General features: G+C 55.3%; 45 protein-coding genes and 1 tRNA gene (1 of these 46 only partly in view). 44 read left to right on the forward strand and 2 right to left on the reverse strand.

Going from position 1 to position 57,671, the window contains the following annotated elements; genetic code table 11:
* Positions 1-1,212 carry the 5' portion of a citrate synthase gene (locus BLT02_RS07480; protein ID WP_092993163.1) on the reverse strand. It extends 153 nt beyond the left edge of the window, so the window shows 1,212 of its 1,365 coding nt (coding positions 1-1,212); its start codon is at positions 1,210-1,212; its stop codon lies off the left edge, out of view.
* Positions 1,213-1,536: 324 nt separating this feature from the next.
* Between BLT02_RS07480 and BLT02_RS07485 the strand changes: the two genes are divergently transcribed.
* From BLT02_RS07485 to BLT02_RS07515, 7 genes are all read left to right on the forward strand, one after another.
* Positions 1,537-1,857, forward strand: coding sequence for an anti-sigma factor family protein (locus tag BLT02_RS07485; protein ID WP_175453736.1), 321 nt, complete (start codon positions 1,537-1,539; stop codon positions 1,855-1,857).
* Between the two features lie 139 nt (positions 1,858-1,996).
* Positions 1,997-4,855 (forward strand): DNA polymerase I, encoded by a 2,859-nt coding sequence (gene polA / locus BLT02_RS07490; protein ID WP_092993169.1) that lies wholly within the window; start codon positions 1,997-1,999, stop codon positions 4,853-4,855.
* A gap of 81 nt (positions 4,856-4,936) precedes the next feature.
* Positions 4,937-5,734: an MBL fold metallo-hydrolase gene (locus tag BLT02_RS07495; RefSeq protein WP_092993172.1), complete on the forward strand. Its 798-nt coding sequence runs from the start codon at positions 4,937-4,939 to the stop codon at positions 5,732-5,734.
* A 190-nt stretch (positions 5,735-5,924) separates the two neighbouring features.
* Positions 5,925-6,554, forward strand: coding sequence for a dephospho-CoA kinase (coaE, locus tag BLT02_RS07500; protein ID WP_092993175.1), 630 nt, complete (start codon positions 5,925-5,927; stop codon positions 6,552-6,554).
* A 115-nt stretch (positions 6,555-6,669) separates the two neighbouring features.
* Positions 6,670-6,945, forward strand: a complete 276-nt coding sequence (locus BLT02_RS07505; RefSeq protein WP_092993178.1) for an ACT domain-containing protein — start codon at positions 6,670-6,672, stop codon at positions 6,943-6,945.
* Positions 6,946-7,175: 230 nt separating this feature from the next.
* Entirely contained in the window at positions 7,176-8,540 is a 1,365-nt protein-coding gene (locus BLT02_RS07510; RefSeq protein ID WP_092993181.1) for a PFL family protein, read from the forward strand.
* Positions 8,541-8,638: 98 nt separating this feature from the next.
* On the forward strand, positions 8,639-9,616 hold the full coding sequence (locus tag BLT02_RS07515; RefSeq protein ID WP_092993184.1) for a carbohydrate kinase family protein: 978 nt from the start codon (positions 8,639-8,641) through the stop codon (positions 9,614-9,616).
* 240 nt (positions 9,617-9,856) lie between these two features.
* Here the strand turns inward: BLT02_RS07515 and BLT02_RS07525 are convergent, their stop codons facing one another.
* Positions 9,857-13,270 (reverse strand): pyruvate carboxylase, encoded by a 3,414-nt coding sequence (locus BLT02_RS07525; protein WP_092993332.1) that lies wholly within the window; start codon positions 13,268-13,270, stop codon positions 9,857-9,859.
* Positions 13,271-13,772: 502 nt separating this feature from the next.
* Here BLT02_RS07525 and BLT02_RS07530 point away from each other — a divergent pair.
* The 37 genes from BLT02_RS07530 (at position 13,773) to BLT02_RS07710 (ending at position 57,566) form a co-directional block, all read left to right on the forward strand.
* Positions 13,773-13,844, forward strand: a tRNA-Glu gene (locus BLT02_RS07530).
* Positions 13,845-14,165: 321 nt separating this feature from the next.
* A complete protein-coding gene (rimP, locus tag BLT02_RS07535) occupies positions 14,166-14,834 on the forward strand; it encodes a ribosome maturation factor RimP (RefSeq protein WP_092993190.1) in 669 nt (222 codons plus the stop codon).
* 29 nt (positions 14,835-14,863) lie between these two features.
* Positions 14,864-16,300, forward strand: coding sequence for a transcription termination factor NusA (gene nusA / locus BLT02_RS07540; protein ID WP_092993193.1), 1,437 nt, complete (start codon positions 14,864-14,866; stop codon positions 16,298-16,300).
* Positions 16,301-16,509: 209 nt separating this feature from the next.
* On the forward strand, positions 16,510-16,782 hold the full coding sequence (locus BLT02_RS07545; RefSeq protein ID WP_092993196.1) for an RNase P modulator RnpM: 273 nt from the start codon (positions 16,510-16,512) through the stop codon (positions 16,780-16,782).
* On the forward strand, positions 16,772-17,110 hold the full coding sequence (locus BLT02_RS07550; protein WP_092993199.1) for a L7Ae/L30e/S12e/Gadd45 family ribosomal protein: 339 nt from the start codon (positions 16,772-16,774) through the stop codon (positions 17,108-17,110). Before BLT02_RS07545 ends, BLT02_RS07550 begins: the two co-directional genes overlap by 11 nt.
* Entirely contained in the window at positions 17,097-20,204 is a 3,108-nt protein-coding gene (infB, locus tag BLT02_RS07555) for a translation initiation factor IF-2 (protein WP_092993202.1), read from the forward strand. Before BLT02_RS07550 ends, infB begins: the two co-directional genes overlap by 14 nt.
* A gap of 240 nt (positions 20,205-20,444) precedes the next feature.
* Positions 20,445-20,891 carry a 30S ribosome-binding factor RbfA gene (gene rbfA, locus BLT02_RS07560; RefSeq protein ID WP_092993204.1) on the forward strand — a complete coding sequence of 149 codons (447 nt, stop codon included), beginning with the start codon at positions 20,445-20,447 and terminating at the stop codon, positions 20,889-20,891.
* On the forward strand, positions 20,869-21,837 hold the full coding sequence (locus BLT02_RS17125; protein ID WP_092993207.1) for a DHH family phosphoesterase: 969 nt from the start codon (positions 20,869-20,871) through the stop codon (positions 21,835-21,837). Before rbfA ends, BLT02_RS17125 begins: the two co-directional genes overlap by 23 nt.
* Positions 21,838-21,882: 45 nt before the next feature.
* Positions 21,883-22,953 carry a tRNA pseudouridine(55) synthase TruB gene (gene truB, locus BLT02_RS07570; RefSeq protein WP_092993210.1) on the forward strand — a complete coding sequence of 357 codons (1,071 nt, stop codon included), beginning with the start codon at positions 21,883-21,885 and terminating at the stop codon, positions 22,951-22,953.
* 149 nt (positions 22,954-23,102) lie between these two features.
* Positions 23,103-24,023, forward strand: a complete 921-nt coding sequence (gene ribF / locus BLT02_RS07575; RefSeq protein ID WP_092993213.1) for a riboflavin biosynthesis protein RibF — start codon at positions 23,103-23,105, stop codon at positions 24,021-24,023.
* A gap of 173 nt (positions 24,024-24,196) precedes the next feature.
* Positions 24,197-24,463, forward strand: coding sequence for a 30S ribosomal protein S15 (rpsO, locus tag BLT02_RS07580; protein WP_092993216.1), 267 nt, complete (start codon positions 24,197-24,199; stop codon positions 24,461-24,463).
* A 248-nt stretch (positions 24,464-24,711) separates the two neighbouring features.
* Entirely contained in the window at positions 24,712-26,838 is a 2,127-nt protein-coding gene (locus BLT02_RS07585; RefSeq protein ID WP_092993219.1) for a polyribonucleotide nucleotidyltransferase, read from the forward strand.
* 207 nt (positions 26,839-27,045) lie between these two features.
* Positions 27,046-28,638 (forward strand): peptide chain release factor 3, encoded by a 1,593-nt coding sequence (locus tag BLT02_RS07590; RefSeq protein WP_092993336.1) that lies wholly within the window; start codon positions 27,046-27,048, stop codon positions 28,636-28,638.
* Positions 28,639-28,902: 264 nt separating this feature from the next.
* Positions 28,903-29,268: an Asp23/Gls24 family envelope stress response protein gene (locus BLT02_RS07595; protein WP_092993222.1), complete on the forward strand. Its 366-nt coding sequence runs from the start codon at positions 28,903-28,905 to the stop codon at positions 29,266-29,268.
* A gap of 63 nt (positions 29,269-29,331) precedes the next feature.
* Positions 29,332-29,817 (forward strand): transcription antitermination factor NusB, encoded by a 486-nt coding sequence (gene nusB / locus BLT02_RS07600; RefSeq protein ID WP_092993225.1) that lies wholly within the window; start codon positions 29,332-29,334, stop codon positions 29,815-29,817.
* Between the two features lie 10 nt (positions 29,818-29,827).
* On the forward strand, positions 29,828-31,162 hold the full coding sequence (xseA, locus tag BLT02_RS07605) for an exodeoxyribonuclease VII large subunit (RefSeq protein ID WP_092993228.1): 1,335 nt from the start codon (positions 29,828-29,830) through the stop codon (positions 31,160-31,162).
* 62 nt (positions 31,163-31,224) lie between these two features.
* Positions 31,225-31,644 carry an exodeoxyribonuclease VII small subunit gene (gene xseB / locus BLT02_RS18215; protein ID WP_092993233.1) on the forward strand — a complete coding sequence of 140 codons (420 nt, stop codon included), beginning with the start codon at positions 31,225-31,227 and terminating at the stop codon, positions 31,642-31,644.
* Positions 31,645-31,646: 2 nt separating this feature from the next.
* Positions 31,647-32,594 carry a polyprenyl synthetase family protein gene (locus tag BLT02_RS07615; RefSeq protein WP_242869733.1) on the forward strand — a complete coding sequence of 316 codons (948 nt, stop codon included), beginning with the start codon at positions 31,647-31,649 and terminating at the stop codon, positions 32,592-32,594.
* A 144-nt stretch (positions 32,595-32,738) separates the two neighbouring features.
* Entirely contained in the window at positions 32,739-33,557 is an 819-nt protein-coding gene (locus BLT02_RS07620) for a TlyA family RNA methyltransferase (RefSeq protein ID WP_092993236.1), read from the forward strand.
* A 31-nt stretch (positions 33,558-33,588) separates the two neighbouring features.
* Positions 33,589-34,440: an NAD(+)/NADH kinase gene (locus BLT02_RS07625; RefSeq protein WP_092993239.1), complete on the forward strand. Its 852-nt coding sequence runs from the start codon at positions 33,589-33,591 to the stop codon at positions 34,438-34,440.
* 42 nt (positions 34,441-34,482) lie between these two features.
* A complete protein-coding gene (gene argR, locus BLT02_RS07630; RefSeq protein WP_092993242.1) occupies positions 34,483-34,935 on the forward strand; it encodes an arginine repressor in 453 nt (150 codons plus the stop codon).
* Between the two features lie 99 nt (positions 34,936-35,034).
* On the forward strand, positions 35,035-36,720 hold the full coding sequence (gene recN, locus BLT02_RS07635; RefSeq protein ID WP_092993245.1) for a DNA repair protein RecN: 1,686 nt from the start codon (positions 35,035-35,037) through the stop codon (positions 36,718-36,720).
* A 285-nt stretch (positions 36,721-37,005) separates the two neighbouring features.
* Positions 37,006-37,734, forward strand: coding sequence for a DUF1836 domain-containing protein (locus BLT02_RS07640; RefSeq protein ID WP_092993248.1), 729 nt, complete (start codon positions 37,006-37,008; stop codon positions 37,732-37,734).
* An 81-nt stretch (positions 37,735-37,815) separates the two neighbouring features.
* Positions 37,816-40,263 (forward strand): ATP-dependent helicase, encoded by a 2,448-nt coding sequence (locus BLT02_RS07645; protein ID WP_092993251.1) that lies wholly within the window; start codon positions 37,816-37,818, stop codon positions 40,261-40,263.
* Positions 40,264-40,382: 119 nt separating this feature from the next.
* Positions 40,383-40,781 (forward strand): hypothetical protein, encoded by a 399-nt coding sequence (locus BLT02_RS18220; RefSeq protein WP_347474920.1) that lies wholly within the window; start codon positions 40,383-40,385, stop codon positions 40,779-40,781.
* 244 nt (positions 40,782-41,025) lie between these two features.
* Positions 41,026-44,232 (forward strand): insulinase family protein, encoded by a 3,207-nt coding sequence (locus BLT02_RS07655; protein ID WP_139187475.1) that lies wholly within the window; start codon positions 41,026-41,028, stop codon positions 44,230-44,232.
* A 173-nt stretch (positions 44,233-44,405) separates the two neighbouring features.
* Entirely contained in the window at positions 44,406-45,392 is a 987-nt protein-coding gene (gene era / locus BLT02_RS07660; protein WP_347474918.1) for a GTPase Era, read from the forward strand.
* A 78-nt stretch (positions 45,393-45,470) separates the two neighbouring features.
* Positions 45,471-46,124, forward strand: coding sequence for a DNA repair protein RecO (recO, locus tag BLT02_RS07665; protein WP_092993257.1), 654 nt, complete (start codon positions 45,471-45,473; stop codon positions 46,122-46,124).
* Positions 46,125-46,263: 139 nt separating this feature from the next.
* Positions 46,264-47,652, forward strand: a complete 1,389-nt coding sequence (locus tag BLT02_RS07670; RefSeq protein ID WP_092993261.1) for a glycine--tRNA ligase — start codon at positions 46,264-46,266, stop codon at positions 47,650-47,652.
* 102 nt (positions 47,653-47,754) lie between these two features.
* The gene (alaS, locus tag BLT02_RS07675; protein ID WP_092993264.1) at positions 47,755-50,427 is read left to right on the forward strand and encodes an alanine--tRNA ligase; all 2,673 of its coding nucleotides are present in this window, start codon (positions 47,755-47,757) and stop codon (positions 50,425-50,427) included.
* Positions 50,428-50,616: 189 nt separating this feature from the next.
* Positions 50,617-50,793, forward strand: a complete 177-nt coding sequence (gene rpsU / locus BLT02_RS07680) for a 30S ribosomal protein S21 (RefSeq protein WP_021850994.1) — start codon at positions 50,617-50,619, stop codon at positions 50,791-50,793.
* A 300-nt stretch (positions 50,794-51,093) separates the two neighbouring features.
* Complete coding sequence (gene scpB / locus BLT02_RS07685; protein WP_347474919.1) at positions 51,094-51,735, forward strand: SMC-Scp complex subunit ScpB; 642 nt, start codon at positions 51,094-51,096, stop codon at positions 51,733-51,735.
* Positions 51,736-51,981: 246 nt separating this feature from the next.
* Positions 51,982-53,400, forward strand: coding sequence for a carboxyl transferase domain-containing protein (locus BLT02_RS07690; protein WP_092993267.1), 1,419 nt, complete (start codon positions 51,982-51,984; stop codon positions 53,398-53,400).
* Positions 53,401-53,486: 86 nt separating this feature from the next.
* The gene (locus BLT02_RS07695; protein WP_092993269.1) at positions 53,487-54,296 is read left to right on the forward strand and encodes an OadG family protein; all 810 of its coding nucleotides are present in this window, start codon (positions 53,487-53,489) and stop codon (positions 54,294-54,296) included.
* 100 nt (positions 54,297-54,396) lie between these two features.
* Complete coding sequence (locus BLT02_RS07700) at positions 54,397-54,801, forward strand: biotin/lipoyl-containing protein (protein WP_092993272.1); 405 nt, start codon at positions 54,397-54,399, stop codon at positions 54,799-54,801.
* 90 nt (positions 54,802-54,891) lie between these two features.
* Complete coding sequence (locus BLT02_RS07705; protein ID WP_092993275.1) at positions 54,892-56,037, forward strand: sodium ion-translocating decarboxylase subunit beta; 1,146 nt, start codon at positions 54,892-54,894, stop codon at positions 56,035-56,037.
* Between the two features lie 104 nt (positions 56,038-56,141).
* A complete protein-coding gene (locus BLT02_RS07710) occupies positions 56,142-57,566 on the forward strand; it encodes an oxaloacetate decarboxylase subunit alpha (protein WP_092993278.1) in 1,425 nt (474 codons plus the stop codon).
* The last annotated feature ends 105 nt before the right edge of the window (positions 57,567-57,671 follow it).

A 57,671-nucleotide genomic window follows, 5' to 3' on the forward strand; every position in this document is an offset into this window, starting at 1 on the left:
TTCCGGAATTCCCAGCATATGATAAGCCAGGCCGGAATAGAAGTCGACATTGGTGGGGATCATTGTTCCCCTGCGCTCCATGATGACCTCCTTGACAACATCCTCAAACAGTTTGTAGAAGGTAAATTTGTACATGCAGCCCTGCTTTTCCGCGAGCCCGCGGCACAGCTTTCGCAATATCTCCGCACGGGGATCGGTCATGGTATAGACAGCGTGGCCGAAGCCATAGATCAGGCCGCTGTAGTCATAGTAGTCCTTATCCAGGATCCGCTCGACGATGGACTTGAGCTGGTCCTTGTTCGCCGTGTAATCCGTATCCGCGATGACCTGGCGCATCATGCGTGCCACCGAGATATTCGCACCGCCATGCTTGGGTCCCTTGAGTGAGCCGATTGAAGCACTGAGGGCGGAATAGAGGTCTGTCCCGGTGGATCCCACAACGACGTTTGTGAAGGTGGAGTTGTTACCGCCGCCGTGATCCGCGTGGATCAGAAGGATCGCGTCAAGCAGGTTCGCCTCCATGTTTGTGAAAGAGCCGTCGGGACGGAGCATATACAGGATATTTTCCGCCATGGAATACTCGGGGCGGGGATAATGGATGATCAGGGAGCTCCGGTCGAAGGAATGGACCTTTGTATAGTAGGCATAGCAGCCCAGGGCAGGGAACTTTGCGATCAGATTGATCCCCTTGAGGAGATTCTGATAGACGTCTGTCTCATCCGGATTATCATCATAGTTGTAGAGGGAGAGAACAGCGGACTGGAGCTTGTTCATCAGGTTGCGGGCGGGCTTGAGCAGCAGCTCATTCGCAAGGAAGCTCTCGGGCAGATCGTAGCGGAGAGAGAGACAGGTCTTGAAATTCTCGAACTCCTCTCTGTCCGGCAGATAACCGAAAAGAAGCAGGAAACAGGTCTCCTCAAACCCGAAATTTTTCTGGCGGTTCTTGATCAGGTCGCGGATCGAATATCCGCGGAAGAGCAGATCGCCTTCACAGGGAATGACATGGTAATTCTCATCCATGGTATAACCGATGACATCCGAGATCTTGGTGAGCCCGATCCGGACGCCGGTTCCGTCGTCGTTTCGCAGTCCCTTCTTTACATTATATTCATTAAACAGATTGTTCGGGATATCTGTATAATTTGACGAACGTCCGAAATAGCGGGCAAGAATACTGTCATCGTTAAAGCGGGCGGTTTTAAATACGCGCATACTGCTCCTTTCAAAAGGAAATACTATTGTTTACAGGTAACGATCTATAACGAAAGGCCCGGAGCAGCTATACAGCTCATCGGACTTATTGTATACACGGATGCATTTGATTTAACGATTATACCATGATGTTGCAAAAAGTCCAAACAATTTTTTGCGGGCGGGAAGACAGGACGGGGAGGCTGCCCTCCTTTGCTCCGCCCTTATCCCGCCCTTATCCCTTTCGCCCGGGCTTTTCATACTATGCTGTTTTATGATAATATATTGTAGGATATGTGCGGCGGGGAGCCGGGTATTGGGCAGCATGGAAAGGAAGATGGGAACATGACTTGCAAAACTTTTTCGGGCATGATCAGTTCTTTTCTCTCGGGAACGCTGGAGGATGATTCTCTGCGGGAGTTTCTCGAGCATTATGATAAATGTGAGAACTGCCGGGAGGAGGTGGAGATCCAGTATCTGGTCAGCAGGGCTTTTGATCACAGGAAGGAAAAAGAAGTGATCAACCTCTCCAGAGATCTTCCTGCTCTCGTTGAGAAAGAAAGGAGCAGTATGGTTTTCCGCTCCCGTCTGGGTTATACCGCCTATACGCTGGAGATTCTCACGATACTTCTGGTGCTTATGACGGTTTTTATTTTTCTGAGATAGAGACCTGATTTCCGAGGTATTTTCAAGGTATTTTTGAGATAATTTTGAGGATTTTTGAGTTATTTTTTGAGATATTTTGATTCGATTTTTTTGAGATAAAAGTATTTTTGAGATATTTGATATAAAGGAAGAAACCATCATGAACACTATAACAGGAGCAGGCGGGTCGTCTGCCGGAAAAAAGCTGCTGCTGGTCGACGGGCACAGTATTCTGAACCGCGCGTTTTACGGAATGCCGGATCTGACGAATGCGAAGGGTGTCCACACGGGTGCCGTATACGGCTTTTTGAATATTCTTTTCAGCCAGATCGATGAGCTGCAGCCGGATTATCTGACCGTGGCTTTTGATGTCCATGCGCCGACCTTCCGCCATGAGGCTTATGCCGAATACAAGGGGACACGCAAATCCATGCCGGAGGAGCTCCGGGAACAGGTTCCCCTGATGAAAAAAATGCTCACAGCTATGGGGATCCCCATCTGCGAGCAGGCCGGGCTGGAGGCTGATGACATTCTGGGCACTCTCGCGAAAAAGGCGCAGGCCGTGGATATGGATGTCGTCCTTTTATCCGGCGACCGGGACCTTCTACAGATCGCGACGGACCGGATCTGTATCCGGATCCCCCGCACCCGCAAGGGGCAGACGGTGATCGATGATTTCAGGGAGGCGCAGGTCCTGGAGACCTACGGAGTCACTCCTCTGCAGTTTATCGAGGTCAAGGCTCTGATGGGAGACGCTTCGGACAACATTCCCGGTGTTCCCAAGGTGGGAGAGAAGACAGCGACCCAGCTGATCCGGGAGTTTGGCTCAGTGGACGGCGTCTATGAGCATCTGGATGAGGTCAAAAAGCCTGCTCTGCACAAAACTCTTGCTGAAAATGAAGATAAGGCCCGTATGAGCCTGTTCCTGGCTGCCATCAAGACGGACTGCGATGTGGAGCTGGATATGGAGAAAGCCGCTGCAGGCGGGTACTATACGAAAGAAGCCTTTGAGCTGTGCACAGAACTGGGCTTCAAAAATATCCTGCCCCGCTTTGACAGGGATGTCGTGGAAGAGACAGCCGGCGGGTTTGAGCCCCTTGAGATCGTTGAGGAGAAAGCCCTTGCTCAGATGAAAGACACCCTGCTCTCCGAGATCCGGAGCGGTCAGGAAATGGTCATCGGTGTGTGGCCGGTCCTGGACTTCCCGGGTTACGGGATGGAAAGCCCGGCTGTCCTGACCGGTGTCGGGATCTCATCTTCACCTGCCGGCGCAAAGAGCGCGGACGGGAACTGGTTTATCCGGACAGACGGTGCCGGTGAGAACAATGCGGCAGTTCTCTCCTTTTTAAAGGAACTCAGGACCGCAGTCAGGGAGAGCAGCACGGCTTCTGATTCAAGGGAGACCAGTGCAGCTTCTGATTTAAAGGAAAGCAGCGCAGCTTCTGAATCAAAGGAAAACACGGGTTCAATGCTCGCGGTTTTCGGCCAGAAAGGCCATATGTTCCTGTGGGGGATCGACGCTGAGGCGGAGTTCTCCGAAGGGATCCGCATGGAGGGGATCCTGGACCTGCTGGTAGGCAGTTATCTGGTCAATCCGCTCAAGAGCGATTATGAGATTGAAGATGTGGCGAGTGAGTATCTGGGTATCAGCCTTCAGGGCGCAAAGAGCCTTTTTGGCAAAAAGACCTGGGCCCGGGCATTCGGCGAGGAGCCTGGCGCGGTCATAAGCTATGCCTGCCGTGCTGCGGACGCCATCAGACAGGCTGCGCCGCTTGTCCGCAGTAAACTGCAGGACAGCGGGATGTGGGAGCTTTACACGCAGATCGAACGCCCCCTGACCTTCATCCTCTCGGATATGGAAAGCCTCGGTATCCGCATCCAGCCTGAGGCGCTCAAGGCCTACAGTGACAGCCTCGGAGGCCGGATCGATGAGCTGGAGCAGCAGATCTACCGCGAGACGGGAGAGACCTTCAACATCGCCTCCCCCAAACAGCTCGGCGAGGTGCTATTTGAAAAAATGGGCCTGCCGGGCGGAAAAAAGACAAAAACAGGGTATTCTACGGCAGCGGGGGTCCTCGAAAAACTCGCGCCGGACTATCCTGTCGTCAATGATATTCTGGAATACAGAGGCCTGACCAAACTCCGCTCGACCTACGCGGACGGCCTGATGGCCTATGTGGCGGATGACCGCCGGATCCACACGACCCTGAGGCAGACGATCACAGCCACAGGGCGCATCAGCTCGACAGACCCCAATCTCCAGAATATCCCCATGAAGACAGACCTGGGCAGGCAGATTCGCAAAGCTTTTATCCCCCGTGAGGGTTATACCTTTACAGATGCTGATTATTCCCAGATCGAGCTGAGGATCCTCGCTCATATGTCGGGGGATCCCGGGCTCATTGAAGCTTACCGGGAAAATGAAGATATCCACCGGATCACAGCCTCCAAGGTCTTCCATACTCCTATCGATGAGGTGACCCCGCTCCAGCGAAGAAATGCCAAGGCGGTCAATTTCGGGATCGTGTACGGCATCAGCTCTTTCGGACTCTCCCAGGGACTTTCCATTTCCAGGGCGGAGGCGGCGGAATACATAAAAGCCTATTTCAAGACCTATCCGGGAATCAAGATCTTCCTGGACGGACTTGTCTCCTCCGCAAAAAAAGAAGGATACGCGATCACCATGTACGGCCGGCGGCGCCCCGTTCCGGAGCTCTCCTCCAGCAACTTCATGCAGCGGTCTTTCGGGGAGAGGGTCGCCATGAATTCACCCATCCAGGGTTCCGCGGCGGACATCATGAAAATAGCCATGATCCGGGTGTGGGAGAGGCTTGAGAGGGAGAAACTGCAGTCCAGGCTGATCCTCCAGATCCATGACGAATTGCTGATCGAGACCGCCCCCGGGGAAGAGGAGACGGTCCGCCGCATCCTTGAAGAGGAGATGGAACATGCGGCAGACCTGTCCGTACGTCTCGAGACAGATGTGCACAGCGGAGCGGACTGGTATATGGCAAAATAAAAAGAGAGCAGTCGATGACGGCTGCAGGGAGTAACAAAAAAACAGAGCAGTCGATGACGGCTGCAGGGAGTAACAAAAAACATGCGATTTGAAAGTATTGCCAGCGGAAGCAGCGGCAATTGTATCTATGTGGGTTCGGACAGGACCCATCTGCTGATGGATGTGGGCATCAGCAGGAAGAGGACCGGGCAGGCTCTTCATGACATCGGACTGGATTTCAAGGACATCGACGGCATCTTTCTGACCCATGAACACTCGGACCATATCATGGGGCTGCCGGTGATCGCCAAATATTCGCAGATGCCGATCTACGCGACGAAGGGGACGATCAGAGCCCTGGCCAGGATGCCGAAATACCGGGATATCGATCCGGACCGGTTTATCTGTATCCGCGCCGATGAGCCGGTCAGTGTGGGAGATCTCAAGATCGACCCCATGACGATTTCCCACGACGCGGCGGAGCCAGTGGGCTACCGGGTTTATGAAGGCAGCAAGAAAGCCTGCATCTGCACAGACCTGGGCTGCTATACAGACTATACCCAGGCCTGCCTGCAGGACTCGGACGTCCTTCTTCTGGAATCCAACCACGATATCAACATGCTGCAGGTCGGGCATTATCCTTATTCCCTCAAACAGCGCATCCTGGGTAACCGCGGCCACCTGTCAAACGCCGCGAGCGGGCAGCTGCTCAGCCGGGTGCTCAACAGCCATCTGAAGGGGATTTTCCTGGGACATCTGAGCAAAGAAAACAACATCCCGGAGCTTGCTTTTGAGACTGTCCGCGTAGAGCTCATGTTCTCGGAAGCAGGGTACCGCGCCGAGGAGCTCCCCATCCGGGTGGCGGAACGCGATGTCCCGTCGGGTCTCGTGGAGTTGTAAAAGCACTGACTGATTACAACGCAGCTGCATTCTGCGTACAGGATTATATTAGCGTAAGGGACTAAATCAGCATGCGGGATTAAATCAGCGTGCGGGATTAAGTCAGCATGCGGGATTAAATCAGCGTGCGGGATTAAATCAGCATGCGGGATTAATTGCGCAGGGATTATATTAGCGAAAGGATTTTATTATGAAACTGATCGGTGTGACCGGCGGAGTGGGATCCGGAAAATCGGAGATCCTCCGCTATCTGCAGACAACTTATAACTGTCGGATCCTGATGGCCGATGATGCGGCCCGCGCTCTTGAAGCACCGGGCGGCGGGATCTATGAAGACCTGATCGCTCTTTTAGAGGAATATCCGGGCACGGAGCCGATCACTCATCCTGACGGGCAGATCAATAACCCTGAAATGGCGCGCCGGATTTTTTCGAACCCGGCACTCCGGGAGAGAGTCAACCAGATGGTGCACCCTGCGGTAAAAATCTATGCGCTGGATGAGTACAAAAAAGAGTGTGAAGCCGGCAGGATCGACTTTTTTGTCCTGGAGGCAGCGCTCCTCATCGAGGCGGGCTACACGGCCGACATGGATTCCCTCTGGTACATCTACTGCAATGCCGACGAGCGCCGCAGGCGCCTGCGCGCGTCGCGCGGCTACAGCGATGAAAAGATCGACAACATTATGAAGAGCCAGCTCAGCGAGGATATCTACCGGAAAAACGCGGATGTTGTGATCGACAACAGCGGCGACCTCGCGGTTTCCTGCAGCCAGGTGGACGAGGCTCTGCAGAAAATGGGATATATGCCGAAGAAACAGTAAAATGCAAACAGCAAAGCGCCGAAATTAAAGTACTGCTTGTACAGTACTATTGGTAAAGTACTGTAACAGACGTGCGCATTGATCAGAACCATCAGGAAGAAGGAGACCAGCTATTATGAAAAGAGCGATTATTACAGTAGTCGGGAAGGACACGATCGGCATTATTGCGCCCGTCTGTACGTACCTGGCGGAAAACAAGATCAATATCCTGGATATTTCCCAGACCATTGTCAACGGTTATTTTAATATGATGATGATCATCGATGTGACCGAGCCGGAGAAGCCTTTCGGAGTCATGGCGGATGAGCTGGCAACACTGGGCGAGGAAAAGATCGGTGTCCAGATCCGCTGTCAGAAAGAGGAGATCTTTGACCTGATGCACAGGATCTGACCGGACAGGCCGGGAATCTGACCGGGTACGAACAGAATCTGACCAGGTACGAACAGAATCTGACCAGGTACGAACAGAATCTGATCAGGTACGAACAGAATCTGTCCGGTTACGCACAAAATCTGACCGGACAGAGGCGGGGAAGGCCCCTTGATGCACTGGTGCGCCGTCTCATTGACAGGGCGGCAGACCGGGAGTTTCAGAGGGATTCAATTTGGAGGAATAAAAGAGTGATTAATTTTGCGGAAGTGGCTGAGACCAATGCGATGATAGACCGGGAAAACCTGGATGTGAGAACGATCACGATGGGGATCAGCCTGCTGGACTGTGCGGACTCGGATCTGACAAGGTTTCGTGAAAAGATATATGAAAAGATCACGATGAGTGCCTGCAACCTGGTGAAGACAGGGGAGGAGATCACAAAGGAGTACGGGATCCCGATCGTCAACAAGCGGATCTCCATCACTCCGATCGCGATCGCGGGCGGCGGTGCCTGCCGCTGCAGTGACGACTATGTCACGGTCGCAAAGACCCTTGACCGGGCAGCCAAGGAGGTCGGAGTCAATTTCCTGGGCGGTTATTCCGCTCTGGTCTCCAAAGGGATGACACAGGCGGACCGTATGCTGATCGAGTCGATCCCGGACGCGCTCTCACAGACGGACGTCGTCTGCTCCAGCGTTAATGTCGGCTCCACCAGGACCGGCATCGACATGGACGCCGTGCGTCTGATGGGGGGAGTCATCAAGAGGACGGCGGAGCGCACGGCGGACAGAGATTCCTTTGGCTGCGCCAAGCTGGTCGTCTTTTGCAACGCGCCGGACGACAACCCCTTTATGGCAGGTGCCTTCCACGGGGTCACCGAGGCGGACCGGATCCTCAACATCGGTGTCAGCGGCCCGGGTGTGGTAAAGCGTGCCCTGGAAGAAGTCCACGGAGAGGATTTTGAGGTCCTGTGCGAGACCGTTAAAAAGACAGCCTTCAAGGTGACCCGCGTCGGCCAGCTGGTGGCCAGGGAGGCCTCCAGAAGGCTGGGCGTCCCTTTTGGCATCATCGACCTGTCCCTGGCGCCTACACCGGCTGTCGGCGACAGCGTGGCGGATATCCTGTGCGAGATGGGCCTCGAGAGCGCGGGCGCGCCCGGTACGACGGCAGCTCTTGCCCTCCTCAACGACCAGGTCAAAAAGGGCGGTGTCATGGCCTCCTCCTATGTCGGCGGCCTGTCCGGCGCTTTCATTCCGGTCAGTGAAGACCGCGGTATGATCCACGCGGCGCAGATCGGGTCTCTGACCCTGGAGAAGCTGGAAGCCATGACCTGCGTATGCTCCGTCGGTCTCGATATGATCGCAATTCCCGGTGATACAAAAGAGACTACGATCGCCGGTATCATCGCCGATGAGATGGCGATCGGCATGATCAACCAGAAGACGACAGCCGTCCGCCTCATCCCCGTCATCGGCAAGGGCGTCGGCGAGATGGTCGATTTCGGCGGCCTCCTCGGCTATGCTCCCATCATGCCGGTCAACCGCTTTGGCTGTGACGAGTTCGTCAACCGCAAGGGCAGGATCCCGGCTCCGATCCACAGCTTCAAAAACTGATGAAACCGGTTTTTTTCAGAAACGATTTGTAGTAAAATAAATTTGCGGTTTTTAATGTAGTCCCATTTGTTTGCAATGACATGGAGGATATAACGGGTATGGAAAAAAAGTATGATGTGACAGCTCTGGGTGAACTTCTGATCGATTTTGTGCAGAATGGATTGAGTGATCAGGGAAACCCCCTTTTTGAGGCAAATCCCGGCGGAGCGCCCTGCAATGTGCTCGCCATGCTGACCAAGGCGGGAAAAAAGACAGCCTTCCTGGGCAAGGTCGGTAATGACATGTTCGGCCGCATGCTCAAGACCCGCGCCGGCGGTGAAGGTATCGACATGACGGGTCTCTTTATGGACGAGGAGGTCCATACGACCCTGGCTTTTGTTGAAAAGCTTCCCAACGGCGACAGAGACTTTTCCTTCTATCGCAAGCCCGGTGCGGACATCATGCTGACAAAGGACGAAGTCAAAGCCAGCGCTGCCCTGATCGAAGGCGCAAGGATCTTCCATTTCGGCACGCTCTCCATGACGGACGACGATGTCGAAAAAGCGACAAAGGAAGCTGTGAAGATCGCGAAAAAAGCCGGCTGCGTCATTTCCTTTGACCCGAATCTCCGTCCTCCGCTCTGGAGCAGTGAGGAGAAAGCAAAAGAGAAGATCCGCTGGGGTCTCTCGCAGTGCGACGTCCTCAAGATCTCCGACAATGAGATCACCTTCATGACCGGCGAGGAGGACCTCGACAAGGGCATTCAGATGATCATCGATGAGTACAAGATCCCCCTTGTCTTTGCGACCTACGGTCCCGATGGATCCAAGGCCTACTACAAGGACATCCAGGCTTATGAAAAGGGCTTCCTCAACCCGGCGACCATCGAGACCACCGGTGCCGGAGATACCTTCTGCGCAAGCGCCCTCTACCATGTTCTCAAGTACGGTCTCGACGGCTTTGATGAGGAGAAGCTGCATGAGCTTCTGACCTTTGCCAATGCCGCCGCTTCCCTCGTGACCACGAAAAAGGGCGCCCTCTGCGTCATGCCGACATTGGACGAGGTACAGGCCTATATTAAGGCTGCCGGCAGATAAACAATTAAGATTAAGAATGCAAAAAACAGATAAAGAATACACGGAAAAAAGATAAACAATACATAGAAAATCTCCCTGGCCGTCTCTGTCAGGGCCGAAAAAAACAGCACCGTCGCGGTGCTGTTTTTTTCGGTATTCCGGGGAAAAAGGAGGAGCAGGGCTCCTCCTGCGTCACCGGACATAAGTCCGGTGACGCTTCGGAAAATATTGAGAACAAATTGATGAAGGATCCGTATGCGATCACTCGATCCGCATAAGCAGCTGGCCGCCCTTGACGGTGTCGCCTTCCTGGACGAGGATCTCCTTGATGGTACCGGCCATGCGGGCGCTGGTAGCGGTCTCCATCTTCATGGCCTCGATCGTGATGACGGTCTGGCCTTCTTCGACAGTGTCGCCGACCTTTACATTGATCGATGCGACAGCGCCGGGGATGGAAGCGCCGACTTCGGACTTGTTCTCCGGATCGGCCATAGGCACCTTGGTGATGTGCTTCTGGGCTTCAGGATCCGCGACCTTGACATCGCGGCGGATGCCGTTGAGCTCGAAGGAGACAGTGCGCATACCGTCTTTATCCACTTCGCCGGGTCCAAGGTACTTGATGACCAGGGTCTGGCCGTCCGCGATATTGACGCGGTTGGTCTCGCCGACGGAGAGACCGTGGAAGAAGACGTGGCTGCCCAGGCGCATGAGCAGACCATAGTGCTCTCTGTTCTTGTACCAGTCCTTATATACCTTCGGATAGAAGGCATAGGAGAGGACGGAGCGCCACTTGTAGTCGGGCTGGAAGGCCGCGACTTCGCGTTTGAGCTGTTCGAAGTCGACGGGCTTAAGCAGCTCGCCGGGACGGCAGGTGATGGGTTCCTTGCCCTTGAGGACGACCTCCTGCAGATCCTTGGGGAAGCCCCATGACGGCTGGCCCATCATGCCGGAGAAGTAGTCGACCACGGAATCCGGGAAGGCCAGGTCTTTGCCCCTTTCGACGATGTTCTCGGGAGTCAGGTCGTTCTGGGTCATGAAGATCGCCAGGTCGCCGACCATCTTGGAGGAAGGAGTGACCTTGGTGATGCCGCCCAGGATCTGGTCGACTTTGCGGTAGTTTTCCTTGACCTCGGTGAAACGGTTGCCAAGGCCCATGCTCTCGACCTGAGGCTTGAGGTTGGTGTACTGGCCGCCGGGGATCTCATAACGGTAGATATCGGTAGCGGGGCTCTTGATGCCGCCCTCGAAAGCGCCGTAGCGGAGGCGTACGTCTGCCCAGTAATCGGTGAGGTACTGGAGCTGGTCGAGATCAAGGCCTGTGTCTCTGGGCTGACCCTGCAGCGCTGCCACGAGAGCGTTCATGGACGGGTTGGAGGTCAGGGAGGACATGGAGGAGATCGCGCAGTCGACGATGTCGACGCCGGCTTCGGCTGCCATCAGATATGTGGCGATCTGGTTGCCGGACGTATCGTGCGTGTGCAGGTGGATCGGGATGCCGACCTCCTGTTTGAGCGTGGTGATGAGCTTCTTGGCCGCGTAGGGCTTGAGAAGACCTGCCATATCCTTGATGGCGAGCGTGTGGGCACCGCGGCGCTCCAGCTCTTTGGCCATATCCACGTAGTATTTGAGGGTGAACTTGTCGTTCTTGGGATCGAGGATGTCGCCGGTATAACATACGGCTGCCTCGAGGATCTTGTTCTGGTTGAGGACCTCGTCCATCGCGATCTCCATGCCCTTGACCCAGTTGAGGGAATCAAATACACGGAAGACGTCGATGCCGCTCCTGGCGGCTTCCTTGATGAACTCGCGGATCAGGTTGTCGGGGTAGTTGCTGTAGCCGACGCCGCTGGAGCCGCGCAGAAGCATCTGCAGAAGGATGTTAGGAGCCTTTTCGCGGATGAGGTCAAGACGGTCCCAGGGAGTCTCATGCAGGAAGCGGTAGGAGACATCGAAGGTCGCGCCGCCCCAGCACTCCAGGGAGAATGCATCGGCGAGGATCTCGCTGGTGCCTTCCATGCCCTTGACGATATCGCGTGTACGCACGCGGGTACCCAGCAGGGACTGGTGCGCGTCGCGGCAGGTGGTGTCGGTGATGAGGAGCTTCTGCTGCTTCTTGACCCATTTTGCGACCTCTTCGGGTCCCTTGGAGTCGAGCATCTGCTTGAGGCCCATCCTGCGGTTTCCGGTCACGGGAGGGAATCTCGGAGTTTCGTAGATCCTTGTCACGCGGTTCTCGGCGATGGAACGCTCCGCGATGAACGTGAGGATCTTGGTGGCGCGGTCCTCGCCCTGCTGGATCTCAAACAGGGAAGGGGTCTCGTCAATAAACTTGGTGTAGCACTTGCCTTCCTGGAAGGTCTCGTTCCTGAGTACGTTCGTGATGAAGGCGATATTGGTCTTTACGCCGCGGACATGCACTTCACGGATAGCCCTGAGCGCCTTTTTGCAGACACCCTTGAAGGTGCGGTCCCAGGAAGTGACCTTGACCAGCAGGGAATCATAGTACGGGGAGATGGTGGCGCCGGTGCCGGCTGTCGCCTCGTCCATACGAATACCGAAACCGCCGGATACGCGGTAGCCGGTGATACGGCCTGTGTCAGGCGCGAAGTTGTTGGTGGGATCCTCTGTCGTCACGCGGCACTGGATCGCGAAACCGTCGAGTTTGAGGTCGGACTGCTTTGCGATGCCGATGCGGGGATCGGAGAGGGGAGCGCCTTCGGCGACCAGGATCTGGGCACGGACCAGGTCTACGCCGGTGACCATCTCAGTGACGGTGTGTTCGACCTGGATACGGGGGTTCATTTCGATGAAGTAGTAGTTCTCATCCTTGTCGACGAGGAATTCCAGTGTACCGGCGTTGGTATAGCCGACACTCTTTGTGATCGCGACCGCGTCGCGGTAAAGTTTTTCCTTGACTTTCTGAGAAACAGAGAAAGCGGGAGTAAACTCAACGACCTTCTGATAACGGCGCTGCAGGGAGCAGTCACGCTCAAACAGGTGCGCCACGTTGCCGTGTTCGTCCGCCAGGACCTGGACTTCGATATGCTTGGGGTTGACGAGGAATTTCTCCATGAAGATATCCCCGTTACCGAAGGATTTGAGAGCCTCTGCCTTGACAAGGTCGAAGTTGATACCGACTTCCTCGACGGTGTCACAGCGGCGCATTCCGCGTCCGCCGCCGCCGGCGGCAGCCTTGAGGATCACCGGGAAGCCGAATTCCATACCCAGCTTCTGGGCTTCTTCACGGTCTTTAAGCGGTTCCTTTGTACCGGGAGTGGTGGGAACATTGCAGTCGATCGCCATCTGCTTGGCGCTGAGCTTGTCACCCATCATGTCCAGGATCGTGGACTTGGGACCGATGAATTTGATGCCGGCCTGTTCACAGGCACGGGCGAAATCGCCGTTCTCGGACAAAAAGCCGTAACCGGGATGAATAGCATCGCAGTCATGCATCCTTGCCAGCTCGATGATCCTGGGAATATCCAGATAAGCGCCCAGCGGGCTCTCATTTTCACCGATCAGATAGGATTCGTCTGCTGCCGTACGGAAAGCCGCGTAAGTATCCTCATTGGAATAGATTGCGACTGTCTGCAGGCCAAGGTCGTGGCACGCACGGAAGACACGCATTGCGATCTCGCCGCGGTTTGCGACCAGGACTTTTTTGAATCTTGCCATTTGCCCCTCCTTAATTGTGAGACTGCCGCCGGGAAAGGAACAGCGGACCCCCATGCAGATCCCCATACCCCTGCTCCTCATGGCTTTTGATCCGGCGGCAAAACCGTTACGAAAGCATTACTATAACATCAGACCACGACGAAGAGATGATACATGGGACGACTGTTAAAGCAACAGCCAATATACTGTCCAATTAACATTATATCTTGTTAAAAAACAGATAACAGTTTAAAATTGTTTTTTTTATGTGCAGATTCTCATGCAATTTTTTGATTGATAGATAAATTGATGGATAACAGGTTATGTCCTTTTAAAAACAGGTCCTTTATGGTAATTTTAATGTCCTTCTTGATATTTTAATTTTAGAAGAAAAGCAGTCTCCCGAAAACAGGGCAAAAAGGGCCAAAAAAAAGAATTATATTTTTTTAAAAAAAAGCTTGCGTTACCAGACGGGTTCTGTTATTATAGGTCTTGCGTTGAGCGGAACCGCTCAAAATCATATGGCTCGTTGGTCAAGGGGTTAAGACGCTGCCCTCTCACGGCAGAATCATGGGTTCGATTCCCGTACGAGCTGCGATGCAAAGAGACAGGATTTGATCCTGTCTCTTTGTGCGTGAACAAGAGGTTCGCGCCTTCCGTTAACGGTCCTTTTTCCAAAACAAAAGTACTGCTTGCATTTTGGAAAAATATGTGCTATTGTCGAAGCGTTGTATGTTCAAAAATATGTATGGTAATGTTTTATATACAATGCAGGATGTCATGATGGTCAATTAAATATTGGATTTTTGGAAGTGGACCTGCAAGTCCACTTTTCTTATGCGCGAAGCAATGAGCCATGCACGGGTATCTGTTCACGCCTTATCCATTATTGACTGGAAAGGATACTGATTATTTTATGAAGGGAAAAAAATCCGGCGCAGGAAACCGCTATGCCGCGGAGGCGGAAGCGCTGGCGGCGCCGATCGCGGAACCGCTCGGAATTTATATTTACGATGTCGAATATGTCAGGGACGGACAGGAATATTTCCTTAATGTTTATATTGATAAGGAAGGCGGCGTGACGATAGGGGACTGTGAGACCGTCAGCCGGGCCCTGTCAGATGCCCTGGACAGTGCCGACCTTATTTCTGATCCCTATACCCTGATCGTTTCCAGCCCCGGGCTGGGAAGGACACTGACAAAGGACCGGCACCTGCAGCACAGCATCGGACAGGATGTGGAGATCCATCTTTACAAACCGGATCCGGAGACCGGGGTGAAGGATATCACCGGTGAACTGGTGTCCTTTGATCCTGAACAGATCATCATCCTGGCAGAGCCGCCTGCTCCTCCCAGAGGAAAAGCGGGTGGAAAGAAAAAGGCAAAAAAGAAGAAGGCGGACGGAGAGAGTTCTGAAAACCGTCTTTCAGATGAAGGGACGTCTTACGATAAAGAGACGTCGGTTGAAAGTACGGCCCCCGGGGAAGAGGGAGAAAAATCTCGTCAGGACGGGGAAGACAAAAGACTGAGACTTGCACTGGAGCGCTCATCGATCGCATCCATAAGACTCGCTTTTTATTTTTGATGGCACCGGAAATTATAGAAGGAGACAGCATGAATACTGAGTTGAAAGAGGCGATCCTCGCCCTCGAAAAAGAGAAGAAAATCAGCAGCGAGACTCTGTTTTCCGCAATTGAGAATGCTTTGATCACCGCCTGCAAAAGCCATTTCGGCAAGGCAGAGAACATCAAGGTAAATATTGACCGGGATTCCTTTACCTACTCCTGCTGCGCGGAAAAAACCGTCGTGGAAACTCCCGAGGAAGTTGAGGACAGTCTGGAACAGATCTCTCTTGAGGATGCCGCGAAGATTCAGAAGACAGCACAGGTCGGAGATATCGTCAGCGTGGAGATCAACAGTAGAGATTTCGGTCGGATCGCCACCCAGATCGCGAAAAATGTGATCCTGCAGAAGATCAGAGAGGAAGAGCGCAGCGCTATCTTTGATGAATACAGCCAGAAGCAGAGGACCATCGTCACCGGCATCGTACAGCGCAATATCGGCCGCAATATCAGCGTGAATCTGGGAAGCGCGGACGGCATCCTGAACGAGAAGGAACAGGTTCCCGGCGAACACCTGCACCCTACAGACAGGGTCAAGGTCTTCATCCTCGAGGTCCGGACTACCAACCGGGGACCCAGGATCCTGGTCAGCCGCACACATCCCGATCTTGTGAGAAGGCTCTTTGAACAGGAAGTGGCGGAAGTCAAGGACGGAGTCATTGAGATCATGAGCATTGCCCGTGAGCCCGGCAGCCGCACCAAGATCGCGGTCCGGTCCAATGATCCCAATGTCGATCCGATCGGCGCCTGTGTAGGCAGCAACGGAAACAGAGTCAACAATATCGTTGACGAGCTGCGCGGCGAGAAGATCGATATCGTTGTCTGGGATGAAAACCCCGGCAATTTCATCCAGAACGCGCTTTCACCCGCCAATGTCGTGGCAGTTTTCGCGGATCCGGAGGAAAAAGTGGCCAAGGTGGTCGTCCCGGATTTCCAGCTCTCTCTTGCTATCGGCAAGGAGGGACAGAACGCGAGACTTGCCGCCCGTCTGACCGGATACAAGATCGATATCAAGAGCGAGACGCAGGCCAAGGATGCCTATGGATTCCGCTACGAGGATTATCTCGACGAGGATGAAGAAGAGGACGAAGAGGAATACAGCGGCGAGTACGCCGGTGAAGAATCCGGCGATGAGAACGCTGAAGGCGAGTTTACCGGTGAAAAGTCCGGCGATGAGAACGCTGAAGGCGAGTTTACCGGTGAAGAGTCCGGCGATGAGAACGCTGAAGGCGAGTTTACCGGTGAAGAATCCGGCGATGAGAACGCTGAAGGCGAGTTTACCGGTGAAGAGTCCGGTGATGAGAACGCTGAAGGCGGGTACGCCGGTGAAGCACCCGTCAGTGACAACTCTGAGGATGAGTACGCCGACGGCGGTTCTGACCAGGTGATCAGTGAAGAGAAAGCTGACAATGATCCTGCCGGTGTGTAAAGAGCTGGCCCTTGAGTGAACAGGAACGAGTGATCAAAAACGAATGATCATGAAACGAATGATCATGAAACAAATGATCATGAAACAAATGATCAGGAAATGATTGATCACGAAACGAATGATCACGAAACGAGCGATCAAGACGATATAGAAACGAGAAAATACCTCGAGGCCGGTTGTCGGGCAGCCGGTAACGTGGAGACAGATACATGCAGAAGAAGATTCCGATGCGCACATGCATCGGCTGTGGTACAATCAAACCTAAAAAAGAACTGGTACGAATCGTACTGACGCAGGATGGAAAGGTCATTGCGGACAGGACGGGGAGGGCAGGAGGCCGCGGCGCCTACCTGTGTGATGACCCGGCCTGTCTGGAGAAGGCGCTGAAGCGAAAGAGCTTTGCCAGAGCCTTTCATATGCAGATCGGGCCTGAAGCCTGTGACCGCCTGAAGGCAGAGATAGGAGGAGACAATGCAGGATAGGATCCTGGCGCTCCTTGGTATCGCAGCCAGGGCGGGCAAGATTGTCTCCGGCGGTTTCAGCGCTGAAGAGGCAGTCAGGAGCAGGAAGGCCCGGCTTGTGATCATTGCGAAGGACGCTAAGAATAATACAATCAAAAAGTTTACTGACAAATGCAGTTTTTATAAAATTCCTGTCTGTTTTTACGGCTCAAAGGACACGCTCGGCCATGCGGTCGGGAGAGAGGACAGAGCCTGTGTCGCAGTAACGGACCGCGGACTTGCGGAAAGTATAGAAAGACTGTTCGAAGACTTGGGGAAAGGAGGCTGTGACGGAAATGAAAATCAGTGAACTGGCAGAAAAGTACGGCATCAGCCAGGGGGAAATCCTCAGGTTTTTGAGAAACAAAGGGGTCGCTGCAGAATCAGCGGATATGAAGATTGAGGAGGGCGCAGTCAAGTTGGTTTCTGACAAGTTTGAAGCGAGACACGGTGAAGAGGAAGAAAAGGTAAACAATACGCCTGCGGCGGGCAGTGACGGAAAAAAGGCTGCAGAAAACAAAGCTGCAGATAACAAGGCTGCAGATAACGGGAAAAAGCCTGTCAAAAAGAAAAAGATCATTATTGTGACCGGCGGAACTGCCCAGAGCGGCCAGCGGGGCGCTTATTCGAGCGGTTCCGGCGCGTATAATCCCGGCGGTACAGGACGCGCGGGCGCATCCAGGGGCGGAAACCGCAGCGGCGGCGGAAATGCCGGCGCTTCGGGGAACGCGAATGCCTCCAGAGGACGCCAGCAGCGCTCCGGAGGTCAGGGCTCTGCAGATAACAGGGGCACAGGAAACCGCGACGGCGCAGGCCGCGGCGGACGCCAGGGCTCCGGAAACAGCGGATCCTTTGGCCGCGGCAAAAGCCAGGCTCAGCCCGTGCGCAAGCTTGTAAAGCCCACATTCCGCCAGACTCAGATGGAAGTGGATTTCCATAAGCCGGTCCAGCCGTCCAAAAAAGCAGCGGAAGCTAAAAAAGCAGCTGAGGCTGAGGCTCTCAGGGCAGCGGAAGCTGCTGCAAGGGCAGCCGAGGAGGCAGCAAAGGCAGAGGCCGAGAAGGCAAGAGAGGCAGCGGAAGCTGCCGCTCAGGCAGAAGCGGCTGCTGCACAGCAGCAGGCGGAACAGGCTCAGCAGTCCTCCGAGACCAAAGAAGCCAGGAATGCCGGCACAGGCAGGACCGAAGGTGCCCCCAGACAGCAGCGCGGCGGCGACCGTTCCGGACGCCAGGCCTCAGATTCCAGAGGCGGACGCGGCGAAGGCTCCAGAGGCGGCCAGCGTCAGGGAACTGACGGGCGCACAGGCCGTTCCGGCGGCGAAGGCCGGGGTGACCGCGGCCAGCAGCGCCAGGGTGCCGACTCCAGAGGCGGACGCGGCGGAGCTCCCCGTCAGGGCACGGATTCCCGCGGCGGTTCCCGCCAGGGCGCGGACGCCAAGGGCGGCCGTGGAGGATCTGCTCATGGCGGAGCACGTCCCGGGCAGGGCACAGGCGCTTCCAGGTCAGACAAGGGACGCGGCAAGAATTATCAGGAGAAAGACCGCAGATCCAGAAAGGATCAGATCTATAACGAGGACGAGAAGAGCCGCAGAAACAAGAGCGGACGCTTTATCCGTCCTGAGAAGAAGGATGAGACTCCCGCGGAAGAGCAGATCAAGACTATCTTTGTTCCCGAGAAGATCTCCATCCGTGAACTGGCTGAGAGAATGCATCTGCAGGCTGCCGAGATCATCAAGAAGCTCTTCCTGCAGGGCAAGGCCATGACACCCAACAGCGAAGTCAGTTATGATGAGGCTGAGGAGATCGCGCTTGGCTACGATATCCTGTGCGAGAAAGAGCAGAAGGTCGACGTGATCGAAGAGCTGCTCCGCGAAGAGGAAGAGGACGAGGCCGAGATGGTTTCCCGTCCGCCCGTCGTCTGTGTCATGGGCCATGTCGACCACGGCAAGACCTCCCTTCTGGATGCCATCCGCAGCACAAGCGTCACCAGCAAGGAGGCCGGCGGCATCACGCAGGCCATCGGCGCTTACATGGTCTCCGTCAACGGAAGGGATATCACCTTCCTTGATACACCCGGTCATGAGGCTTTCACAGCCATGCGTATGCGCGGCGCCAATTCCACCGATATCGCCATTCTGGTCGTCGCGGCCGATGACGGTGTCATGCCGCAGACGATTGAAGCTATCAACCACGCGAAAGCAGCCGGTGTCGAGATCGTGGTCGCTGTCAACAAGATCGATAAGGACGGCGCAAATCCCGAGCGTGTCAAGCAGCAGCTCACTGAATATGAGCTGATCCCCACGGAATGGGGCGGCTCCACGGAGTTCGTCGAAGTCTCCGCAAAGACCGGAGACGGGATCGAAGACCTGCTGGAGACGATCCTTCTGACTGCGGATATCATGGAGCTCAAGGCAAATCCCGACAGAAAGGCAAGAGGCCTTGTTCTGGAAGCCATGCTCGACAAGGGCCGTGGCCCTGTGGCCAATGTCCTGGTCCAGAAGGGCACGCTGCATATCGGCGACTTTATTTCCGCGGGCGCAAGCTCCGGCAAGGTCAGGGCCATGATCGATGACAAGGGCAGAAGGGTCAAAGAGGCCACTCCTTCCCATCCTGTCGAGATCCTCGGTCTGTCCGACGTCCCCAGCGCGGGAGAAGTATTCCTTGCCCACAATGATCTGCAGACAGCCAAATCCTATGCCGAGACCTACAAGGTCCAGCGTAAGGAGGAGCTCATCGAAGAGACAAGGATGCGCATGAACCTGGACGACCTGTTCACACAGATGAAGGAAGGGACGCTCAAGGAATTCAACCTCATCCTCAAGGCGGATGTGCAGGGCTCCGTCGAAGCACTGCGTCAGAGCCTGCTCAAGCTCTCCAACGAGGAGGTCGTCGTCAAGGTCATCCACGCGGCGGTCGGCAATATCACAGAGTCCGATGTTTCCCTCGCTTCCGCTTCCAATGCCGTGATCATCGGCTTCAATGTCCGCCCGGACATGCTGGCCAAGTCCATGGCAGACCAGGAAGGGGTCGACATCCGCCTCTACAAGGTCATCTACCAGGCGATCGATGCTATCGAAGCAGCCCTCAAGGGCATGCTCGCCCCCGTCTACGAGGAGCGTGTCATCGGCCATGCCGAAGTCCGCATGCTCTTCAAGGCATCCCATGTCGGCAATATCGCCGGCTGCATGGTCCTCGACGGTGTCATCCGCCGCGGCTGCAAAGTCCGTATCCGCAGGGGTGACGAGCAGATCTTTGAAGGAAACCTCGCTTCTCTCAAGAGATTTAAGGACGACGTCAAGGAGGTCCGCGAGGGCTTTGACTGCGGTCTCGTCTTTGAGGGCTTTGACAAGATGCAGGTCGACGATATCATCGAGGCCTATGATCTTGTTGAAGTGCCGAGGGAATAATGCCTTTTGGATCAAACCTTTTGGATCAAAGCATTCAGTATCCCGGCCGGGAAATCGGTTCCCGGCCGGGATTAAGCATGTTGATAAATAAGCATGTTGATAAATAAGCATGTTGATAAATAATCATGTTGATAAAGCTGTAAAGCTGATCAGCCCCGGATAAATGATTTTTTGCGGACAAATGATTTTTTGCGGGCAAGTGATGGATAGATTTACAGATTAGAGGTCATAATCGCATTTATGAGAAAAAACAGCGTAAAGAACAGAAAAATAAATGACGAAGTCCGCCGTGTCCTGGCTCAGATCATCAGCGGCGGGATCAAGGACCCCAGGGTCAGTTCCATGACGAGCGTTCTCGCTGTCGAGGTGGCCCCTGATCTCAAGACCTGCAAGGTCTGGATCAGTGTATACGGGGATGAGGAAAAAAAGAAGGATACAATGGAAGGGTTAAAGAGCGCCTCCGGTTTTATCCGCGGCGAGCTGGCGCACAGGGTCAACCTGCGCAACACTCCTCAGCTGCAGTTCCTCCTGGATGATTCCATCGCCTACGGTGTGGAGATGTCCCGCCGGATCGACGAGGTCCGCGCCGCGGACCGCCAGGCGGAAGAGGCCAGAGGGGAGGAAATCCCTTCCTCTCAGAGTTCTGAAGAGAACGGAGGACCGGATGCGGATACTGGACGAGCTTAAAGGATGCCGTACGATCGGGATCAGCGGGCATGAGAATCCGGACGGAGACTGCGCCGGGGCCTGCCTCGCCATGGCCCTTTTTCTGAAAAAAGCCATGCCGGAGGCCAGGACAGACGTTTTTCTGGAGGAACTCAGACCGGAGCTGTACAGAAATATCCCCGGGGCGGAGAAGGTAAAGACGGATTTTACCAGCGATGTGGACAGCTACGATGCCTTTATCGTGCTTGACTCCGCCTGCGACCGCATCGCGGGAGCCGGGGATATGTTTCTCAGAGCCGCAAAAACGATCAATATAGACCACCATATCAGCAATCCCGGTTCCGCCATGGTCAATTATATTAATGGAGGATCCAGCAGTGCCTGTGAACTGGTCTATGAGGTCATCGATCAGGACTTACTGGACAGGGAGATCGCCCAGGCTCTCTATACCGGCATGGTGACAGACACAGGCTGCTTCCGCTTTTCGAATACATCGCAAAAGACCATGGAAACAGCTGGAAAACTCATCAGTTTCGGCTTTGACTTCCCCAGGATCGTCCGCGAGGTCTATTTTGAAAAGACATGGATCCAGCAGAAGGTTCTCGGGAAAGCCCTGATGAAAAGCAAAAGTATGCTCGGGGGACGATGTATCGTCAGCCGGCTGAACCAGGAGTGCATCAGGTCCCTGGGAGGCGTCGGGAAAGATGTCGAAGGGATCGTCAGCGCCCTGGTGTCCACGACCGGGGCGGACTGCTCAATTTTTGCCCATGAGAGACCTTCCGGAGAGTGGCGTGTGAGCCTGCGCTCCAACCAGTATGTCAACGTAGCGGCGATCGCGGAGGTTTACGGCGGAGGCGGTCATATCCGCGCCAGCGGCTGTACGATCGGAACTGACCGGGATATCACTTTCTGCCTGATGAAAATGGTCGAAATGGCCGGTGAACAGCTCAAAGCCATGGAGGCCTGATTTATACATTACATTTTTAACCATTACATTTAAGAAAGGTTGAATATGCATCATGGAATGCTGACGATCTATAAAGAGGCCGGATATACCTCGAGCGATGCGGTCGCCCGTCTCCGCGGGATCCTGCGGATGAGAAAGATCGGTCACACCGGGACCCTGGATCCGGACGCTCAGGGCGTCCTTCCCATGTGCCTGGGCAATGCTACCCGTATCTGTGAGCTGATCGCCGACCGGGAAAAGGAATATGTCGCCGTGATGAGACTGGGTATAAAGACTGATACCCAGGACATGAGCGGGAATGTCCTTTTCAGGATGGAAGACGATGAGATGCTTTCCCGGCTGAGTACGGAGGAACGGATCCGGTCCGCCGCCGCTTCTTTTGTCGGAGAGATCGATCAGGTCCCGCCGATGTATTCGGCGGTCAAGATCAACGGAAAACGTCTGTATGACATGGCTCGCAAGGGGATCACGGTGGAGAGGAAGCCCAGGCGGATCACCATCTACTCGATCCGGGTGGAAAAGATAGAGCCTCCGCTGGTCACCATGCGGATCTGCTGTTCCAAAGGGACCTATATCCGCACCCTCTGTGAAGATATCGGGGAGGCCCTGGGAACAGGAGCTGCCATGCAGTCTCTTCTCCGCACCCGGGTCGGACAGTTTTTCCTGGGAGAGGCCAGGACGCTTGATGAAGTCGAGCGGATCGCGAAGACCTCGCCGGAAGAGCTCCCCCTCCTGATCCGCCCTGTGGACAGCTTTTTTGAGGACCTCCCCGCCGGTATTTGCGCGGCAGATGCCCTGAGGCTCCTGAAAAACGGCAATCCCCTCACGACGGAAGACCTGAGTTTTCCGGGGTCCTCTTCTGACCCTCTGGTTCAGACCGGGGCCAGTCGGGAGAGTCAGGACAGGACCGGAGCCGGGCAGACGGAGAATGGTTTTTCTACAGCAGAGAGGTCTGCTTCGGGAGAGATCCCTCCGCGGGCACCCCTTCCGGGGCTGAATCCGGCGGACAAAGTGATCCGCGTCTATGACGACAGAGGCGTATTTTACGGTCTTTATGTCAAAAAACAAAGGCAGAACCGCTTTACCGCATACAAAATGTTTCTGCCGGAAGGATAAGATAATAAGGATAATGATAAAGGGAAGCATAATTCCTTATATGATTCCCTGAACAATACAATTCCCTGAACAATACAATTTCCTGAACAGTGCAATTCATTGAACAGGACATTTCATAAACAGGACAGACAGGTTCGGACAGGTTTTCTATGCAGATAATCAGAGATACGACAGATTTTGTAAGTCCGGGAGAGACAGCGGTTTCGATCGGAAAATTTGACGGGGTCCATCTGGGCCACCGCAGGCTTCTGGAAGAGCTCATTGATCAGAAAGAAAAAGGACTTCTGGCTACAGTGTTCACTTTCGATCCTTATCCCGAGGTCTTTTTTGGATATGGTTCGAAACAGATGCTTACGACCCTTGAGGAGAAGGAGCAGATTTTTGAGAAGATGGGGATCGACATTCTTGTGGAATTTCCCTTCAATGCCGTCTCTGCCGCCACGCCCTCGAGGGAGTTTGTGACCAGGTTTCTGTGCAGCCATCTGCGCGCCAGGTTCATAGCGGCGGGTCCCGATCTCTCTTTCGGAGACCACGGAAGCGGCAATTTCAGCCTTCTCGAGGAGCTTGCTCCGGAGTATGGTTTTACCGCGAAGAAGATCGAAAAGGTCATCATGGATGAGAACATCATCAGTTCCACCCTGATCCGCCGTCTTATCAGCACCGGAGAAGTCACTACGGCGGCCAGGTATCTCGGCGAACCTTATATGGTGCGCGGGAGGATCGTGCACGGCAAGGCCCTCGGACGGAGGATCGGGATCCCGACCCTCAACCAGGTACCGCCGGAAGATAAGCTCCTGCCGCCCTTCGGGGTCTATTATTCCGATGTCCTGATCGGGGAGAAAAAGTACTGCGGAATGACCAATATCGGCATCAAGCCTACAGTCTCGGAGGAAAAACGTGTCACGGTGGAGACCTACCTGTACGATTTCAGGGACGATATTTACGGAGAGACCGCCACTGTCCAGCTTTTGACCCACAGACGTCCGGAGATGAAGTTCGGGTCTCTGGAGGAACTCAAGAAGACCATGGAGCAGGATATCCAGGCGGGCAGGGTCTACCACGGAATCTGAGGTGCCGGCAGATTTTTTCAGATTTTTCTTTACACTTTCTGTCTGCTGTGCTATTATATATTGGTTCGTGCGTCAATATACACGGACAGGAAACTATATACCGATGCTTTGCGGATGGGTACTCCGTCCTCCGCGCGGCATCCGGTGAATGAACAAAACAGGAGGAATAACAAATGATTTCTAAAGAAAAGAAAACCGCGATCATGCAGGAATATGCCCGTAAGGAAGGCGATACCGGCTCACCCGAAGTCCAGATCGCTGTTCTGACAGAGCGCATCCGTGAGCTCACCGAGCACATCAAGAAGCATCCGAAGGATCATCATTCGGGCCGCGGCCTTCAGAAGATGGTCGGTAAGCGCAGAGGCCTTCTCGATTATGTCAAGAAGAACAACATCGAGGAGTATCGTGCACTGATCAAGAGGCTCGGCATCAGAAAGTGATTCGATGCATGCCTGCATCCTGCTGCTTATAGGGAGATCGGTTCCCGTTATGTAAGCAGGAAGAGGATGACGCATGATATGCCTGTAACGATCGGAACAGTTGCATGATCATTTGCGAACAGTTCCATAGGGCGGCAGGAGCCGGCAGTCCGGTTCCTGCCGCTTTTCACAGGTTTCCTTAGGTTTTCAAAAACCAAAAGAAGAAGAGAAGAAGCGAAGAAGCGACAAGAAGCGTAAGGAGAAGAAACATGTACAAAACTTATTCACTGGAAGTCGGCGGACGCACGCTGAGCGTCGATATCGGCAGGATCGGCAAACAGGCCGGCGGCTGCGCGTTCATGCATTACGGCGACACGACTGTGGCCTGCTTTGCAACGGCTTCCGAGAAGCCCCGCGACGGGATCGACTTTTTCCCGCTGAGCGTGGAGTATACTGAGAAATATTATTCTGTCGGCAAGATGCCCGGCGGTTTCAATAAGCGCGAGGGAAGGCCCAGCGAGAACGCTGTCCTGACCAGCCGTGTCATCGACCGTCCCATGCGTCCGCTGTTCCCCAAGGATATGCGCAATGACGTCACTCTCGAGTGCCTGGTCATGAGCGTGGATCCCGCCTGCAGGCCCGAGCTGGTCGGCATGCTGGGCGCAGCGATCGCCACCGCGATCTCCGACATTCCTTTTGACGGCCCTGTTGCCATGACCCAGATCGGTATGGTGGGCGGCGAACCCGTCATCAACCCCTCCCAGGAGCAGTGGGACAAGGGTGACCTGCGTCTGACTGTTGCCTCCAGAGAGGACAAGGTCATGATGATCGAGGCTGGCGCCAACGAGATCCCCGACGAGGAGATGATCCGCTGCATCTATATCGCTGATGAGCAGAACAAAAAGATCATCGAGTGGATCAAGGGCATCGTCGCCGAGTGCGGTAAAGAGAAGCGTGCTTATGAGAGCTGCGCGATCCCTGAGGAACTCTTTGCTGCCATCAAGGAGATCGTGCCTCCCGCCCACATGGAGGAAGCGGTCTTCACAGACGACAAGCAGGTCCGCGAGGGCAATGTCTCCGTTTTCAAGGAGAAGCTCCGCGAGGCATTTGCCGATAACGAGGAGTGGCTTGCCATCCTCGACGAGGCAGTCTACCAGTATGAGAAGAAGACTGTCCGCAAGATGATCCTCAAGGACAACAAGCGCCCTGACGGCCGCGCACTGGACCAGATCCGTCCCCTCGCCGCCGAGGTCGACATCATCCCGCGCGTCCACGGCTCCGCCATGTTCACCCGCGGCCAGACCCAGATCTGCGATGTGGTCACTCTCGCTCCCCTTTCTGACGCGCAGCGCGTCGAGGGCCTTGACCCCAACATCACAGAGAAGCGCTATGTCCACCACTACAATTTCCCGTCCTACTCTGTAGGCGAGACCAGGGTCTCCAGAGGACCCGGCCGCCGCGAGATCGGTCACGGTGCCCTGGCTGAGCGCGCGCTCATGCCTGTGCTGCCCTCCATCGACGAGTTCCCCTATGCGATCCGCGCGGTCTCCGAGACCTTCGAATCCAACGGATCCACTTCCATGGCTTCGACCTGCGCGTCCTGCATGGCCCTGATGGCAGCAGGTGTCCCGATCAAAAAGCCCGTCGCCGGCATCAGCTGCGGTCTGGTCACAGGCGAGACCGACGATGATTTTGTTCTCCTCACCGACATCCAGGGCCTCGAGGACTTCTTTGGCGACATGGATTTCAAGGTGACCGGCACAAAGGACGGCATCACCGCGATCCAGATGGATATCAAGATCCACGGCCTGACAAAGGATATCGTGACCGGCGCGATCGCCCGCTGCCGTGAGGCAAGAAACTTCATCATGGACGGCGTCATGCACGATGCCATCGAGGCACCTCGTCCTACTGTCAACGAATACGCACCGAAGATCGACTTCATGCAGATCGATCCCGAGAAGATCGGCGATGTTGTCGGCCAGCGCGGCAAGACCATCAACGAGATCATCAAGCGCACCGGTGTCCAGATCGACATCAATGACGACGGCAGCGTCTCCATCTGCGGCAGTGAGCAGAAGGGCATGGACGAAGCCAAGCGCATGATCGAGATCATCACATCTGAATTTGAAGAAGGCCAGATCCTGGAAGGCGTTGTCGTCAGCATCAAGGAATTCGGCGCCTTCATCGAGTTTGCACCCGGCAAAGAGGGTATGGTGCATATCTCCAAGATCGCTCCTCACCGCATTGAGCATGTGGAAGACGTCCTCACCCTTGGTGACAAGGTGCGCGTCGTCTGCCTCGGCAAGGACCGCATGGGCAGGCTCTCCTTCTCCATCAAGGACGCTCAGAAACCTGCCGGAGGAAACGGCGGCAGGCGCGGCAGGAGGTCCTGAGTTACAATACGATAACAAACCAAACAATACGATCACATACAGAAACGCGGATGCGGAACGGGATCTTCTGCGGAAGACTTCCTGCCCGCATCCAACGTTCTATGTCAATGAAAAGGCAGCTCCGTGGAACTGCCTTTTCGTGTGGCATGGAACAGGGAGGTTCTGTGTTCCCTGCCTGGACAGAAAAACGAAAAAAGGATTTGTAATATGGCTTCAATAAAAGAGGAAGTAGCGCGGCGGCGCACCTTTGCCATCATTTCGCACCCTGATGCCGGCAAGACGACCCTGACGGAGAAATTCCTTCTCTATGGAGGGGCCATCAATCTCGCGGGAAGCGTAAAGGGCAAGGCGACCGCCCGCCATGCAGTCTCCGACTGGATGGAGATTGAAAAACAGAGGGGAATCTCGGTCACGAGCAGCGTCCTGCAGTTTGAGTACGGCGGATGCTGTGTCAATCTGCTGGATACACCCGGCCACCAGGACTTTTCCGAGGATACCTACCGCACACTGATGGCTGCGGACTCCGCTGTCATGGTCATCGATGCGTCCAAGGGCGTAGAGGCCCAGACCAGGAAGCTGTTCCAGGTCTGTACCATGCGCCACATCCCGATCTTTACCTTCATCAACAAGATGGACAGGGATGCCCTGGATACCTTTGACCTGCTCGATGATATTGAAAAAAATCTCGGGATCGACACCTGTCCGATGAACTGGCCGATCGGGTCCGGAAAAGCCTTCCGCGGTGTTTATGAGCGGGAGACCGGCGAGGTCATTCTCTACTCCGATACGGAGAAGGGGACGAAGGAAGGTAAGCAGGAGCGCATCCCCCTGTCGGATGAGGACAGGATCCTGAACGCTATAGGAGAAGACGCTTTCGAGACTCTCTCGGGAGAAGTGGAGCTCCTGGACGGGGCAAGTGCGGCCTTTGATCTGGAGGCAGTCCGGGCGGGAATGCTGACACCTGTCTTTTTCGGATCCGCCCTCAATAATTTCGGCGTTGAGATCTTCCTGCAGAACTTCCTTACCATGGCTCTGCCTCCTTCAGCCAGAAGCTCTGACCAGGGGATGATCGATCCCGTGGAAGAGGGCTTCTCCGCCTTTGTGTTCAAGATCCAGGCCAATATGAACAAGGCCCACAGGGACAGGATTGCCTTTATGAGGATCTGTTCCGGCCGGTACGAGATCGGCATGGAGGTCAGACACGTGCAGTCCGGCAGGGTGCAGCGCCTTTCACAGCCCCAGCAGCTCATGGCCAGCGATCGCAAGATCCTCGATGAGGCCTATGCCGGGGATATCATCGGCGTCTTTGATCCGGGCCTGTATTCCATCGGAGATACCTTCTGCATGCCCAAACGCAGTTTCCGTTACGAGGGGATTCCCACCTTTGCGCCGGAGCACTTTGCCCGCGTCCGCCAGGTCGACACCATGAAGCGCGACCAGTTTGTCAAGGGCATCACCCAGATCGCCCAGGAGGGCGCGATCCAGATCTTCCAGGAGTACAACACAGGTATGGAGGAGATCATCTGCGGTGTCGTCGGCATGCTGCAGTTCGACGTCCTCAAATTCCGCTTAAAGAGCGAGTACAATGTTGAAATACTACTGGATACACTTCCCTATGAGCACATCCGCTGGATCGTGAACAAGGATATTGATGTCATGAAGATCACGGGCACGACAGATATGAAGAGGATCAGAGACCTGAAGGGCAACCCTCTGCTGCTGTTCATCAACCCCTGGTCTGTCGGAATGGTCCTGGACCGCAACGAAGGGCTGCAGCTGGAGAATTTCTCCCGCAACTGAGAAATGTCCGCGCGGAAGTCCCTGTATTGCGGCACAATGATTCCGCCCTTGAGGGAGCGTGGGAAGAATAGTTGAACTTTATTTCACAGCCTCTTTTATCCTATGCAAATTGAGGGAATTCTGTTACAATATAATTTGTTCGACAGCATCTGCCGTGGATCACAAAAATCTGCGGATGCTGGTCAGACTGGCAGGCTGTATTTGTGTTTGAGGAATGCGGCACCAGGTACACGGAACTGGTTTTGCCGGCGTGGAGGATTTTATATGGCACAGGATAAGATTGTTAACACAGTGGCAGATATCGGAACAGTCAAGATCGCGGACGATGTCGTGGCGATGATCGCGGCGTTTGCTGCCCTCGATGTAGAGGGAGTCGCCTGTATGCCCGGTGAAGTCACACGCGAAATGATCAGCAAAGGCGGTATGAAAAAGATCGCCAAGAGCGTCAAGGTCGATGTGACGAGAGAAGGGGTCAGGGCTGATCTCTCCATCATAATGGAATACGGATACAACATTCCCGCGACAAGCAGCCGGGTACAGAAAAGGGTCAAAAACGCGATCGAGGAGATGACGGGACTTGCCGTGATCGACGTGGATATCCATATCTCCGGGATCTCCATCCCGGAATAAGACCGGAGCATCCGGCCGTGATCACAGGTCCGGGAAAGACATCGGGAGGCCACAGGCACAGATATGAAGCAGAGAGCATTTAAGGAACAGGTATTCAAGCTCCTTTTCAGAGCGGATTTTAATACAAAGGAAGAACTGCTGGAGCAGGTCCCGATCTATTTTGAGAGCGGGGATCTGACTGTCGTGCCTGAGGACCGCGCCAGGATCGAAGAGAGACTGCGCGCCATCCTGGACAGGCTCCCTGAGATCGACCAGCAGATCGCCGGCAGGCTCAAAAACTGGAGACCGGAGAGGATCGGCAAGGTGGAGCGCACTGTGCTCCGCATGACAGTTTATGAACTTCAGACAGACACCGGGACTCCGACTGCCGTCGTGATCAATGACGCCATCGAGCTGGCCAGAAAGTTCGGCCAGGACGGCGCCGGCCAGTTTGTCAACGGAGTGCTGGCTGCCTTTGTTCCCTCGAATAATAAACCCGGCACTGCTAAAGCTGATACTGAAAAACCTGAAACTGAAAAATCTGAAACTGAAAAACCCGAAAAATCCTGAGGCAGACAAAATGCGCAATGTGTATTCGGTCTCCAGGATCAATGCCTACATCCGCCGCATGTTTTCAGAGGATTACCTGCTCAGGAATGTGCTGGTCCGCGGGGAAGTGAGCAACTGTAAATACCATGCTTCGGGTCATATATATTTTACGCTGAAGGACGCCTCCGGGACGTTGTCCTGCGTCATGTTCGCAGGCCGTCGAAGGGGGCTTTCTTTTCCCATGCAGAACGGGGACCAGGTGATCGCCGAGGGGACGGTCGATGTTTATGAGCGCGCGGGGAGTTATCAGCTCTACGTGGTCAGGATCGTCCGTGACGGGGTCGGAGAGCTGGCGGAGAGATTCGAGCTTCTCAAAAAGAAACTGCTGGAGCAGGGGATGTTCGATGAGTCCTATAAACAGCCCGTTCCCCGCTATATCCGTACTCTGGGAGTAGTGACAGCTTCCACAGGGGCAGCTGTGCGGGATATCATCCAGATTTCCAAAAGACGCAACCCTTATATCAGGATCATCCTCTATCCAGCCATTGTACAGGGAGACGCGGCGCCGGACAGTATTGTCCGGGGCATCCGGACGCTGGACAGGCTCGGGGTCGATGTGATCATCATCGGGCGCGGGGGAGGATCCCTGGAGGACCTGTGGGCCTTCAATGAGGAGCGGGTGGCTGAAGCTGTCTTTGAATGTATGACACCCATCATCTCCGCCGTCGGCCATGAGACGGATACGGTGATCACAGATTTTGTCGCCGACCTCCGCGCGCCTACGCCGTCAGCCGCAGCGGAGCTCGCTGTCTTTGACTACCGGCGCTTTCAGGATGATCTCGATGCTTACCGGAAAAGTCTGGACGATGCCTTTGCCCAGACAGTACTCGCTCGCAGGAACAGCCTGCGGCAGGCAGAGCGGTCCCTGCGCCACCTCTCTCCGGACGCGAGGATCCGGGATCAGCGGATGAGGACGGACCGGGCTTTTGAACAGATCGACCGCCTGATGCAGGACCGGATCGACAGCCTCCGCAGGGAGGCGATGCAGAAGGACCGGCTCGACCTCCTGATCAACGGAGCTCTGCAGGCGGCGAAAAGGCAGGTACCGGACCGGACAGATCTGGACCGCCTGATGGAGATCCGCCTGTCGGACAAAAGGCATTCTCTGGAGCTGCTGGCAGGATCCCTGGCCCATCTCTCTCCGCTGGCGAGACTCTCCGGCGGCTACGGCTTTGTGTCGGAACCGGGAGGAAAGGCAGTCCGCAGCGCCGGCCAGCTCAGACCCGGAGACAGGTTCTGCGTCCGCTTTCGCGACGGCAGTGTCGACGGCAGTGTCGACGCTGTTCATCCGTTAACCATTCTTTAAGATCAACTATTCTCCATAATTGACCGTTCTTCAAGTCCGGACCGGACAGAAAGAGTTTACAGATGAGTCAGAAGGATCTAAATTACACCGCGGCAGAGCCCTTTAATGAACAGGACCCCTTTACAGACAGCACCTTTACAGGCGGTCCATTTACAGATGCCCCTGCTGCGGGCGGCCCTTTTTTGGAAGGCCCTTTTACCCAGGGACCGGCTTCCCGGGAGGCTCCTGAACCCGGTGCTCAGGAAATATCCGGGGCGGCTGAGGAGGATCTGCCTGTGGAAGAGGCATTTGCCAGGCTCGAGCAGCTGATCCGGCGGATGGAATCGGAGGACATTTCCCTCGAGGATTCCTTCGCCTGCTATGAGCAGGGGATCCGTCTCGTGCGCTACTGCAATGAGCGGATCGACCAGGTGGAAAAGAAGGTGCAGATACTCCGGGGAGAAGGGTTTTCCCAGTCTCCGCCTGACAGCAGGGAGGGATAAGAGTGAATTCAGAGAAGAAGCTTTCGGAAGAACAGTTTTCGCAGATCATGGACGGTCTGGTGGAGGAATGTGAAGATGTCCTTCGCAGATTCCTGCCCGACCCGGACCACATGCCCTCCGGCGAGGAACCGGCGGCTACTGTCGCCTCCGCCATGCGCTACAGCACGATGGCCGGAGGCAAGAGGCTCAGACCCCTTCTGATCGCCAGGATCAGTGATCTCTACGGGGGAGACCGGCAGCTGGCGGAGCCCTTTATGGCAGCCCTGGAGATGATCCACACCTATTCGCTGGTGCATGACGATCTCCCGGCCATGGATGACGACGACTACCGCAGGGGCAGGAAGACCACCCATATCGTCTACGGTGAGGGAATGGCGGTCCTGGCAGGGGACGGGCTCCTCAATTTTGCCTATGAGACTGCCGCAGCGGCATTTGACGCGGCCGGCACTCCTGAACAGACACAGGCTGTGGTGCGGGCGCTCCGCGTCCTGATGCGCAACGCCGGCATTTACGGCATGGTGGGAGGGCAGTGCGCTGATCTCGAGGCGGAGAATTCCGGAACAGCGGTGACTCCTCAGCTTTTGGAGTACATCCACAGCCACAAGACTGCCTGCATGATCCAGAGCGGCTTTATGATCGGCGCGATCCTGGCGGGCGCCCCGCAGGAGGACATCCTCAGGCTCGAAAAAATCGGCCGCAGCATCGGGATCGCCTTCCAGATCCAGGATGACATCCTCGATGTCATCGGGGACAGCGCCGAACTGGGCAAAACTGTCGGAAGCGATGAGAAGGATGGGAAGGCGACCTATGTGACCCTTCATGGACTGGAAAAGGCCGGCAGGGATGTGCGCGCCCTCACTGAGGAAGCCATGGCAGACCTGGAGGCCCTTTCGGTCAGGGATGACTTCCTTACCGGACTGGTGCAGAAGCTCGTCTCGAGAAAAAACTGAGAAAGAAACCGGAGATCAGGCCGGAGCATCAGCTATATCAGGGAATCCATATTTAAGGAAAACTTTAAAGATTTAATTTTTTGAGAAAATAATAAACAGAATTTTTTTAAAAATAGAGATTGAGAAAGAAAGGGCGCCGCGATAATGAAAAAGAGGCTGGATGTCCTGCTGACGGAACGGGGACTGGCTCCCTCCAGGGAAAAGGCAAAGGCCCTGATCATGGCAGGCATCGTCTTTGTAGATAATCAGAAAGAGGATAAGCCCGGGACTGCGTTTCCGGAAGAAGCAGTCATCGAGGTCCGGGGCCAGGGGCTCAGGTATGTCAGCCGGGGAGGTCTGAAGCTGGAGAAAGCACTGCAGTGCTTTCCGATCAGGCTCACAGGCCGGGTCTGTATGGATATCGGCGCATCGACAGGAGGCTTCACGGACTGTATGCTCCAGAACGGCGCGGCGAAGGTCTATGCCATTGACGTTGGCTACGGGCAGCTCGACTGGAAGCTCCGTGAAGATCCCCGTGTCATCTGCATGGAAAAGACCAATTTCCGGTATGTGAAGCCGGAGGACCTGGATCCGGAATTTAGACCGGACTTCGCCAGCGTGGACGTATCCTTTATTTCTTTGTCTAAGATCCTGCCTCCTGCCGCCGCCATCCTGCCTGAAGGCGCTGAGATGGTGTGCCTGATCAAACCGCAGTTTGAAGCTGGCAGGGAGAAGGTGGGCAGGAAGGGTGTCGTCCGGGATCCCGGGGTACATGCCGAAGTCATTGAGCAGTGCCTTCGGACAGCTGAGGAGAATGGTTTTGCCGTAAAGGGGCTGACCTGGTCTCCGATCAGGGGACCTGAAGGAAATATTGAGTATCTGATGTATCTTAACCGTCAGAGCGGACAGGGAACGGCTGATGATTGTGCGGCGGATCCGGATACGATCCGGGAACTGGTGCGCAGGTCCCATGAAGAGTTATGAGGAGGACGGTTCCGGACCGGTTTAAGCCACTGTGAGTATAGAGCGTTTTTTTATCATTGCAAACAGAGACAAGGACAAAAACCAGACCTTTTCAGAACAGGTCAGGAAGTTCGTCCTGGAAAACGGGAGAGACTGCCGCATTGCTTTCACGGATGAGGAGCGCATGGAAATGCGCTATCTTTTGAGGAAAGATCTGGACGGCGTGATCGTTCTCGGCGGAGACGGGACTGTCCTGGAGGCTGCCCATCTGACAGCCGGGACCGGGACCCCTATCGTCGGGATCAATATCGGTAATCTGGGGTATCTCGCCGAGATAGAGAACAGAAACTGGCAGCAGGCCATGTACAGTGTCCTGAACGGAGATTATGAAATAGAAAACAGGATGATGCTGCAGGGTTATGTCGAGGACAGCGGGAGAACACCCTATCCAGGAGCCTCCGGGCGGGCGCTCAACGATATCGTCATCACCCGCAACCGCGGGCTTCAGGTACTGAAATTCAGAGTCTATGTGGACGGGCAGTTCCTCAACCGCTTCAGCGCGGACGGGATCATTGTCTCGACGCCGACCGGATCCACGGCCTACAGCATGTCTGCGGGGGGGCCTATTGTGGAGCCCAAAGCCAGGATGATCCTGATGACCCTGATCAGTCCGCACACGCTCAACAACAGGAGTATCGTCTTATCCGCGGATGACCATATCGTGATCGAGATGGAGCAGCCGGAACACGGGAGGATCCTGTTTGCGGAATGTGATTTTGACGGGACCGGCAATATGGGGCTCCAGGGAGGGGACCGGATCGTGATCTCTGCGGCGCCCGAACCGACCAGGCTGATCCGCCTGAGCAGGCTGAGCTTCCTGGAGACGCTCCAGAGAAAGATGTAAGCGCTCCGGAGAAAAATGTGAAAGGGGATATAAGCTGAGAATATGAAAAATAAGCGTCACGAGGCAATACTGGAGATCATACAGCAAAAGAACATTGCTACACAGGAAGAACTGCAGAAAGAATTGTGTACGCGGGGGTTTGCAGTAACACAGGCGACTGTATCACGCGATATTCGAAGGCTTCATCTCATGAAACAGCAGGTGTCAGGCGGCAGAAATATTTATGTCCTTCCGTCCGGGAAAGGGGATCAGGAGAACAGCAGGCTGATCCGTGTCCTGAGGGATTCCGTCAGGGGAGTTGACAGCGCCCAGAACATTCTGGTGATCAGAACAGATGCCGGAATGGCAATGGCTGCGGCTGCCGCGATCGACAACCTGACGATCACCGGAATACTGGGGTGTATCGCCGGAGATGATACGATCATGGCTGTCCTGCAGTCGCCGGAGGCGGCAGAGCAGGCATGTGAGAAGCTCAGACAGGATCTGCAGGATTAAAAACACCGGGATAAAAATAACGGAATAAAAATAACGGAATAAAACAAAAATCAGGATTTGCAGATAAGCACTTTCTTTACAGGTCCTAAGGAGGAATGTATGCTTCTGAGCCTTCATGTTAAAAACCTTGCCCTGATCGAGGAGGAGGAAGTGACCTTTACGGACGGCCTCAACATATTGACGGGCGAGACGGGGGCAGGAAAATCGATCATCATCGGATCCATTAATCTGGCGCTGGGCGCGCGGGCGGACAAAAATATCATCCGCACAGGAGCGGACTATGCCCTGATCGAGCTGACCTTTCAGGCGGATCATCCGCGTCAGCTCCAGAAACTGGAGGAATTCGGTCTCTTTCCGGAGGAGGACAATATCATCCTGATCAAACGCAGGATCCTTCCATCGAGGAGCATCTGCTCGATCTGCGGCGAGACAGTCCCGCTCAGACAGCTCAGGGAAGTCGGCGGGATGCTGATCGATATTTACGGCCAGCGGGAAAACCAGAGACTTCTGCAGAGAGAAGCCCAGAGAAGGACCGTGGATGAATATGGCGGCAGCGAGACCGCCTCTCTTCTGGAAGAAACCTCCAATGCTTACCACAGGTGGAAAAAGCTGTCGGACGAGTGGGACAGAGACGATATGGATGAATCCGCCCGTCTGAGAGAACTGGACCTTCTGACTTATGAGGCAGATGAGATTGAAGCGGCCGCCCTCAGAGAAGGAGAGGAGGAGGAGCTCTCCCGTGAGCAGAAAAAGCTGGGAAGCTTCCGGCGGATCTCGGAGGCGGCGGGAAATGCCTATGGCCTCACCTCCGAGGAAAGCGCCGCCTCAATGATCGGACGGGCCTGTCGGGAGATCTCCTCAGTCTCCGGGATCGACGAAGGCCTCGACAGCCTGGCAGGACAGCTGTCCGACATCGACGGTCTCCTGTCTGATTTTAACAGGAGCCTCAGGGATTATATTGAAGGACTCACCTTTGACCCCGCCAGGCTTGCGCAGATAGAAGACAGGCTTGACATTATACGCAGGTGCATGGATAAATACGGCGGATCGGTCGGGGAGATTCAGAAGGCCCTTGAAGAGCGCAGGGACAGGATTAGCTTCCTGGAAGCCTACGAGAAGCGCCGCGCCGCTCTCTCCGAAGACCTCACCGCAGCCCGCGCCGATCTGGAAAAAGCTTGTTCCACGCTGACAAAAGCAAGAGAAAAGGCGGCTCTGTCTTTCGCGGAAGCCATGAAGGAGGCGCTGCTGGAGCTGAATTTCCTGCGTGTCGAGTTCGCCATCAGGGTGGAGCCTGACCGGGACCGTCCCGGTCCTGAGGGCTGGGACCATGTTTCCATGCATATCTCCATGAACCCGGGCGAACCCCTGCGTCCTCTGGAACAGATCGCCAGCGGAGGAGAGCTCTCAAGGATCATGCTCGCCCTCAAGACAGTCTTTGCCGGAAAGGACGAGCTCTACAGCTTTGTCTTTGACGAGATCGACACAGGGATCAGCGGACAGACCGCCTGGAAGGTATCCGGCAAAATGGGAAGACTGGCCAGGGAACACCAGATCCTCTGTATCACCCATCTTCCGCAGATCGCTGCCATGCAGGACAGCCATTTCCTGATCGAAAAAAAGGCGGAGGAGGACAGCACTGCGACGCATATCCGCAGACTTTCGCCTGAAGAGAGCGACCGGGAGCTGGCAAGGCTTCTGGGGGCGGGGGAGATCACCCCGGCTGCCCTTGAAAACGCAAGAGAGATGAAGCAGACGGCCGAAATGGAGAAACACCCGGCAGTCTGACAAAAGGACAAGAGGACAGGGGTTATTTCCCCTGTCCGGTTTCTATAGGGACTTTAAGTGGTACTTTAAAGTGGTATTTTAAAGTGGTATTTTAAAGCGGTATTTTAAAGCGGTACTTTAAAGCGGTACTTTATATCAGTTTTTTAAATCAGTACTTTAAATCAGTATTTTAATCGGGGCTTTTTTGAGGACTCCCATGAAGGATTTCATGGGGACCTTTTTGAGGACTTCTGCAGGGACGATCTGCGGGCAGGTCCTGAATGCGGAAAGGAGGGAACAGGTGTAATGAACAGACAGTCTGAAGAGATGCGCAGGGAGCTGGATCAGATCTTTGAGGCCTTTCCCTATATACGCAAAGAGGATATCCCGGCGATCGATCTCTACATGGACCAGGTCACGACCTTTCTGCAGAGAAACCTCAGCGGACTCTCCCGCGATCCGGACGGGGACAAGTTCCTGACGAAGACTATGATCAATAACTATGTCAAGAACAAGGTCCTGATCCCTCCGGTCAAAAAGAAATACAGCAGGGACCACCTGATGCTGCTGATCATGATCTATTATCTGAAGAGCTTTCTGTCCATCGGCGATATCCGGTCGGCGATCACGCCGGTCATGGAACGATACGCGTCCCCGCCTGACGATCCTGCGGAGCGCAAAAAGGAAGCCCAGACGAAAAAAAAGGAACGGGCGGAGAGAACGGCATCCAGGGAGGAAAGGCAGCAGAGGGCGGAAAAGGGAAACCGGAAGCCGGCTGAACAGCACGCGGACCCGGCAGGAGCCGGTCAGGGACTGGGAAAGATCTACGACCGGGTCATCGGGGAGATCTTTGAGGGGCTTCCCGGGATCAGAAAGGATATTGAAGAGCAGATCGAGTATGCGGAGAATGATTTTGTCCTCGCGCCGGAGGAAGACCGGCCCATGCTGCAGCGCTTTTCCCTCATCTGCAGACTCAGCTCGGAGATCTACGTGCGGAAACTGTTTATTGAAAAACTGCTGGACAGCGGAGAATGACGAACATCTGTCCGGAAGGGGTAGACGGCAGAAAAACTGCTGTTGAAAAACTGCCGGACAGCGGAGAATAATGGTAGGAATATGTCTATATATGAAACACTGAACAGGGAACAACAAAAGGCCTGTTTCCAGACGGAGGGACCGGTGCTTATCCTCGCGGGAGCGGGAAGCGGCAAGACCCGGGTCATCACGCACAGGATCGCCTATCTGATCGAGGAATGTGAAGTCAGTCCCTGGAATATCCTGGCCATCACCTTTACCAACAAGGCTGCCGGGGAAATGCGCGAGCGCGTGGACCAGATCCTGGGCGGCGGCGCGCAGGGAGTCTGGATCTCGACTTTCCATTCTATGTGTGTCCGTATCCTCCGCAGGCATATTGACCTTCTGGGTTACGAGCCGTCCTTTGTCATCTACGACACGGACGACCAGAAAACAGTGATGAAGGAGGTCTGCAAAAAGCTGAGGATCAACACAAAGGATCTGAGGGAGAGGGAGATCCTGTCAGCGGTCTCGGCCGCCAAAAATGAGCTTATGACGCCGCTGCAGTACCATGAGGAGTATGACGGCGAGAGCTACCGCAAAAAACAGATCGGTCTGGCCTACGAGGAATACCAGCGCCTTTTGCGCAAAAACAACGCTCTGGACTTTGACGACCTGCTCATGAAGACCGTGGAGCTTCTGCATTCCCACGACGAGGTGCTGGATATGTACCGGCACCGCTTCCGCTATATCATGGTGGACGAATACCAAGATACCAATGCTGCCCAGTTCGAGATCGTGCGCCTTTTGGCAGGAGGGTACAGGAACCTTTGCGTGGTCGGAGACGATGATCAGTCCATCTACAAATTCCGCGGGGCGGACATCCGCAATATCCTGGATTTCGAAAAGGTCTATCCGGATGCCATGGTCGTGCGCCTGGAGCGGAACTACCGCTCCACCCAGACGATCCTGGACGCGGCCAACGCCGTGATCGCCAACAACCGCAGGCGTAAGGAAAAGGCTCTCTGGACAGACCATGGGAAAGGAGTCCCGGTCCGGCTGAGAAGCTTTTCGACAGCCATGGAGGAGGCATCCTTTGTCGTCCGGGATATTCAGGACAAGATGGACAGGGACAAATCCCTGACCTACAAAGATTTTGCGGTCCTTTACCGTACCAATGCCCAGGCCCGTCTCATCGAGGAACGGCTGGTCCTGGGGTCTGTCCCCTACAATGTGGTGGGCGGCACCAATTTCTATGACCGCCGGGAGATCAAGGACGTCCTCTGTTATCTCAAGACCATCGATAACGGCCGGGATGACCTGGCAGTGCGCCGCATCATCAATGTCCCCAAAAGGGGCATCGGGGCGACGACCGTCACACGGGCGGCAGACTACGCCGCGTTCTCCGGGAAGTCCCTCTTCGAGGTCATGGAAAGAGGAGACCAGATCCCGGACATCAAAAAGGCGGGACTCAAGCTCAGGGCCTTTGCGGAGATGATCCATGAGTGCAGACAGTATGCCCTGACCCACTCGCTGGTCGAGCTGGGCAGGTTTGTCCTGGAGACCACTGGATATATCGAAGCGCTCCGGGCTTCGGGGGAAGAGGACGCCGAGGACCGGGAGAACAATGTCCAGGAGCTTATGAGCAAGCTCGCCGATTTTGAACAGCGGATGAGCGACGAGGACCAGGAAGCCACCCTCACGGGATTTCTGGAGGATGTTGCTCTCGTGGCGGATATCGATGACGTCCAGGAGGGAGACAACAGGGTCCTTTTGATGACGCTGCACAGCGCCAAGGGCCTGGAGTTTCCCCACGTTTATCTCACAGGGATGGAGGAGAACATTTTTCCATCCTACCAGTCTGTCCAGGATTACACGGGAGAGGCCATCGAAGAGGAAAGGCGGCTCGCCTATGTGGGGATCACCAGGGCCATGCAGGATCTGACGCTGACCCGGGCGCAGTGCAGGATGATCCGCGGAGAGGTGCATTTCAATCCTGTAAGCCGCTTTGCTGCCGAGATTCCGGAGGACCTCGTCGACGACGATACTGTCCGCAGGACCAGGAGGAACTATTCTTTTGACCTGGACCTGGAGGCAGATTCCGGAGAGATCCCCTTCGGCAGCCCATCCGCCGGCCGTTCCCGGTCAGGCGGCTCATATTCTGCGGGTTCATCCTTCGGCGGGAAAGAAGCAGGAGGGAAGCCGGCTTCGGCAGTATCAGCGTCAGACAGAGCCGGGGGGATTTCCGCTTCTGTCCGGAAACGGCCCAAAGCTGTTTACAGCGGCCGCCATACGGCAGAGGACAAGAAACCCTTTATTGCCAGGACTTCCGCGGGAAAAACCGCAGTTCCGGGGTCTTTGAGAAAAGGCATGCCGGCTCCGGCGGAGCCGGATTACGGTGTGGGAGACCGGGTCAGCCATATCAAATATGGAAGCGGGACTGTGAGCGCTCTGGAAAAGACACCCAGGGATTACAAGGTAACTGTGCAGTTTGAAGAGTACGGACAAAAGGTCATGTACGCCGGCTTTGCGAAACTGAAAAAGATATAAAGAGCGTGGGTGGGGGGCGCCGGGAATCTTTTTTATTTTTTTATGGAAAAGTCACTGCGCAGGTGATATAGTTATTTATAAGTATTGATATTGGCAGGTCTGGTTTTGCTGTGAGCGAGATGGCGGACGTTTTCCTGCTCGAAACATCAGAATCTTTTGAGAAACAGGAAGGAGTGGGCATGTACATGGATATCACCAAGGCTAAATTTCAGGAACTGATCGATGCAGTCAAGGCGAGAAATAAGGAATCAGAGAACAAACTGGTCTGGGGACTTGCCCTGGTCGGAGGCGTTGTGATCGTCGCCATCATTGCTTATGCCGTCTACCGTTTCCTTACGCCGGATTACTACGATGACTACGACGATGATGATTTTGATGATGACTTCGACGACTTTGACGAGGAAGACTTCGAAGAAGAGGACGAAGGAGCAGAGGAAGCCGCTGAGGAAGCTGAAGCTGAAGCAGAGGCAGAGCCTGCAGAAGAGGAAGCTAAAGAAGAGCCTGCTGATGAAGCGTAATGAAATACGTGCCAGCAGTACTTCCAGGGGCGTATTTTCCTGATGAAAAGACCGGGCGGGGAATCTATGATCTTTTATCCCCTGATGCCCTGACCGGGACGGATCAATACGACAGGAATAACAGGAAGAGATAGAGAGAAGCAGGAGCCTTCTGAGGAAAGCTCCTGTTTCTTATTGAGAAAGAGTACTTTTGAGAAGGAGTACTTTGAGAAGAAGTACCATTGAGAAGGAGTATCAGTATTTTATGATAAAAAAGGATCAGGAACAGAAAATAGCCAGCCTGGCGGCCTATGAGGTGATCGCCCACAGGGCTCTGCCGGATGTGGACAGCGACAGCTGGCTTCTCAGGCACAAAAAGACAGGGGCGCGGATCGCCCTGCTTCCCAAAGACGACAGCAACAAGGTCTTTTATATCGCCTTCCGCACGCCTCCGGAGGATTCCACCGGTGTCGCGCACATCATAGAGCACACCGTCCTGTGCGGTTCAAGGGAGTTTCCCGTCAAGGATCCCTTCATTGAACTTGCGAAGGGGTCTCTGAATACCTTCCTCAATGCCATGACTTACCCGGACAAGACCGTCTATCCCGTGGCGAGCTGCAACGACCAGGATTTCAAGAACCTGATGCACGTCTACCTGGACGCTGTTTTTTATCCTAATATTTATAAGGAACAGAACATTTTCCGCCAGGAGGGCTGGCATTATGAGACCGGGGATGCCGACAGTGAGATCACTGTGAACGGCGTCGTTTATAATGAGATGAAAGGCGCGCTCTCCTCCGCGGAGGATATCCTCAGCCGGCAGATCAACGCTTCGCTCTACCCGCACACGACCTACGCGAATGAATCCGGCGGGGACCCGGCCTGCATCCCGGATCTGACCTACGAGGCCTATCTGGACTTCCACAGGCGTTACTATCATCCGTCCAACAGCTATATCTATCTCTACGGCGACATGGACATGGCGGAGCGGCTCGAATGGATCGACGAGCATTATCTGTCCCATTTTGACCGGCTGGACATCGACTCCACGATTGAGACGGAACCGGCGTTTGCAGAGCCCGTGGAGGCCAGGTGCGTCTATTCGATCCTTCCCGAGGAGGATCCGAAGGGCAAGTCCTTCCTGTCCTGGAACGTGGCGGCGCTCCCCGACGGGCTGGACGCAGGCCGGAACATGGCGCTCAGGATCCTCAACTATGCGCTGTGCGACGCCGAGGGCGCGCCCGTTCGCAAGGCCCTGCGCGACAGGGGGCTGGGCGAGGACGTCTATACGATCTTTGAAAACGAGATCCGCCAGCCCAGCTATTCGATCATTTCCAAGTACACGGATCCGGAGCGGAAGGAGGAGTTTGTTACCACGATCCGGGATACCCTCTCGGACATCGCGTCCGCCGGCATCAGCAGCCGTGCGCTGGAGGCGGGGATCAACTATTACGAGTTCCGTTACCGCGAGGCGGACTTCGGCACATATCCGAAGGGCCTCGTCTACGGCCTGAACGCGCTGGATTCCTGGCTCTATGACGATGAAAAGCCCTTTATCGGCCTCACGATCGGAGACTATTTCGATTTTCTCCGGAAGGAGAAGGACAATGGCTTTTTTGAAAAAATGATCCGCGAGTGCCTTCTGGACAACCCGCACTGCGCGATTGTCGTCCTGGAACCCGAGCAGGGGCTGTCCGCAAAAAAGGACGAGGAGATGCGCGTGCGCCTGAAGGCATTTGCCGCCGGGCTTACACCTTCGCAGAGGCAGGGGATCGTGGAGGAGCTCGCTGCCCTCCGGACCTGGCAGAAGAAGGAGGATTCGGAGGAGGATCTGCACAGGATCCCCATGCTGCAGCGGGCCGACCTCACGCGGAAGGCTGTCCAGGTCTGCACCGGGGTGCAGGAGATCCCCGTGCCGGAGACCATCCGGCTGGGGACCAAAAAGGAGGGGCCTGAGGCCGTGGAGAACGCCCCGAAGAAGTTCACAGCCGTCACGCACCCGGTCTCCACGAACCACATCGACTACCTGACCTTCCTCTTCGACGTGGGAGGGCTCTCCGAGGAGCATATCCGGCACCTCGGGATTTTTCGCACGCTGTTCAGCGTGCTGGACACAGAGTCCCACGACTACACGTCCCTGGGGCACGAGATCAACATCTATACCGGAGGGGTCAGTTCCACTGTGACCTCCTACAACTGGTACGGGCCGAGGGACAAGGTTCCGGCATCCGCTGCGGACGCGGACGGGCAGTTCCCCTTCCGGCTCACCTTCGAGGTCTCAGTGCGCACGCTCCACAGGAACCTGCGCCCCGCCCTGCGGCTCCTGCGGGAGATCCTGCTCTCGACCAATTACAATATGCCGACCCGCATCCTGGAAGTGCTCGAGGAGGAGCGGGCAGGCATGCGCGCCGGCATGGCATCCGCCGGCCACGCGACCGCCGCGCAGCGCGCCATGTCCTATCTGTCCAGGTCCGCTGCCCTGATGGATCTCATTTCGGGGCTCGGCGCCTATGAGATGCTCGACAGGACCTGCGCAAACCTCGAAAACATGGAGGGAGCCGTGGAACTCTGCAGTCTTCTGCAGGAAATGGCGGTTGCCATCTTCAACGTGGACAACATGACCTTTGACTGCACGGCCTGCCCCGAGGACATCCAGGAGATCCTCGCCGGGGTTCAGGATCTCGCGACGTCGATCATGAACGGCAACGGGGTCGTGCACCCCGACCACTCCCCCGACCCGGAGATGTGCAAGGCCTGCACTCTGGCCTGCCCTTCGAGGCCCGATGCCGCCCGCGCCCTCTTTGCGACGAGGGTCGGCAGACCCCCGCAGGCAGCAGCATTCACCGGCCTGGAGACGGTGGAAAAGAAGCACAGCTTCCTTCCGGAGCCGGTAAAGAAAAACGAAGGTCTTACAACGGCCGGCCAGGTCCAGTTCGTCTGCCGCGCCGGGCGCTTTGACACCGCAGTGCGGCCGGTCACCGGGGCCTTCCGCGTACTGCGCGTCCTCCTCGGCTACGACTATCTGTGGAACCGCGTGCGCGTGGAGGGCGGCGCCTACGGCTGCATGAGCAGCTTTTTGCGCGACGGGCTGGCCTACATGGTGTCCTACCGCGATCCGCACCTCAGGCAGACCATCGATACCTTCGAAGCAACGCCTGCATTCCTCCGCTCCTTCGAAGCGGATGAGCGCACGATGACCAAGTACATCATCGGCGCGGTCAGCGCCATGGATCAGCCCATGACGCCCTTTGTCTACGGCAGGTATTCCCTGAATGCCTATCTGATGGGACTTACCGATGCCGATCTGCAGAGGGAGAGGGATGAAGTGCTCGACGCCGGCGTCGAAGAGATCCGCGCCCTCGCGGACTATCTGGACGACGTCCTGGCGGACCAGTGCCTGTGCGTCGTCGGGAGCGATGCGAAGCTCCGCGAGAACAGTGCCCTGTTCGGAGAGATCCGGAAGCTTGTGTGACCGGATCCGGTATGTTTTTGATATTTTTTGATATTGAATACGGAATAATAGAAAGGATATCGGGGTCAAAAGACGGTTTGACGTTCCTCAGAGCCTTTTCCGGCTTTTGACCTTTATTTTGACCTTTAAATCATAGAAATCCTTTACATCATAAATAATAAGGAAAGACACAAATGGCAGAAAACATGGAAAAAGAGAACCGGGCAGTTCCAGCGCAGGAGATCCCGGATGAGGAGACCGCCGCGAAGCCTGTGCTGAAAAAGGCCGGCTTTGCCACGATCATCGGGCGTCCCAACGTGGGCAAGTCCACGCTCATGAACCGCATGATCGGACAGAAGATCGCGATCACCTCCTATAAGCCCCAGACGACGCGGACCAAGATCCGCACGATCTACACCGGGGAGGAGGGACAGATCGTTTTCCTGGACACCCCCGGCATCCACCAGAGCCGGACGAAGCTGGGAGAATACATGGTCAAGGCGGCCAAAGGGACCCTGAAAGAGGTGGATGTCATCCTCTGGCTGGTGGAACCCAGGCAGAAGATCTCCGAAGAGGATCAGGCGATCATCGCTCTTTTGAAGGAAGTCAAAACGCCGGTGATCGTTGTGATCAATAAGATCGATAAGGTAAAAAAGGCAGAGATTCTGCCGGTCATCGCAGGTTATTCACAGGCGGGGGATTTTCATGAGATCATCCCGGTCAGCGCCCGCACCGGCGACGGTGTGGACCACCTGATGGAGGTGCTGTTCAGCCTGCTGCCTGCCGGGGAGCCCTTCTACGATGAAGATATGGTGACGACCCAGACTGAGCGGGAGATCGCCGGCGAGATCATCCGTGAAAAAGCCCTGCGCCTTCTCCAGGAGGAGGTGCCCCACGGGATCGCCGTCACGATCGAGACTATGAAGATGCGATCCCGCAAGGGAAAAGGGGAGATCTGCGACATCGATGCCTCCATAATCTGCGAGCGGGAGGGACACAAACGCATCGTTATCGGAAAAGGCGGCGAAATGCTCCGCAGGATCGGGACAGACGCGCGAAAAGACATTGAAAATATGCTCCAGTGCCAGGTCAACCTCAAGCTCTGGGTCAAAGTCCGCAGGGACTGGAAGGATGACGACACCCAGATGAGGTCCTTCGGCTATGACGACCGGAAGCTGTAAGACCGCCGGCTCTTTTTTGGCGACAGCTGCTGAGGCCATAAGTGATCGTTTTTCCCGGGTACAGCAGGGGGTTTTATAATGACAGATACTGTGGAAGTGACAGCGCTCGTATTAAAGAGCACTCCCGTCGGAGAATATGACCGGCGCGTTGTCCTGCTGACAAGAGAGCAGGGGAGGATCGCCTGCTTTGCCCGCGGGGCGCGCCGCCCGGGTAGTCCTGTCATGGCAGCGTCCCTCCCCTTCTGCTTCGGAACCTACCGCCTGCGCTCCGGCCGGAACTCCAATGTCCTGGTCGAAGCAAAGGTCCAGTATTTTTTTGAAAAGATCAGAATTGATATGGAGGCGGCCTGTTACGCCTCCTATTTTGCCGAGGTGATGCATTATATCACCCGGGAGAACAACGACGAGGCAGCCCTGCTCCTGCTGGTTTTCCAGTCTCTGCGGGCCCTGGAGGCAGACCGGATTCCCAACCGTCTGGTCCGGGCGGTCTTTGAGATCCGGACCCTGGTGATTGAAGGTGAATTCCGTCCTCCGGACGAAAGGGATCCATTTTCTCCTTCCACCCTGCAGGCCGTCCGTCATATTATGCAGGCGCCGGTCCGGACCCTCTACACCTTCGCCGTCTCTGACACAGTGCTGGCGGAGCTTGAACACATTGCGGAGATTTCCCTGCAGCGGAGCCTCGGGCACAGGTTTGAAAGCCTGGAGATCCTGAAAGCTCTCCAGATGTGAGACAGGGCCTCGGAGCTCCTGAGCTCCTGAGAATTTCAGATTCTAATAGTTGAAAAAAGCACCTGACTGTTTTATAATGACTGTTCAGGTGTCTTTTTTTAACGGAAAAAGAAATTACAGGTTAAGGAGTTAAAGCAGTATGGAAAAGACTATGGACAAGATCGTTGCGCTGTGCAACAACAGAGGATTCATCTATCCCGGGTCCCAGATCTACGGGGGCCTTGCCAATACGTGGGATTACGGCAACCTGGGCGTTGAGCTCAAGAACAATGTCAAGAAGGCCTGGTGGCAGAAATTTGTCACTGAAACACCCGAGAACGTGGGTGTGGACTGCGCCATCCTGATGAATCCCCGGACATGGATCGCCAGCGGACATCTGGCCAGTTTTTCCGATCCTCTCATGGACTGCAAGGCCTGCGGTTCACGTTTCCGCGCGGACAAGCTGATCGAGGATTACGCCCAGGAGAAGGGGATGACCCTTGACGGCAGTGTCGACGGTTGGACCAGCGATGAGATGATGGGCTTTATCAACAAGTTCAGCGTGCCCTGTCCGGAGTGCGGCAAGTTCCACTGGACAGATATCCGTCAGTTTAATCTGATGTTCAAGACCTTCCAGGGCGTGACTGAGGATTCAAGCGCCACAGTTTATCTGCGTCCCGAGACGGCACAGGGCATTTTCGTCAATTTCAAGAATGTCCAGCGCACCTCCCGCAAGAAGATCCCCTTCGGGATCTGCCAGGTCGGCAAGTCCTTCCGCAATGAGATCACACCCGGCAACTTCACCTTCCGCACACGCGAGTTCGAGCAGATGGAGCTGGAGTTTTTCTGCGAGCCCGACACCGACCTCGAGTGGTTCAAATACTGGAAGGATTTCTGCTGGAACTGGCTGATGACCCTGGGCCTTAAGCCCGAGGAGACCCGCCTTCGCGACCACGATCAGGAAGAGCTTTCCTTCTATTCCAAAGCAACCACGGACATCGAGTTCCTGTTCCCCTTCGGCTGGGGTGAGCTGTGGGGCATCGCGGACAGGACCGATTATGACCTGACCCAGCACCAGAACACCTCCGGAGAGGATCTGACTTATTTTGACGATGTCAAAAAGACCCGTTATGTCCCCTACGTCATCGAGCCTTCGCTGGGCGCGGACCGCGTCACGCTGGCCTTCCTGTGCGCGGCTTATGACGAAGAGGAGCTTGAGGGCGGCGACAAGCGCACTGTCATGCGTTTCCATCCGGCCCTGGCGCCTGTCAAGATCGGCGTCCTGCCTCTGTCCAAAAAGCTCACCGGCGAGGCGTTCGAGATCTACAAAAAGCTCTCCAGGCACTACAACTGCGAGTTCGACGACCGCGGCAATATCGGCAAGCGCTATCGCAGACAGGATGAGATCGGCACACCCTTCTGCCTGACCTACGACTTTGAGTCGGCAGAGGACAAGGCTGTCACCATCCGCATGCGCGACAGCATGGAGCAGGTGCGTGTCCCGATCGACCAGCTGGATGCCTGGTTCCTGGATAAGTTCGATTTCTGATCTTGAAGGAGACTTTCTGATCTTGAAGGAGAAAGGAAGACTCGGGAGACAAAGAACCGTCCCCTGTCTCCATCTTTCTTTTCGATAAATAAGAGGATTACGATGAAAAATTATGGTGTAAACGAGCTGCGTGAGATGTTTTTGAGATTTTTCGAGAGCAAGGGGCATCTGCGCATGAACAGCTTTTCCCTGGTTCCGCACAATGACAAGAGCCTGCTGATCATCAACTCCGGCATGGCTCCTTTGAAGCCCTATTTCACCGGGCAGGAGATCCCGCCCCGCAGGCGTGTGACGACCTGCCAGAAGTGCATCCGTACCGGTGACCTGGAGAACGTGGGCAAGACTGCCCGCCACGGCACCTTCTTTGAGATGCTGGGCAACTTCTCCTTTGGTGATTATTTCAAAAAAGAGGCCATTCCGTGGGCATGGGAGTTTTTGACCGAGTGGGTCGGCCTGGATCCCGAGCGCCTGTACCCTTCTGTCTATGAGGGGGACGACGAAGCTTATGAAATCTGGCTGAACACCATGCATATCCCGGCGGACCGGATCTACAAATTCGGCAAAGAGGACAACTTCTGGGAGCACGGCTCCGGTCCCTGCGGCCCCTGTACTGAGATCTACTATGACCGCGGAGAGAAGTGGGGGAACGGCCCCGATGATGTGATGGGCGGCGAAGGCGACCGCTACATGGAGGTCTGGAACGTCGTCTTCTCCCAGTTCAACAACGACGGCAAGGGTCATTATACAGATCTGGTCCAGAAAAACATTGATACCGGTATGGGTCTGGAGCGTCTGGCTGTGGCGGTACAGGATGTCGAGTCCCTTTTCGATGTCGACACTGTCCGTGCCCTGCGCGACAAGGTCTGTGAGCTCGCCCACTGCGAATACGGCAAAGAGCATGAGATCGATGTTTCCGTCCGTATCATCACCGACCATATCCGGTCCACTACCTTTATGATCTCCGACGGTATCATGCCCACCAACGAGGGCCGGGGCTATGTGCTCCGCCGTCTGATCCGCCGCGCGATCCGCCAGGGCAGAAAGCTCGGGATCAAAGAGGCGTTTATGACGACCCTCGCCGACGCTGTGATCGAGGGCTCCAAGGACGGTTATCCCGAGCTCGAAGAGAAGCGGGAGTTCATCCTGAACAACATCCGCCTCGAGGAGGAGCGTTTTGAAAAGACGATCGACCAGGGCCTGGAGATCCTGAACGGCTTCCTGGACAAGCTCCGCGCGGAAGGAAAGACAGAGATCTCTGGCGCGGACGCCTTCCTGCTCTATGACACCTATGGATTCCCCATCGACTCCACCGAGGATGTGGCCGCGGAGAACGGCTGCACCGTGGATCAGGCCGGTTTTGAGGCTGCCCGCGAAGAGGCGAGACAGAAGTCCAAAGGCTCCTGGATCAAGACCAATTACAGCGGCGCCGCCGCCACAGTCTATGACCAGATGGATGCTTCCCTGGTCACGGAGTTCACCGGTTATGACCGCCTGACCGATACTTCCAGGATCGTCGCACTGGCGCATCTGGCCGACCTCGATGAAAAGGGCGAAAAGACCGGGCCCGATGAGCTCGCTGACGCGGTGACGGACGGCATGAGGGCTGCCATCATCACGGAAAAGACTCCTTTCTATGCGACCAAGGGCGGCCAGGTAGGCGATATCGGCACGATCAGCTGCGGCAATGCCTCTTTCAAAGTTGAGAAGACAGAGCCCGTCTCCGGCCAGAAGGTGGCCCACATCGGTGTGGTGACCTCCGGCATGTTCAAGATGGGCGATGAGGTCACGCTCACCGTCGATGACAGGGAACGCCGCGACACCTGCCGCAACCACAGCGCGACCCACCTGATGCAGAAGGCCCTGCGTGAAGTACTCGGCACTCATGTCGAGCAGAAGGGCTCCTATCAGGATGCGGGCAGGACTCGTTTCGACTTCAGCCACTATCAGGCGATGACAGCACAGGAGCTCAAAAAGGTCGAAGATCTCGTCAATGAGAAGATCAGCGAGGGGCTTGATGTTCAGACAGCGGTCATGGGGATCGAAGACGCGAAAAAGAGCGGCGCCATGGCCCTGTTCGGCGAGAAGTACGGCGATGAAGTCCGCGTCGTGAAGATGGGAGATTTCTCCACTGAGCTCTGCGGCGGAACCCATGTAAAGAATACCAGCCAGATCGGTCAGTTCAAGATCCTCTCCGAGAACGGCGTCGCTGCCGGCGTCCGCAGGATCGAAGCCCTGACCGGCGACAATGTGCGTTCTTATTATGAAGAGATGGAGTGCGAGATGAATGAGGCGGCTGCTCTCGTCAAGGCGACGCCCGCGACCCTCGCGGACCATATCAAAAAGCTCCAGGAGGAGCTCCGCGCTGTCCGCGGTGAGGTCGAATCCCTCAAGGCCAAAGAGGCCCAGTCCGCCCTCGGCGATGTCATGGACAAGGTCACTGACATCGGCGGCGTGAAGTTCCTGGCGGCGGCTGTCCCCGGCGTGGACATGAACGGCCTGCGCGACCTCGGCGACCAGCTCAAGGAGAAGATGGGCGGCGGTGTCGTCCTGCTGCTCTCCGACAAGGACGGGAAGGTCAGCATGATGACCATGGCGACAGAGGATGCCATTGGGAAGGGTGCCCATGCGGGCAATCTCATCAAGGCAATCGCGAAGGAAGTCGGCGGTGGCGGCGGCGGCAGGCCCAATATGGCCCAGGCAGGCGGCAAAAAACCCGCAGGGATTCCCGCGGCGATCGAAAAAGCGCCCGAGGTCCTCAGAGGAATGCTGAAATAAGCGATGCTGAAATAAAAGCAGAAAACTGTTGACGCACAGGTTTTACGTGCTATAATTGTAATGCATGTTTTTGCAGGGGAATATCTAAAAACGGGAAAACAACAATTCCTTTGCTAAAATAATGATAATAACCTGTTCAGTCTGGACATTCGGTGTCGAACTGAGGGGACTGAAGGGAGGGTAGAGCATATGTCAAGCGTTATTGTCAAAGAAAATGAGACATTGGACAGCGCACTGCGCCGCTTCAAGAGAAGCTGTGCGAAGGCGGGCATCCAGCAGGAGATTCGTAAGAGAGAGCATTACGAGAAGCCCAGCGTCAAGCGCAAAAAAAAGTCTGAAGCTGCCAGAAAGCGCAAGTATAACTGATTCGGCGGTTATCTGAAAGCAGCGCTGTTGCAAAGCAGCTATTTGTCCGCGGGAGGCAGGTCCTCCGGCATCATGAACAAAATGACCAGGAAACCCCGGCTTTGCTGCCGGGGTTTTCTTTAGGGAAAAAGCCGGAATCTTAAAAAGCCGGAATCTTAAAAAGCCGGAATCTTAAGAGGAACCGGAATCTTAAGAGGAGCCGGACTTTCAGGAAGGCCGGATTTTTAAATATAAAGCCGGGAAGCAGGGGCGGCCCTGCGGTGTAAGTGACAATTCTGAATGAACCGTCCAGGAGGAAGCATGGCGGAAGAGACAGCAGAAAGCAGACCTTATCATGAAGATCCGTCCGGGCAGGATCGTGCCCCGGAACAGGCGGACATGGATATCCTGGCCGCCGCGCTCGAGTCCATCCTTTTCGCCATGGGGGACTCTGTCCCGATCGCTGAGATCGCGAGGGCACTTTGTGTACCGGAAGAACGCGCGAGAGAGACTGCAGACCTGCTCGCGGAGCGATACAGGAAGAAAGACAGCGGGCTTATCCTTAACTGGCTTGAGGACGAGGTCCAGCTCTCCACAAAGCCTGAAATGAACGAATACCTGATCAGGATCGCCAGTGAGCCCAAAAAGCCGAAGCTGACACCGACATTGATGGAGACCCTCTCGATCATTGCCTTCCGTCAGCCTGTGACAAGGATGGAAGTGGAAAACATCCGCGGGGTGAACAGTGATTTTGCGATCAGCCGCCTGGTCTCCTTTGACCTGGTCCAGGAAGTCGGAAGAAAAGAAGTCCCGGGCCGACCGCTTTTGTTCGGGACGACACAGCAGTTCCTGCGGTCTTTCGGGATCTCTTCCCTGGAGGAACTTCCCCAGCTCGACGTCTCACGGATGGAGGTGTTCAAGGAAGAGGCGGAAGAGGAGATCACCTCACGCCTGAACATATAATTGTTTTCGTTTCAAATCTTGCCTGAACATTTAACTATTTTCATCTGTTTCACGCCTTAATATATAAAAAATATACTGTTTTTCTTTTTGCGGAGCTGTGGTATACTGTGTAATGCTTTTTCTCAAAAAGCACTGATATCCCGCATGATCTGTACAATATTTTTTTACAATATTTATACAGGCTCATAAACGGCAGGTGAAAAACTGCCGGATAAAACTATCTTTTACAATTTGGAGGTCCAAAACATGAGCAGTTCTTCAATAGCGATACAGCGGATTCATTCTCTGCTCGACGCAAACAGCTTTGTTGAGATCGGCGCGCTGGTCAGGGCCAGGGCTACAGATTTTAACACTGCACCCGTCGGAGAGGCCTCCGACGGTGTTATCACAGGATACGGACTGATAGATGGAAGGCTGGTCTATATCTACAGCCAGAATGCCGACGTTGCCGGGGGCAGCATCGGCGAGATGCACGCTAAAAAAATCGTCAAGCTGTACAGCCTGGCCATCAAGACGGGCGCACCCGTGATCGGCCTGATCGATTCCGCAGGCCTGCGCCTTCAGGAGGGAATGGACGCCCTCAACGCCTTTGGCCTGATCTATGCACAGCAGGCAAAGGCTTCCGGGATCATTCCCCAGATCTCCGTCATTTTCGGCAGCTGCGGGGGCGGCCTTGCTCTGTTTCCTGCCATGACGGACTTCACCCTGATGGAGAATGACGCGAAGCTGTTCGTAAATTCCCCCAATGCCCTTGCAGGCAACCGGGAAGAGGCCGATGATACAGCGGCGGCAGCCTTCAAGGCCGCTTGCGGCGATGTGGATTTTGTCGGTACCCAAGAGGAGATCATGGACCAGATCAGATACCTGATCAACATCCTTCCCTCAAACAATGAGGACGAATCATCGGGTGAGTGCAGCGATGACCTGAACCGTCTGTGCCCCTTCGCGGAGGCCTTCACAGAGGATCCTCTTGCCGCCCTCACCGAGATCGCGGACAACAGCCTGTTCTTTGAGATGAAGAGGGACTATGCCAAAGAGATGGTCACGGGTTTTGCCCGCCTGGGCGGGACCACCGTCGGGATCATTGCGAACCGCACCGCCTCCTTCAATGAGAACGGAGTAAAGAGCGCGGAGTACACTAAAGGCCTCACGACGGCAGGCTGCAGGAAAGCTGCTGCCCTGGTCCGTTTCTGTGATGCTTTTGAGATCCCCGTGATAACTCTCACGAACGCGGCAGGCTTTGCTGCGACGAAGGAGGAAGAAGCGGGTATTGCCAGTGCCGCAGGGCAGCTGGCGGCGGCTTTTGCCTGCGCGAACGTTCCCAGGATCAATGTGATCACCGGCCGTGCAGCTGCAAGCGCCTACGCAGTCATGAACAGCTGCGCACTCGGCGCGGACCTCACCTTTGCCTATAGGGGCGCGTCTGTCGGCATCCTTGAAGGTAAATATGCCGCTCCCATCCTCTGCAGCGGAACAGCTCAGGAGATCGCCCGTACGGCAAGGGAGTATGATGACCTGCAGAACAGCATTGAGTCTGCGGCAGCCCGCGGGTATGTCGATCAGATCATCCGGCCCGAGGATGTGCGCAAGCAGCTGATCGGCGCTGTCGAGGTGCTGTATTCCAAACGCGAAGCCCTTCCCTCCAGAAAACATGCCTCTGTGTGACCGCAGGGGGATGAAACAGGGAATCGCCGTATCCGGGACGGGTCCCGGACGCGCACATTTTTCATAATAATAAACGAGGACTAGAGATGAGAAAGAAACTGACATGTTTACTCGCGGTCTTTGCCTGCATCCTGGCGCTGACAGCCTGCGGCGGGACCACTGCCCCGCAGCAGGAAGAGATCGACGAGGACATCAGGAATGAGCTCTTTTCGATCGCGGAGACCACAGTCCAGCAGATGGACACAGTCGTCACTTCCGGACTGGTGGAGCAGCAGAAGGATAACGGAGTGATCTATGCCGGTCTGCAGAGCTGGGAGAGCGCCAAAAAGGAAACAGGAGAGGTCGATTTTTCCGCGGATACCGATGGAAACGGCATTGCGGACTGTTTTGAGGAAAAGACCATCACTGTTAATGACGAAGGCGATTATATCGTGACGGTCGGAGTGACAGGGGCGCAGAAGACCGCTGACTGTGTGGTGACCTTTAATAAGGATATTTCCGACTATGTATCGATCGTGACAAATGTCAATTATACTTTTTCGGAGCTGATGCAGCAGGCCGGAATGAATACCATCCTGGGTATGGGGACGACCTTTGCCGTCCTGATCCTGCTCAGTCTGATCATTGCGGCATTCGGCAGGATCCTGACCACTGCCTCCCGGAAGAAAGCCGAGGCGGATCATAAGAAGGAAGAAGAGGAGATGAAGAAATCCGGTGTTTTTGCCGGAGGTGCTTCCGCTCCCGTAGCCGGATCACTGCCGGCCGGCGTGTCCGATGAGGGGCAGCTCGTGGCCGTGATCGCTGCCGCGGTCGCCGCATACAGGGCGCAGACAGAACCGTCTGCTGATCCCGGGGCTTTCGTGGTCCGCAGGATCCGCCGCGTCCGGGGCAGATAACATAAGATCCGAAGCAGATAAGAAAAAACCATCAGGACCTGTCCGAGGGTCTTATGAAAAAATGATCATAGGTTTATGATTTAGATTCAGGAGGTACATAATGAAGAGCTATACCATTACCGTGAATGGAACCGCATATGAAGTGACTGTGGAAGAGACGACCGGAACCGGAGCAGCTGCTGTTCCCGCTATGCCGCGTCCTGCAGCCCAGACTGCTCCCATGCCCGTGGCTCCCGCTGCAGCTCCTGCAGCAGCTCCCGCTCCCGCAGCGGCACCTGCCGGAAATGCCGGCGCTACCAGGATCGAAGCCGGAGCGGCAGGCAAAGTGTTCAAGATCGAAGTGACAGCCGGACAGGCAGTCAAGAAGGGCGACACCGTCGTGATCCTTGAAGCAATGAAGATGGAGATCCCCATGGTCTCTCCTGTGGACGGCAAGGTTGCTACCATCAACTGCGCTGTCGGTGATCCGGTTGAGGCAGGAACCCTCCTGGCGACGATTGACTGACGCCGATTTTATGATTAGCGCGCATTTTCGATCCGGCGCGCGGAAACTATCCGGCAATCTGCCGGTGGTTCAATTCCAGGAGGCCTTTTTATGACATATATTTTTGATACGCTGGATAATCTGATCCATCAGACTGCGTTTTTAAGTCTGACATGGGGCAATTACCTGATGATCCTCGTTGCGTTTGTCTTTCTATATCTGGCAATCGCCAAGGACTTCGAGCCCCTTCTCCTTGTCCCGATCGCGTTCGGCATGCTGCTCGTCAATATTTATCCCGATATCATGGCGAGACCTGCGAACGGATCTCCGGGCGGACTTCTGTACTACTTTTTTACCCTCGATGAATGGGCGATCCTGCCGTCCCTGATCTTTATGGGCGTCGGCGCGATGACGGATTTCGGACCCCTGATCGCGAATCCCATGAGTTTCCTCCTGGGTGCGGCTGCACAGTTCGGTATCTTCAGTGCCTATTTCGGCGCGATCGCGCTGGGCTTTAACGGCAAGGCGGCTGCCGCCATCTCCATCATCGGCGGAGCTGACGGCCCGACCTCCATATTCCTTTGTTCCAAGCTGGGGCAGACGGAGCTCCTGGGTCCGATCGCCGTGGCAGCCTATTCGTATATGTCCCTCGTCCCGATCATCCAGCCTCCCATTATGAAGGCTCTGACGACGGATAAGGAACGGAAGATCAAAATGGAACAGCTGCGTCCTGTCTCGAAGCTGGAGAGGATCCTGTTCCCCATCGTCGTCACAGTCGTTGTCTGCATGATCCTGCCCACTACGGCTCCGCTCGTCGGCATGCTGATGCTGGGCAATCTCTTCCGCGAGTGCGGAGTCACCCGCCAGCTGACAGAGACGGCATCCAATGCCATGATGTATATCGTCGTCATTTTCCTGGGTACTTCCGTCGGCGCAACCACCAGCGCGGAGGCATTTTTGAACGTAACGACGCTCAAGATCGTCGCCCTGGGCCTGATCGCCTTCTCTTTCGGAACGGCGGCAGGGTGCCTTTTCGGCAAACTCATGTGTATCGTGACAGGCGGCAAGGTCAATCCGCTGATCGGATCCGCGGGCGTCTCCGCCGTACCGATGGCGGCGCGTGTCTCGCAGAAGGTGGGTTCGGAGTATGATCCCACCAACTTCCTGCTCATGCACGCCATGGGACCTAATGTCGCGGGTGTCATCGGAACCGCTGTCGTTGCCGGTGTATTCATGGCCGTGTTCGGCATAGTGTAAGGTACTGTTACTTTGGGAACTGCTGCCGGACAGCTTCCGATGATCCAGAGCATCTCCCGGAAGCTGCCTGAGAACAGGTCCCCAGATGAGGAGAATAAAAGAACATGTCTGATAATACAGTGAATAAAACCCTCAAACCGGTGAAGATCAACGAGACGGTCCTCAGGGACGCCCACCAGTCCCTGATCGCGACCCGCATGCCCACAGAGATCATGCTCCCCATTGTCGATAAGATGGACAAGATTGGTTATAATGCCATCGAGTGCTGGGGAGGCGCTACATTTGACGCCTGCCTGCGCTTCCTGAAGGAGGATCCCTGGGACAGGCTCCGCAAACTCCGCGCGGGCTTTAAGAATACGAAACTCCAGATGCTGCTCCGCGGCCAGAACCTTTTGGGCTACAGCCACTATTCGGATGACGTAGTGGAATACTTCGTACAGAAATCCATCGCGAACGGCATCGACATCATCCGTATCTTTGACTGCCTCAATGACCTGCGCAATCTGGATACGAGTGTCCGCGCGACAAAAAAAGAGGGGGGGCATGCCCAGATCGCTCTGTCCTATACGATCGGTTCCGCCTATGATGAGAATTACTGGATGAATATCGCGAAGGAGATCGAGAACATGGGTGCAGATTCTATCTGCATCAAGGATATGGCTGGTCTTCTCGTTCCCTACGAGGCGGAGAAGCTCGTCCGCGCCTTAAAGTCCGCGACGAATCTGCCTATCGACCTGCACACCCATTACACATCGGGCTGCGCTTCGATGACCTGCATGAAGGCTGCGGAAGCAGGCGTCGATATCATCGACTGCGCGATCAGCCCCTTCGCTCTGGGTACATCCCAGCCCGCGACCGAGGTCATGGTAGGTGCCTTCCAGGGTACGCCCTATGACACTGGTCTTGACCAGGCCGCCCTCAAGGAGATCGCGGATTACTTCACACCCTACCGCGAAGAATGCCTGGAGAACGGACTGCTCAGCACCAAGGTGCTCGGTGTCAATATCCGCACGCTCCTGTATCAGGTTCCCGGCGGCATGCTGTCCAATATGGTCAGCCAGCTGGCAGAGCAGGGCGCAGGCGACCGTCTCACAGAGGTTCTCGAGGAAGTGCCCCGTGTCCGCGAAGAGCTCGGACAGCCTCCGCTTGTCACTCCTTCCTCTCAGATCGTCGGCACTCAGGCGGTCATGAATGTCCTGATGGGCGAGCGCTACAAGGTATCCTCTGCCCAGACCAAAGACCTTGTAAGCGGACGCTACGGCCGCACGACCCTGCCGATCAGTGAGGAGATCCGCAAAAAGATCATCGGAGATGAAAAGCCCATTACCTGCCGTCCCGCCGATCTGATCCCTCCGCAGCTTCCCAAATTCGAGGAGGAGTGCGCCCAGTGGAAGCAGCAGGAAGAGGACGTGCTGTCCTATGCCCTGTTCCCCCAGGTCGCCGTTGATTTCTTTAAATACCGCCTCGCTCAGCAGAGCGGTGTAGACCTGACAAAAGCAGACGTGAAAAACGGAGCTTATCCCGCCTGATCCCTTGTTTGACCGGTCGTTCGATAATCTCTAATATCATAACTTCTAAGTTCATAATATCTAATATCCATGAGCCGGAGAGAAACAGCCGCGGCGCCCGTCCTT

Source organism: Sarcina sp. DSM 11001, from assembly GCF_900101015.1.
Classification (GTDB): domain Bacteria; phylum Bacillota; class Clostridia; order Lachnospirales; family Lachnospiraceae; genus CAG-791.

Excerpts from the sequence above, each read along its gene's own strand:
- BLT02_RS07485 (WP_175453736.1), top strand. The coding sequence starts at position 1,537 with ATGACTTGCAAAACTTTTTCGGGCATGATCAGTTCTTTTCTCTCGGGA.
- polA (WP_092993169.1), top strand. The coding sequence starts at position 1,997 with ATGAACACTATAACAGGAGCAGGCGGGTCGTCTGCCGGAAAAAAGCTG.
- BLT02_RS07495 (WP_092993172.1), top strand. The coding sequence starts at position 4,937 with ATGCGATTTGAAAGTATTGCCAGCGGAAGCAGCGGCAATTGTATCTAT.
- coaE (WP_092993175.1), top strand. The coding sequence starts at position 5,925 with ATGAAACTGATCGGTGTGACCGGCGGAGTGGGATCCGGAAAATCGGAG.
- BLT02_RS07505 (WP_092993178.1), top strand. The coding sequence starts at position 6,670 with ATGAAAAGAGCGATTATTACAGTAGTCGGGAAGGACACGATCGGCATT.
- BLT02_RS07515 (WP_092993184.1), top strand. The coding sequence starts at position 8,639 with ATGGAAAAAAAGTATGATGTGACAGCTCTGGGTGAACTTCTGATCGAT.
- BLT02_RS07525 (WP_092993332.1), bottom strand. The coding sequence starts at position 13,270 with ATGGCAAGATTCAAAAAAGTCCTGGTCGCAAACCGCGGCGAGATCGCA.
- rimP (WP_092993190.1), top strand. The coding sequence starts at position 14,166 with ATGAAGGGAAAAAAATCCGGCGCAGGAAACCGCTATGCCGCGGAGGCG.
- nusA (WP_092993193.1), top strand. The coding sequence starts at position 14,864 with ATGAATACTGAGTTGAAAGAGGCGATCCTCGCCCTCGAAAAAGAGAAG.
- BLT02_RS07545 (WP_092993196.1), top strand. The coding sequence starts at position 16,510 with ATGCAGAAGAAGATTCCGATGCGCACATGCATCGGCTGTGGTACAATC.
- BLT02_RS07550 (WP_092993199.1), top strand. The coding sequence starts at position 16,772 with ATGCAGGATAGGATCCTGGCGCTCCTTGGTATCGCAGCCAGGGCGGGC.
- infB (WP_092993202.1), top strand. The coding sequence starts at position 17,097 with ATGAAAATCAGTGAACTGGCAGAAAAGTACGGCATCAGCCAGGGGGAA.
- rbfA (WP_092993204.1), top strand. The coding sequence starts at position 20,445 with ATGAGAAAAAACAGCGTAAAGAACAGAAAAATAAATGACGAAGTCCGC.
- BLT02_RS17125 (WP_092993207.1), top strand. The coding sequence starts at position 20,869 with ATGCGGATACTGGACGAGCTTAAAGGATGCCGTACGATCGGGATCAGC.
- truB (WP_092993210.1), top strand. The coding sequence starts at position 21,883 with ATGCATCATGGAATGCTGACGATCTATAAAGAGGCCGGATATACCTCG.
- ribF (WP_092993213.1), top strand. The coding sequence starts at position 23,103 with ATGCAGATAATCAGAGATACGACAGATTTTGTAAGTCCGGGAGAGACA.
- rpsO (WP_092993216.1), top strand. The coding sequence starts at position 24,197 with ATGATTTCTAAAGAAAAGAAAACCGCGATCATGCAGGAATATGCCCGT.
- BLT02_RS07585 (WP_092993219.1), top strand. The coding sequence starts at position 24,712 with ATGTACAAAACTTATTCACTGGAAGTCGGCGGACGCACGCTGAGCGTC.
- BLT02_RS07590 (WP_092993336.1), top strand. The coding sequence starts at position 27,046 with ATGGCTTCAATAAAAGAGGAAGTAGCGCGGCGGCGCACCTTTGCCATC.
- BLT02_RS07595 (WP_092993222.1), top strand. The coding sequence starts at position 28,903 with ATGGCACAGGATAAGATTGTTAACACAGTGGCAGATATCGGAACAGTC.
- nusB (WP_092993225.1), top strand. The coding sequence starts at position 29,332 with ATGAAGCAGAGAGCATTTAAGGAACAGGTATTCAAGCTCCTTTTCAGA.
- xseA (WP_092993228.1), top strand. The coding sequence starts at position 29,828 with ATGCGCAATGTGTATTCGGTCTCCAGGATCAATGCCTACATCCGCCGC.
- xseB (WP_092993233.1), top strand. The coding sequence starts at position 31,225 with ATGAGTCAGAAGGATCTAAATTACACCGCGGCAGAGCCCTTTAATGAA.
- BLT02_RS07620 (WP_092993236.1), top strand. The coding sequence starts at position 32,739 with ATGAAAAAGAGGCTGGATGTCCTGCTGACGGAACGGGGACTGGCTCCC.
- argR (WP_092993242.1), top strand. The coding sequence starts at position 34,483 with ATGAAAAATAAGCGTCACGAGGCAATACTGGAGATCATACAGCAAAAG.
- recN (WP_092993245.1), top strand. The coding sequence starts at position 35,035 with ATGCTTCTGAGCCTTCATGTTAAAAACCTTGCCCTGATCGAGGAGGAG.
- BLT02_RS07640 (WP_092993248.1), top strand. The coding sequence starts at position 37,006 with ATGAACAGACAGTCTGAAGAGATGCGCAGGGAGCTGGATCAGATCTTT.
- BLT02_RS07645 (WP_092993251.1), top strand. The coding sequence starts at position 37,816 with ATGTCTATATATGAAACACTGAACAGGGAACAACAAAAGGCCTGTTTC.
- BLT02_RS18220 (WP_347474920.1), top strand. The coding sequence starts at position 40,383 with ATGGCGGACGTTTTCCTGCTCGAAACATCAGAATCTTTTGAGAAACAG.
- BLT02_RS07655 (WP_139187475.1), top strand. The coding sequence starts at position 41,026 with ATGATAAAAAAGGATCAGGAACAGAAAATAGCCAGCCTGGCGGCCTAT.
- era (WP_347474918.1), top strand. The coding sequence starts at position 44,406 with ATGGCAGAAAACATGGAAAAAGAGAACCGGGCAGTTCCAGCGCAGGAG.
- recO (WP_092993257.1), top strand. The coding sequence starts at position 45,471 with ATGACAGATACTGTGGAAGTGACAGCGCTCGTATTAAAGAGCACTCCC.
- BLT02_RS07670 (WP_092993261.1), top strand. The coding sequence starts at position 46,264 with ATGGAAAAGACTATGGACAAGATCGTTGCGCTGTGCAACAACAGAGGA.
- alaS (WP_092993264.1), top strand. The coding sequence starts at position 47,755 with ATGAAAAATTATGGTGTAAACGAGCTGCGTGAGATGTTTTTGAGATTT.
- rpsU (WP_021850994.1), top strand. The coding sequence starts at position 50,617 with ATGTCAAGCGTTATTGTCAAAGAAAATGAGACATTGGACAGCGCACTG.
- scpB (WP_347474919.1), top strand. The coding sequence starts at position 51,094 with ATGGCGGAAGAGACAGCAGAAAGCAGACCTTATCATGAAGATCCGTCC.
- BLT02_RS07690 (WP_092993267.1), top strand. The coding sequence starts at position 51,982 with ATGAGCAGTTCTTCAATAGCGATACAGCGGATTCATTCTCTGCTCGAC.
- BLT02_RS07695 (WP_092993269.1), top strand. The coding sequence starts at position 53,487 with ATGAGAAAGAAACTGACATGTTTACTCGCGGTCTTTGCCTGCATCCTG.
- BLT02_RS07700 (WP_092993272.1), top strand. The coding sequence starts at position 54,397 with ATGAAGAGCTATACCATTACCGTGAATGGAACCGCATATGAAGTGACT.
- BLT02_RS07705 (WP_092993275.1), top strand. The coding sequence starts at position 54,892 with ATGACATATATTTTTGATACGCTGGATAATCTGATCCATCAGACTGCG.
- BLT02_RS07710 (WP_092993278.1), top strand. The coding sequence starts at position 56,142 with ATGTCTGATAATACAGTGAATAAAACCCTCAAACCGGTGAAGATCAAC.